The following is a 41,873-nucleotide window of genomic DNA, read 5'->3' as shown; positions in this document are numbered from 1 at the left end:
GTGTCTACGCCGTGCTCGTGCTGGGTCAGCCCCAGGCACCACGCGATGATCACCCGCTGCGCGGACAGGTACGACGTGGCCAGGCGGCGGACCGCCACGGGTCCCCGCGCTCAGACGCGCGAGCTGTACGTGACGAACGACTGCGGGCTGGCCGGGCCGCCCGCGGCCGTCCAGCAGATCACGTTGCGGACCAGCACGACCGAGCCGGACAGCCCCCACACGTTCTGCAGGTTGCAGTAGTCCGAGCCGCCCTTGAACGCGGTGACCTGCACGTGGCCCTGGCCGATGCCGACCTTGTGGAACTCGATGTAGTGCAGGTTCACCCCGGCCAGGGCCAGGTTGTTGACCGAGCCGACGGAGTTGTAGCTGGTCGGGCCGGGCCATCCCGGGGTCCACAGGTAGGCGAAGTGCTTCGGCGGGTCGAACGCGCCGTAGACGGAGCGCTCGCGGTGGTAGGTCAGGTCGAACCAGCTGTCGGCGGGCGCGCCGGTGTGGTCGTAGCAGCGCACGACGACGTCCAGGCCGGCGCCGCCCGGGTTCCAGCTGTCGACCTTGCACCGGCGCGGGCTGTTCGGGTGCTGCGCGGTCACCTGCAGGTTGCCGTCGTACGAGCCGGTGCTGACGCCGGGCAGCCAGACCTTGTAGGTGCCCGAGCCGATGCCGCCGTGGCTGACGGTGTTGACGCCCGGACCGGGGTTGTACGACGTCTGCGTGCCGCCGGTGGACTTGCCCTGCACGTAGGCGTACGTGCCGGGTCCGACCAGGGGGCCGGAGCTGGTCGAGTACATGACCGTGAACGCCGACCAGTCCGGCACGATCGCGGCGCCGGCGTACTTGTAGCACTGCACCTCGACGATCTGGTTCGCGCCGGAGGCGTAGTAGTTCCAGACCTGGCACCAGCGCGGGTCGCCCGCGACGGCGGTCACGTGCGCGACGCCGTTGGCGGAGGCGATGTTGGGGAAGACGACCCGGTAGCGGCCGACGACGAGTGGGCTGACCGTGCTGTTGGGGATGTTGTCGCTCTTCCACTGCCGGGCCGGGTCCATCAGGAGCCCGGCGGGCGGGGTCGGGTTGTGCATGAAGGCGAACGCCCAGCGGTCGGGCGTGGCGGCCTGGGCGGGCGCGCCGGCGGCCGCCGCGGCGCCCGCGCCGAGCAGGGCCGCCAGCAGCGCCCGCACGATGCGGCGCGATGTCATGGGATACCTCCTGGGGGAGTGGGCAGGGTGCCGTCAACCTAGCCGCATGCATCGCCGTGTATCGATTCAGAATCCTTGATCTGCCAGCGCGGCCCCGGCCGCGGGGACCGGCCGCCGCCACGCCGCCAGCGCACCGAGCGCGGTCGTGCCCGCCAGCACGCCGAACGCCGCCAGCGTCGCCGTGTCCGGGTCGGTCAGTGGCTGGCCGCGCAGCGCCTGCCACGTCACCAGCACCAGCAGACCCGCGTACGCGTACGCGAACACGAACACCAGCCGCGCCCGCCGCGCCGCGCCGGCGGCGACCGGCAGCGCCATCAGGAACAGCAGCATCGCCTGCAGCCCGTGGATGCCCACGAAGTGCCCGATGCGCAGGTCACCGCCGGTGGTGCTCCAGCCGGTCAGCGGCATGCCCGGCCCGCCGTCGGCGACACCGACCGCGTGCGCGCCCAGCAATGTCTGCACGCCCTGCTCGTCGAGGGCGATCTGCTCGGCGGTCGGGATCACCATGGTGAAACCCTGCAGCAGGCCGAGCAGCAGCAGGAGCATGCCCAGCCGCACCGCCCAGGAGCCCGCCCGGTCGGGCATGCCGTCGCGCCACAGCAGCACGGTCAGCACGACGGTGGCCAGCCACAGCACCATGATGGTGGCGCCCATCGCCCGCCACAGCACCTCGTCGAGCGGCGTCGCCTCGTTGAAGTGGCTCGGGCGCCCGCGGGCCGCCTGGAACACGATGATCCCGACCTCGGCGACGGCGTTGACCACGATCACCACCGCGGCCACGCGGGCCACCCGCCTGCCCCGGCGCAGGTACGCCAGCAGCCAGGCCAGGGTGAAGCCGTACACCATGAGGGAGACCGCGAACTTGAGCGGCTTGAGCCAGACGGGCTGGCCCAGCACGGTCCGGTCGTCGGCGAGCAGGCCGGCGGCGCAGACCAGGGCCAGGATCGCCATGACAGCGGCGAAACCGGTCAGCTCCGGGCTGCCGCGCAGCGCGGTCCGGAAGGGGGAGGTACGCAGGGAAGAGGTCATACCCCGACCCTCGTCGCGGCGGCGGCCCGGAACCTCCTGCCGCGAGCCCGACCCCGCCTCCTGCCACCGGCCGGGCCTCCTCCCACAGCAGGAGGGCCGGCCGGTCACCTCACCCGGTGCGCAGCGCCGACGCCTGCCTGGTCACCTCGACCACGAGATGCTTGGTCACCGGCTGCTCGCTCTGGCTGCTCAGGTCCGCCAGCCCGCACAGCACGTTCAGCTCCGGCATGTACCCGGCCGCGTTGCCCGGCGGGACGTCGTAGGCCACCGCCCGGTAGCCGTACACCGTGCGCCTGGTGCCGTCGCGGGAGAAGCTCGTCACGTCGATCAGGTCGAACTCGGCCAGCCCGCGTTCGCGCATGTCGTCGGCGTTCATGAAGATCACCGTGCGCAGCCCTTTCAGGCCCCGGTAGCGGTCGTCGTTGGAGTAGATGCTCGTGTTGAACTGGTCGTGCGAGCGGATCGTGGTCAGCATGAGCCGCCCCTCGCCCGGGTCGACGTCGTCGGGCAGCGGCCCGGACCAGAACTCCGCCCGCCCCGACGGGGTGAGCCACACCCGCTCGCGGGCGGGCTGCGGGAGCCGGAACCCGTGCGGGCACCGGGCCCTGGTGTTGACGTCGGCGAACCCGTCCACCACCTGCGCCATGGTGTCGCGGATGCGGTCGTAGTCGTCGACGTAGTCCTGCCACGGGGTGCGGCTGCCGGGCAGCGTCGCCCGCGCCATCCCGCCCAGGATCGAGCACTCCGAGCGCAGGTGCGGCGAGGCGGGCTCCTTCATCCCGTACGACATGTGCACCATCGCCATCGAGTCCTCGACCGTGACGCCCTGCTCGCCGCCGGCCTGCACGTCGTGCTCGGTGCGGCCCAGGCACGGCAGGATCAGGGCACGCCGCCCGTGCACGAGGTGGCTGCGGTTGAGCTTGGTGCTCACCTGCACGGTCAGGTCGCAGTTGCGCAGCGCCTCGAAGGTGCGCGGCAGGTCCGGCGCGGCCAGCGCGAAGTTGCCGCCCAGCGCCACGAACACCTTCACCTCCCGGCGCAGCATCGCCTCGATCGTCGCGACGGTGCCCAGTCCGTGCTCGCGCGGCGGGTCGATGCCGCACACCTGCGCCAGCCGGTCCAGGAACGCCGCGCCGGGCCGGTGGTCGATGCCGCACGTGCGGTTGCCCTGCACGTTGCTGTGCCCGCGCACCGGCGCCGGGCCGGCGCCCTCCCGGCCGATGTTGCCGCGCAGCAGCAGCACGTTGGTGATCTCGCGGACCGTGTCTACGCCGTGCTCGTGCTGGGTCAGCCCCAGGCACCACGCGATGATCACCCGCTGCGCGGACAGGTACGACGTGGCCAGGCGGCGGATGTCGGTCTCGGGCACGCCCGCGCCGCGCACGATGTCGGCCCACGGCGTCGCCGCGACGGCGGCGCGGTAGGCGTCGAACCCGTGCGTGTGCTGCTCGATGAACACCCGGTCGAGCGCGTCAGGGTCCGTCTCGGCGGCCTCCAGCACGGCCTTGGCCACCCCCCGCATCAGGGCCAGGTCGCCGCCGATGCGGACCTGCACGTTCATGGTGCCGGTGCGGGTGGTGCGGAAGGTGGCCATGTCGACGAGCTCGTGCGGCACGATGGTGCGCCGCGACGCCGCCTCGATCAGCGGGTTGATGTGCACCAGCGCCGCACCGCGCCGGTCGGCCTCGGCCAGTGAGGTCAGCATGCGGGGCGCGTTGCTGGCCGCGTTGTCGCCCATCAGCCAGATCGCGTCGGCCAGCTCCCAGTCCGCCAGGTCGGTGGTGCCCTTGCCGCTGCCGATCGCCGCGGTCAGCGCCCGGCCGCTGGCCTCGTGGCACATGTTGGAGCAGTCCGGCAGGTTGTTGGTGCCGTACTCGCGTACCCACAGCTGGTAGAGGAACGTCGCCTCGTTGCTCAGCCGCCCCGAGGTGTAGAACGCGGCCTCGTGCGGGCTGGCCAGCCCCCGCAGCACCTGCCCGACCAGGGCGAACGCGTCGTCCCAGGAGATCGGCAGGTAGCGGTCGCTGTCGGGGTCGTAGGTCATCGGCTCGGCGAGCCGGCCCACCGCCTCCAGGTCGTGGTCGCTCCACGCGGCCAGCTCGGCGACGGTGTGCGTGGCGAAGAAGTCCCGGTCGGCTCTGGCCGGGGCCATCTCCCAGGTGGCGTGCTTGACGCCGTTCTCGCAGATGTCCAGGCGCAGCCCGGTCGGGTCGTCCGGCCAGGCGCAGCCGGGGCAGTCGAACCCGCCGTCCTCCTGGTTCATCGTCATGATCGCCCGGATGCCCTCGATCGGCTCCGGGGACCGCACGAGCACGCTCGCGACGCTGCGCGCCGCGCCCCAGCCCGCGGCGGGATGGTGGTACTCGTGGCGGGAGTGCTCGCCGTCGGGGGCCGGGCCCCGGCCGAGCGCGGCGGCGCCGGGCACGGCGCCCATCATCAGCTGCTCGGCGTCGTCTGCCGGGGTGGGTGACGGTGCCATCGGTTCCCGCCTTCCTCGGCCGGGCGCAGTCGCGGCCGGCCGGTGTCGGAGCGTCGGTTCGGCGATCCGGTCATCGCGCGCCCTGCACCCGTGCCGGCGCGGTGACCTGCACATTAAGATCACTTTATGCGCACCGGCCGTCCCGGCGCGGCGTTCGGCGCAACCCGCCCGGCAGGTCCGGCTACAGCCGGCCAGCGGTGGTCGGCGCTGTCGAAAGCGTTGCCGCCGGCACAGCGCCGATCGCGGCCGGTCCTGATGGCGTGAGCAGCATGACGTTCCGACTCGTCGGCGACGGCGCATAGCCGCGTCCCGGCGCGCTGACCGCGGGCAGCCCGCTCACAGCTCCTCGATGACCTCCGCCAGGATGATCCGCCCCGCGGCCTCGATCAGCGCCAGGTGCGAGAACGCCTGCGGGAAGTTGCCCAGGTGCCGGCCGGCCTCGACGTCGAACTCCTCGGCGTACAGGCCCAGCGGCGAGGCGATGTTGAGCAGCCGCTCCATCATGTCCCGGGCCCGGCCCCGCTCGCCCACCACCGCCAGCGCCGACACGAGCCAGAACGAGCAGATCAGGAACGTGCCCTCCTTGCCGCTCATCCCGTCGTCGGTCTGGTCGGTGCGGTAGCGCAGCACGAACCCGTTCTCGCTCAGCTCGTCGGCGATCGCCTCGACGGTGTCGCGCAGCCGCTGGTCGCCCGGCGGCAGGAACCCGAACAGCGCGGCCAGCAGCGTCGAGGCGTCCAGCGCGTCGGTGCCGTAGTGCTGGCGCAGCACGCCGCGCTCGCTGACGCCGTGGGCGAGGATGTCGGCGCGGATCTGCTCGGCGGTGTCGCGCCAGGTCCTGGCCTGGGCGGTGTCGCCGCGGATGTCGGCCAGGGCCGCCGCCCGGTCCAGTGCCACCCAGCACATCAGCTTCGACGACACGTAGTGCTGCGGCTCGCCGCGCGCCTCCCAGATGCCCTGGTCCGGCTGCTGCCACACCCGGGTGGCGCATTCGGCCTGCGAGACCACGATCGGCCACAGCCGCCGCGGCAGGCGCCTGCTGTGCCGGGTGTGCAGCAGGATCGAGGCCAGCACCGCGCCGTACACGTCGTTCTGGCGCTGGTCGTACGCCGCGTTGCCGATGCGCACCGGCCGCGCGCCGTCGTAGCCGGACAGCTCGTCGCGGGTCGACTCGGTCAGCACGCGGCGGCCGTCGATGCCGTACATGATCTGCAGCGAGCCGTCCTCGGTCGCCTCGACGTCAGCGACGAACTGCATGAACTCCTCGGCCTCCCACTCGAGGTTCAGCCAGTGCAGCGCCTTGAGCGTGAACGTGGTGTCGCGCATCCACGTGTAGCGGTAGTCCCAGTTGCGCTCGCCGCCGGGCGTCTCCGGCAGCGACGTGGTCAGCGCGGCGACCGTCGCACCCGTCGGCATGTAGGTCAGCCCCTTGATGACCAGCGCCGAGCGCTGCAGCGGCTCGCGCCAGCGGTGGTCCGGGATACGCGCCCCGGCCAGCCACGTCCGCCAGTACTCGGTGGTCGACTCGATCATCGCGTGCGCCTGCTCATCGTCCGGCGGCTCCGCCTCCGCCTCGGCCCAGGACAGCACGCAGTACGCCCGGTCGCCGGCGCGCAGCACCCGCCGGGCCCGGATGCGGTTGCCCTCGATGCCCAGCGGCAGATCGGTACGCAGCCGGATTTCACGGCTGCCGTCGCCCGCGCGGGCCGTGGACGGCTCGTCGGGGTTCATCGCCCACACCGCCGGGTTGCGGCCGTAGTCGAACACCGGCTCGCACACCAGCTCCAGCTCCACCTCGCCCTTCAGGCACACCGCGGTGCGCACCAGCAGGTGCGCGGCGTCGTCGTCGGCGGGCGGCCGGGTGTGCGGGGTGACCACGTCCGGCGTCCCGCGCGGGCCGATGACCAGCGCGTCGGTCACCTGCAGCCAGCCGCCCGGGGTGCGCCACGTCGTCTCCAGCACGTTCGTGCCCGGCCGGTACTCCCGCGCCGTCGGGTGCGCGATCGCGTACGGTCCGAACCGGAACATGCCCGCCTCGCGGTCCAGCAGGCTGCCGAAGATGCTCGGCGAGTCGAAGCTTGGCACGCACAGCCAGTCCACCGAGCCGTCGGGGGCGATCAGCGCGCCGGTGTGGCAGTCGGACAGGAACGCGTACTGCGCGATCGGCGGGAACGGCGACGGCGCGACCGCGCCCGGCTCCGACGTGACCACCGCGTCGACCGCGGTCACCATGTGGTCCGCCCTGGTCCGGTCATCGCGATCATCCCCGCTCCGTGGCCGCCCGGCCGCCGTGAGGACACCGGGCCTCAAGTCAGTTTGATGATATTTTATGAGCTATTGCGACTCTGCTGTGCGGACTTTGGCCCGGAGGCCCGGCGTGGACGTGATCCATCTCCGCGTGGTCAGCCCACCGGAGCGCACCGACCGGATCGTCACCGCGCTCGCCGCCGAACCCTGCGTGCTCAACCTCGCCGTGCGCCGCGACGCGATCCGTGAACCCGCGGGCGACCTGCTCGAATGCGACGTGCTCGCCGGAGCCGCCGACGAGGTGCTGGCGACGCTGCGCGGCCTGGAGGTGCCCCGCCACGGCTCGCTGACCGCCGACCCGGTCGGGCTGGCCGTCTCCGACCACGCCGACGCCGTCGCCGCCCGGCTGCCCGGCCCCATGGCGCAGGCACCGCTGTGGGCCGGCGTGGAGGCCCGGATCCGCGCCGACGCCGCGTACACGCCGAGCTTCCTGCTCCTGCTCGTGGTCGCCGGCGTGATCGGCGCCGCGGGGCTGCTCACCAACTCGCAGATCCTCATCGTCGCCGCGATGATCCTCGGCCCGGAGTACGGCGCCATCACCGGCGTCGCCCTCGGCCTCGACCGGCACCAGCGGCGCCCGATCGCCCACGGCCTGCTCGCGCTGACCGTGGGCTTCACCCTGGCCGTGCTCGCCTCGTACGCGTTCACGCTGCTGGTGCGGGTCCTCGACCTGGTCCCGCCCGCGTTCGCGCGGGGCATCCGGCCGGTGTCCCACCTCATCGACACCCCCGACTTCTACTCCGTCGCGGTGGCCCTGCTGGCCGGCATCGCCGGCATCGTCGCGCTGACCCACACCCGCTCCAGCACGCTCATCGGCGTGTTCGTCTCCGTCACCACCATCCCGGCCGCCGCCGATGTCGGGGTCTCGCTCGCTGTCGGCAGCCTCGACCAGGCGGGTGGGTCGCTGCTGCAGTTGCTGCTCAACATCGTCATCCTGATCGTCGCGGGCTTCGCGACCCTGCGCGCCCAGCGCGCCCTGTGGAGCCGCATCGGCCGGCGGCGGTCCGCGCAGCTGCCCCATCCCGGTCGCGACTCCTGAGCGGCCTCGCCCGCACCGCCCGACCGGGCACGCGGGTGTTTCAGCTGCTTTCGGCACCTTATGACTGCCATCGGGGGAGAATGAATGCTCACCCGGCCCGGCCGAAACGGGGAAGATCATCATGAGCGCGGACGTCGATGTGGTCATCGTGGGCGGAGGTCTGGCCGGCGTCGCCTGCGCCAAACGCCTGTCCGGCAAGCCCGGCGTCCGGGTCCAGCTGCTCGACCGCGCCGGATTCCAACAGTTCCAGCCGCTGCTGTACCAGGTCGCCACCGCCGAGCTGACCTCCAAGGACGTGCAGTTCGACCTGGAACGGCTGTTCCGTGGCAGCCCCAACGTCACCGTACGCAAGGTCGACGTCACCGCCGTCGACCCCGACGCGATGACCGTCACCCTGGCCGGCGGCGAGACCCTCACCGCCGACCACCTCGTGCTCGCCGCCGGCGCCCAGCCCAACTTCTTCAACACGCCCGGCGCCCCCGAGCACGCTTTCCCGCTGTACAGCGTCGAGGACGCGCTGCAGGTCCGCGGCCGCGTGCTCACCATCTTCGAGGACGTCGCCAACAACCCGAGCCTGATCGACGAGGGCGCGCTCAACTTCGTCATCGTCGGCGGCGGGCCCACCGGCGTCGAGACCGCGGGAGCACTGGCCGAGCTCGTCCACGACGTGATGCCCGGCGTCCACCGCGACGTGCCCTGCGCCCAGGCGCAGATCACCCTCGTCGACGGCGGCCAGATCCTGCTGTCGGCCTTCTCCCACGAATCCGGCGAGTACGCCGCCAAGCAGCTCAAGCGCCGCGGCGTGACCCTGCGCCTGGGCACCAGGGTGAAGCAGGTCGACGCCGGCTCCGTCACCCTCTCCGACGACACCGTGATCAAGACCAGGCTGGTGGTGTGGGGAGGCGGCGAGAAGGCCGCCGCCGTCGCCGACGCCTGCGGCCTGACCTGCGGGCGCGGCGGGCGGATCGACGTCCAGCCCGACCTCAGCGTGCCGGGACACCCGCGCGTGCACGCCATCGGCGACGTCGCGAACATCCCGTCCGGCGACGACCCGGCACTGCCGCAGCTCGGCAGCGTCGCGCAGCAGTCGGGGCGGTGGGTGGCCGACAACATCCTCGCCCAGACCCGCGGCGAGGCGCCGCAGTCGTTCCGGTATCGCGACAAGGGCATCATGGCCATGATCGGGACCAAGTCCGCCGTCGCGGAGATCGGCCCGCACCGGCACGAGATCCACGGCCGGTTCGCCTTCGCCGCGTGGCTGGGCGTGCACCTCGAACTGCTCAGCGACATGGGCGCCAAGCTCCACTCGTACGTCACCTGGGCGGAGGAGTTCTACGTACGCCCGCACCACCGCTCCGCGAAGCTGCTCGACCCCGCCCGCATCGACGCTCCGCAGATCAACTGGGACGAGGAAGGCTGACCGGAGCGGCGTACTTCGGTGCCGCTACCGGGCCGACTGGGCCGCGAGTCTGCGGGCGATCGACTCCAGGGCCTCGTCCAGGCTCTCCTGCACCCCGGGATGGTCCTCGGTGGTGTGGATCCGCAGCTTGAGCAGGCTCGACCCGCCGGCTTCGGTGACCTTCAGCGACCCGCTGTACTCGTCCGAGCCGGGCGACCCCCAGCTGATCTCGTGCGCGTCGCGGTCGGCGTGGAACCAGGCTCGCCCGCTGACCTTCTCCTCGACCCCGTCGCCGTCGGTGTCGACGACCGCGGTGGTCTGCACGAGCTCGGGCTCGACCAGCTTCGCCGAGGTCATGTGCGGGAAGTACTGCGGCAGGTTGGCCGGATCGGCGAGATATGCGAACGCCGCGGTCACATCGTGGTCGATCTGCTTTTCGGCTGTGTAGTCGGTCATCGTCCGCTCCTTGCTGGTCGCTCCCGTTGACCCTACCGAGGTTTATGCCCCGAATGCGGCTTTGTGGCATTTCTGTAGGCCATCCGGCGACTGCTCCGGCGATCACGGAGCTGCCGTGGCGGCGAGCGCGGCGTACCGTCGTAGCCGACGACAGCCATCGAGGGAGCCGGGAGCCCACGCGTTGGACAGCACGACACTCCAGCAGGCCGCTTGGCACGCGTACGTGGACGTCACCTACGGGTTGCAGCGTGCCATCTGCGACGGCGAGCGCTACGACGGCGAGGTCGACTGGGAATGGGCCGGTGTCGCCGACAGCCTCGGCGACCGGCGCCTGGTCATGATCAATGCGAGGCTGCTCGCCCTGCTCGATCAGGCCCGCGCCCACTGGCGGGACTGCCCGACCGAGAGCGAGGTGCTGACCGGCTACCTCAACGAGATCGCCGACGGGCTGCGCGACCTCGCCGATGATCACGTCGTCGAGGACTGGTAGCCGAAGCAGCCCCCACCTGCCGGGCCGCGTTCGTCTGCGTCAGGTCCGGAGGTCTTCGCCGGTCAGGCCAGCGACTCGACGGCCTTCGTCTCGGGCTGGGCGGGCACCGTCAGCTTCGCGGTGAGCTGGGTGAGCGTTCCGGCGAGCTGCCCGACCTGGCCCGTGAGCTCGTCGACGCGGGCGCGCAGCGCGGCCGCCTCGGCCACCGCCGCGTCCCGCTGCACGGTCAGCACGGTCACGTCGGTCTGCCGCTGCTGCGCCGCCGCCTCGGCGGCCGCCCGTGCCGTCTCCGCGGTGGCGAGCGTGCCCTGCACGGCCGCCAGTTCCGCCCGCAGGCTCGTGACCTGCTGCGCATGCTCTCGGCGTACCTCGGCGAGCTCGGCCTGTGCCGCCGCGGTCTGCTGCTGCGCGCGGACCAGCTCCGCCTTCGACGCCTCCGCTTCGCGACCGGCCTCCTCGGCCGCCGCGCGAGCCAGGTCGAACGCGGCCTGCACCTGGTCGGCCGCAGCCCGGGTGGCGTCGCGATCCCGGTACGCCTCGACCCGCAGCGCGTCGGCGGCGGCCTGGTCCCGCCGGGCGGCGTCACGCTCGCCCAGCGCCGCCGTGGCGGCACGCGCCGACTCGGCCGCCGCGGCGTCCGCCTGCTCCGCACGTCGCCCCTGCTCCGCGGCCTGCTGCTGGGCCGCGGCGATCTCGGCCTGTGCCGCCTCGCGCCCCGCACGGATCGCCGCCTCGGCGCTTTCCTCGGCGTCGCGGACCGCGACCTCGGCGTCGGCGCGGGCACGCGCGGCCGCGTCGACGGACTCGCGGGCCACCCTGGCGGCGCGTTCGGCGTCGTGGCGGGCCTCGTCACGCTCGGTGTGCGCGGCCGAGACCGCGTTCGCCGCCTCGGCGCGGACCTCGGCGAGCTGGCGTTCCACGCCGGTGGGGGAGAGCTCGGCCTCCAGCGCCTCGGCGAGCGTCTCGGCGACCTGCTCCAACCGCTCGACCACCTCGTACGCCTTCGCGACCTGCCCAGCGAGTCCGGGGGAGTTGCGGTGGCGCAGCCTGCTGTTGCGCGCGGCGGACTGGCAGGCGCCGTCGTTGTCGCGGCAGTAGCGGAACGGCCGGCCGGCGGAGGCGCGCTGGACGACCGGCTTGCCGCAGTACGCGCAGGGCCGGCTCGTCTCATCGGTGTGCGGTGTGGACATCAACTGCGCAGCGTAGTACCTGCGGCCTCGAACGCGTGTGCGGGGCGCGCGTGCAGTTTCGGGGAAATCGCAGCCTCGGTCACCGCCATTCGTGCACTTTCCCCGAAACTGCCGAGCCCAGCCTCCTAGGACGGCGTAGGGCGGGTGAGGCAGTCCGCACGGGAGCGATGAGTTCCGGGCACGGCGGCCGTCTGAGCAGGTATGAACACTGACGTGCGTACTGTGACCTCCGGCGACGGCACGACCATCGCCTACACCACCACCGGCTCCGGACCCGCGGTCGTCCTCGTGGGCGGTGCGTTCTGCGCCCGCGACTTCGCCGGTCCGCTGCCCGAGCTGCTGTCCGACTCCTACACCGTCTACGCCTACGACCGGCGCGGCCGGGGCGACAGCACCGACACCCAGCCGTACGCCGTCGAGCGGGAGTTAGAGGACCTGCGCGCCGTCATCGACGCGGCGGGCGGGCAGGCGCACGTCTACGGCGTCTCGTCGGGCGCGATCCTGGCCTTCGAGGCGGCCGCCGCCGGCCTGCCGATCCGCAGGCTCGTCATGGTCGAGCCGCCGTACACCGCCGCCTCGGACCGCGGCCCGGTGCCGAACTACGCCGAGGAGTACGAGCGCCTGTGCGCCGAAGGCAACCCGGGTGCGGCCGTGGAGCTGTTCATGACCAAGGTGGTGGGCCAGCCGCAGGAGGCGGTGGAGCAGGCCCGCCAGGCGCCCATGTGGCCCGCGCTGGAGGCGCTCGCGCCGACACTGGCGTACGACGCCCGGATCACCGGCGACGGCACGCTGCCCGCGGACCGGTTCGCCAAGCTCGACATCCCGGTGCTGGCCGTCTACGCCGACGTCAGCCCGCCCTGGCTGCAGGCGGGCGCGAAGACGATCGCCGAGACCGCACCGCTGGGCGAGCTCGCTGCGTTGCCCGGCCAGTTCCACCAGCCCGAGCCCGGCGCGCTCGCCGCTGCCGTCAACCGATTCCTGGGCTGACCGCGGCCGGGGGACACGCACATCAGGGTCCTAGGACGGTCTAGGGGTGGTTTCCCACCCAGCGACGGAACAGGCCGGGGGCCGCCCTTTCGTCTGATTCACATTCACCGGTGTCCTCCTTAGCCTTTGAGGGCTGACCATCCTCAACGGGGAGGCAAACATGGAAACCGCTGTACTGCACCAGCCACGTGTCGCCTGGGATACAGCCACCGTGCTCGTCACCGCTGCCGGCGCCGATCACGACAGCTACGCCTGGTTCGCCGCGGAGCTCGCCGCCGCGGTGGGCCCGTCGTGCCTGGACGACTTGCTGGCGACTCGTGAGCACCTGCTGCGCTCGGAGCGCGCCGACGCGCGCAGCATCGAGGCCGGCAAGTGGCGGGTGCGCCTGGAGGACATGCTGCGCGCGCGGCCCGATCTCAGCGCGAGCCTGCACCAGCTGTCGCTGTCGGCCCGGGTGCGGCTCGCCCACACCATCTGACAAAAACGAGGCGGCCCACGGTAGCCGCCTCGTTCTTCTTGCCCTAAGGCCACATCCCAGATTCCTAGGATGCCGTACAGGGTGTGGCCTCTCTCCTCCGCACAAGAACAAATGAGGACGGGCTTCGCCCGACTCACCGATAGAAGAGCGGGTTGGGCGATTTGTCGCTGTTAAGGTGAATCGACGTCCAGCTCACGGGGGAGCGCGACATGTTCGATCTGCTGGCGGCATCCGAACCCGCCCAGCTACTGCCGGCGCGCTCGCAGATGGCGTTCACGCTGATGTTCCACATCATCCTGGTCCCGCTGGGCGTCGCGCTGCCCGCGCTCATGCTGCTCGCCGAGCACCGGGGACTCAAGCGGCGCGACCAGGCCGCGCTGACCCTGGCTCGGCGCTGGTCGCATGTGGCCGGCGTGACGTTCGCCGTCGGCGCGGTCTCCGGCACCGTGCTGTCGTTCGAGATGGGCCTGCTCTGGCCGGGCCTGACCGGCAAGTACGGCGACGTGTTCGGGCTGCCGTTCGCGATCGAGGGCATCGCGTTCTTCCTCGAGGCGATCCTGGTCGCGATCTACATCTACGGCTGGAAGCGGCTGCGGCCGTGGACACACTTCAAGCTCGGCCTGCCGATCCCGTTCGTGGCGCTGGTCGGCGCGTTCTCCATCATCTCGGCGAACTCGTGGATGAACACCCCGGCCGGGTTCACCCTCGGCCCGGACGGCTGGCCGACCGACATCGACCCCATCGCCGCGATCTTCAACAAGGCGCTGCCGTGGGAGTTCCTGCACTTCGTGTGCGCGGCGTACATGGCGGCGGGGTTCACCGTCGCGTCGGTGTACGCCGTCGGCTGGCTGCGCGGGCGCCGCGACCGCTACCACCGGCTGGGCTTCCTCATTCCGTTCACCGTGGCGGCGATCTTCACGCCGGTGCAGATGGTCGTCGGCGACCTGATCGCGGTCTGGCTGTTCAAGGAGATGCCGGTCAAGTTCGCGGCCATGGAGGTGGTCACCAACTCCGGCACGCACCAGCCCGAGATCTTCTTCGGCCGGTACGACGCCGCCACCAACACCGTCTCGGGCGGCATCAGCATCCCGAACCTGAACTCCATCCTGGCCGGCAACAGCCCCGACACCTACGTGCAGGGCCTGGACGCGGTGCCGCTGGCCGACCGGCCGTCCAACGTCAACGTCGTGCACTGGGCGTTCGACATCATGGTGGGCATCGGCACGCTGCTGATGCTGTTCGTCATCTGGTTCGCCTGGCACTGGTGGCGCAAGCGCGACATCCCGAGCTCGAAGCCGTTCCTGTGGATCGCCGCGTCGGCCGGGGTGCTGACCTACATCGCGATCGAGGCCGGCTGGATCGTCACCGAGGTAGGCCGCCAGCCCTGGATCGTGTACGGGTTCGAGCGCACCTCCAGCGCGGTCACCGGCGCGGACGGGATCTGGCTCAGCTTCGCCGTGGTCGTCGTGCTTTACCTGGTGATGGCTGCGGGCGCGATCACGGTGCTGCGGGCGATGGCGCGCCGGTGGCGGCGGGCCGACATCGGCGAGTACGGCGACGCGGCGGTGCCCTACGGGCCGCGGCCCGAGGTCGAGGCGAGCACCGAGAAGGCGCCGTCGTGACCGCCGCGGACGCGGTCGCGGTGCTGGTGGTGCTGGCCGTGACGCTGTACGCGTGGTCGGGGCTGGCCGACTACGGCGCGGGTTTCTGGGATCTGACCGCGGGTGGGCGGGAGGGCGGCGGCCGGGTGCGCTCGCTGATCGACGCGGTGATCACGCCGGTGTGGGAGGCCAACCACGTGTGGCTGGTGTACCTGCTGGTGCTGACGTGGACGGCGTTCGGGACGGCGTTCGCGTCGGCGATGACGACGCTGTACATCCCGCTGATGCTGGCGGCGCTGGGGATCGTGTTGCGGGGGGCAAACTTCGCGCTGCGCAAGGACGCGGCGCGGGCGGGGCGGCGGCACGTCGCCGGGATGCTGTTCGGGCTGGGTGCGGTGCTGACGCCGTTCTGCCTGGGGGCGGCGCTGGGCGGGATCATCGCGGGCCGGGTGCCGCCGGGCAACGCGGCCGGCAACGAGGTCACGAGCTGGTGGAATCCGACGTCGATCCTGGTGGGGCTGCTGGCGGTGGCGATGGGGGCGTTCCTGGCGGCGGTGTATCTGATCGCCGAGGCGCACCGCCGGGGGCTGCCGGGCCTGCGGGAGTACTTCCGCAGGCGGGCGCTGTGGACGGGGGTGCTGGCGCTGCTGTTCGGGATCGGTGCGCTGGTGTCGCTGCGGGGGGACTCGCCGCAGATGTTCGACCGGTTCGTCACGCGGGGCGGGGTGCTGCTGGCGGCGGGTGCGGTGCTGCTGGCGCTGACGTTCATGCGGGCGGCGCGGGGCGGGGTGCGGGGGCTGCGGCTGCTGGCGGCGGGTGGGGTGGCGGCGCTGGTGTGGGCGTGGGGCGTGGCGCAGTATCCGTACCTGCTGCCGTTCGGGTTGACCATCGCCGATGGGGCGGGTGCGCCGATCACGCAGAAGTGGATGCTGGCGTGGTTCGGGGTGGCGCTGGTGACGCTGGTCCCGGCCCTGATCCTGCTGTATGTCCTGGACCAGCGCGGCGAGCTGGGTGAGGATCCGCTGACGTCGCTGGAGGCGGGCGAGCCGGGCGATCTGCGTCCTTGATCTGCGGGGCGGCCGGTGCCGGGCCGGGGTGGCATCATCGAGTGTGGTGAGTAGGTATGTGCTGGTTCCGGGGCGTGGGGTGCCGCGTGCGGAGCATTGGATGAACCTGTTGGCGGCGGCGCATCCGGAGTATCGGTGGGCGCCGGAGCCGCCTGGTCTGCCGCTGGTGCTGGGCGAGCGGGTGGCGGCGCTGGACCGGGTGGTCAACGAGGATGATGAGCCTGCGGTGCTGGTCGCGCACAGCGCGGGTTGTCTGGCGACGGTGGTGTGGGCGGCGCGGCATCGCGGGCCGGTGCGGGCGGCGTTGCTGGTGACTCCGCCGTGGGTGGCCGGGGATGTGTATCGGGACGGCGCGGGGGTGGCGTGGCCGGTGCCGCGGGGCAGGTTGCCGTTCCGGGCGGTGGTGGTGGCCAGCCGTAGTGATCCGTACTGCTGGTTCGACGACTTCGTGCGCTATGCCGAGGACTGGGGTGCGGAGTTGTTCGATGCGGGTGATGTGGGGCATCTGGATACGGCGACGGGGTTCGGTCCGTGGCCCGAGGGGGAGCGGCTGATCCGCGAGCTGGGCTGAGGCCGGGCGCGGCGGCTGCGGTCGGTCGGTCGGTGCGGCAGTTCGGACAGTACGACGCGGAGGGTGTCGGCGGCGTCGGTTTCGGCGTGGGTGCGGCGCGTGCGGCTTCTCCCCAGACGTCCGGTGTGTGGGCCATCGCTCCATGATGCCTGCGTCGAGCGGAGGGCGGGCGTCGCGAGTGCCGGGTCCGGAACGCCGGCAGCCGGTTGCCGCGGGGGTTCGGGGCCGGTGGGGGTCAGGGGCGTGGGTGCAGGTGGTCCGGTGCGGGGCGGCGGTGGGCGACGGCGAAGGACAGCAGGCCCATGAGCAGGGCGACGGCGGCGCCGATGGTGTAGAGGCGGGAGATCGGCATGCCGGCGCCGATGAGGGGTCCGGCGCCGAAGGCGGCGATGCCGTAGCCGAGCTGGTAGAAGGCGATGACGCCGCCGGCGACGGCGGTGCTGTAGGCGGCGAGTTCGTGCTGTCCGAAGCTGATGGTGAGGGGGAGCAGGGCGGAGCAGCACAGTCCTGCGGCGCCGAAGGCGAGCACGCCCTGGGCGCCGGCGCCGGCGGGTAGGGCGGCGATGATCGCGAAGACGCCGGCGAGGGCGAAGGGCAGCAGGTGGTAGGTGGTGCGGGCGGGTAGCCAGCGGGTGATGGCGGCGAACAGGAGCCGGCCGGCGGTGACCATGGCCCAGAAGGCGGTGAGGGCGAGGGCGGCCTGGGTGGTGGTGGCGCCGAGGCCGCGGGTCATGTCGAGTTGGGCCCAGTTGCCGTTGACGGTTTCGCAGATGCCGTAGAGCAGGGCGAAGGCTGCGTACACCCAGTAGCGGGCGGGCAGGCCGTGGCTGGTGGTGGCGGCGGTGGGGGTGTCGGCGTGCAGGGGCAGGCGGAGGCTGACGGCGAGCAGTGCGGCGAGCAGGAAGGTGGACAGGACGGGTAGTCCCCACCAGTAGCCGAGGCCGACGAACAGGGCGACGAAGACGGGGGCGAGGGCGGTGCCGAGGCCGAGCAGGGCGTTGAGGATGAGGACGGCTTTGTCGACGTTGCCGGGGTGGAAGGCGGCGGCGAGGGTGTTGAGGGTGGGGACGGTGAGGCCGAACCCGGCGCCGAGGAAGGCGGTGGCGGCGAGCAGCAGCGGGTAGGCGGCGGGTTGGTGCTGGACGGCGGCGCTGGCCAGCAGCAGGAGCATGGAGAGCAGAGAGCAGGTGAGGCCGGTGAGGTAGAGGGGTCGGGTGCCGTGGCGGCGGGCGAGGCCGGCGCCGGCGAGGGAGGCGGCGATGGCGGTGATGACCTGTGGGGCGAACATGGCGCCGTACTGGGCGCTGGTGAGGTCGTAGTGGTCGGGGTCGGTGAGGATGGTGCTGGCGGCGGGGATGGTGACCAGGACGATGCCCTGGATGACGCCGGCGACGTTGACGGCGGCGGTCTCGGCGCGGGTGGTCATCGGTCTTCGCGGCGGGTGACGAGGTTTTCCAGGGGTGAGAGCTGGGGTCGGAGTTTGCGGCGGTCTTCGGCGCGGACCTGGAAGCGGCCGCGGCCGTAGGCGTCGCGGCGGCCCCAGCGGCCGGGGACGTCGAGCAGGGCGAGGTGGCCGATGCCCATGGGCAGGGCGGGGTCGACGACGAGGTGGTTGCCGACGGCTTGCAGGCCGAGCATGGTGCCGAGCAGCAGCAGTGGGGCGCCGGTGGACCAGGCTTGGGGGCTGCAGGCGGTGGGGTAGGGGACGGGGTATTTGGTGACGGCGCGTTCGTAGCCGCAGAAGGCTTCGGGTAGGCGGCCGTTGAAGTATTCGGCGGCGTCGAGGATGCCGGCGGCGACGCGGGCGGCTTCTTTCTTGTAGCCGTAGCGGCGCAGGCCCCAGGCGATGAAGGAGTTGTCGAAGGGCCAGACGGTGCCGACGTGGTAGCCGACGGGGTTGTAGCGGGCTTCGCCTTCGGCGAGGGTGCGGATGCCCCAGCCGGAGTAGAGGCGGGGGCCGAGGAGGTGGTCGACGAGGTGTTTGGCGCGGGTGCGTTCGACGATGCCGCTCCAGAGCAGGTGGCCGATGTTGGAGCCGAGGGCGTCGACTTTGTTGCCGTCGGCGTCGAGGGCCAGGGCGTAGTACTTGCCGTCGTCGAGCCAGTAGTCGCGGTTGAAGCGGCGTTTGAGGTCGGCGGCCTGTTTTTCGAGCTTCTCGGCCCAGGAGGGGTCTTTGAAGACGTCGCGGGCCAGGCGGGCGGTGCGCATCTTGGCGTCGTAGGCGTAGCCCTGTAGTTCGCAGGTGGCGCGGGGGAAGCCGGGCAGGCGGCCGTCGCGGTAGGAGATGGAGTCCCAGGAGTCCTTCCAGCACTGGTTTTCCAGGCCGGTGTCGGGGTTGCGGGTCTCGTACCAGATGTAGCCGTCGCCGCGCAGGTCGGCGTACTGGTCGATCCAGTTGATGGCGGCGCGGGCCTCGAATTCGAGGTCGGCGACCAGGCGCATGTCGCCGGTCCAGCGTTCGTACTCGTCGAGCAGGATGAGGAACAGGGGGGTGGAGTCGGCGGAGCCGTAGTAGGGGGAGTGGGGTCGTTCTTCGAAGGCGGTGAGTTCGCCGTAGCGCATCTCGTGGAGGATCTTGCCGGGGTCTTCGTCGCGGAAGTCGTCGAGGCGGCTGCCCTGGCGGGTGCCGAGTTCGGCGAGGGTGGTGGCGGCCAGGGCGGGGACGAACGGCAGGGCCTGCAGGCTGGTGAGGATGCTGTCGCGGCCGAACATGGTCATGAACCAGGGCAGGCCGGCGGCGGGCAGGGAGCGTTTGCCGGCGGTCATCGGGGCGAAGCGCAGTGCGGCGAGGTCGGTGAGGCTGCGGCGGTAGGTGTGTTTGAGGGGTTCCCAGTCGCATTCGAGTTTGGGGGCTTCCTCGAGCCAGCGCTGGAGTTCGGCTTCCATGTCGCGGCGGGTGTGCTGGTCGTCTTCGTCGCTGGTGACGCGGCGGTGGGCGGCCTGGTTGGCGGCCCAGCCCCATAGTGAGGTCTCGACCTGGACCTCGGTGGTCCAGCTGGTGTGGGCGTCGAGGTGGACGGTGAAGGTGATGCCGTCGTCGTCGAAGTCGGCGGGGGTGCTGGTGGAGATGAGGGTTTCGCGGCGGTAGGTGTCGCGTTCGTAGCCGAGCAGGAGCCGGTTGTCGACGCGGGTGTAGTACTTGCCTTTCTTCTTGAGGTGGTCTTTGACTTCGAACAGGTCGGCGAAGTCGGCGCCGGCGTCGATGCGTACGGTGAGGTCGACGGGGTTGTCGGCGTGGTTGAGGATGGTGAGGTGTTCGCGGAAGCCGTCGACGACGGCGCGTTGGCGGATGACGGAGTAGTTGGCGTCGACGTAGACGGTGCCGGTGCCGGGGACGAGGAAGAACCGGGTTTCGAAGTAGTGCAGGTCATCGGTGGACAGGGGCCGTAGCCGGCTGCCGTTGACGGTGAGGATCCACCGGGACAGGTAGCGGGTGTCCCAGGAGAACAGGCCGTTGGGTTCGGTGGGTGAGGCTTCGATGTCGCCTGCGGTGTCGCTGACGACGAAGGTGTTGCCGTCCAGGGTGCTGACGGTCGGGGCTGGGATCATTTGGTGTGCCTCCGGCCGGTGTGTTCGGGCAGCGGCGGGCGTCCGGGGAACAGCCGCTGCAGCATGGTGATGAGGTGCAGGTCGCCGTCGACGTCGACCTGGCCGCGCAGGACGGCGGCCATGGTGTTGACGGTTCCGGTGACCATGCCGTCGAACAGTTTCTTGTCGACTTTGACGATGCAGTCGGCGGGTTCGCCGCCGCGGCTGACGTCGACGTGGCCGCGTGCGATGGCCACGCGCCAGTGTTCGGTGCGGCCGTGGTTGCCGAGGTCGAAGCGGATGGTGCCGGTGACGGCGCCGAGCAGCGGGTAGCGGCCGTGCTCGGCGAGGCCGGTGAAGTAGTCGGTGGCCGGGTCGGCGGTCATCGGCCGGCGCCCGGTGCGGTGGTCGCGGCGGCGGGGAACGTGGCGCCGAGGCGGTGCATGAGATGGTCGCCGACGCGTAGGGCGTTGGCCATGGCGGTCAGGGCCGGGTTGACGGCGCCGATGCTGGGGAAGCAGCTGGTGTCGACGACGTACAGGTTGTCGAGTTCGTGGGTTTTGCAGTTGGCGTCGAGGACGGAAGTGGCCGGGTCGGTGCCCATGCGGCAGGTGCCGGCCTGGTGGGCGACGCCGGCGATGGGGATGTCGCTTTTCATGTACGCGAACCGGTGGATGAGGTGGTCCTCGTGCAGCCGCATGGTGGACAGCATCGACTTGAGCTGGTGGTAGAGGCGTTTGGCGGCGGTGGGGTTGCTGGGTGTGTAGTCGAGGATGATGTTGCCGTCGCGGGCGAGCGACACCCGGTTGCCGGGCAGCGGCAGGTCCTCGGTGGACAGCCAGAAGTCGACGGCGTGCCGGGCGACGTCGGCCAGGGCCCAGCTCGGGGCGAGTTTCGTGGCGAGGGGTTTCTCGCCGCGGTACATGTCGGGCGCGGATTTGCCGATCATCTGGATGTTGCCCATGGGGTAGTCGAAGCCGGGGCCGCGGAAGTAGAAGTCGTTGAGGCCGAGGGTCTTCTGGAACACGGTGTCGTTGGGTTCGCGTGACAGGGCGAGCACGGCCTGCGACAGGTGGTACATGTAGTTGCGCCCGACCTGGTCGGAGCCGTTGGCAAGGCCTCGGGGGTGGCGGTCGTTGGCGGACATGAGCAGCAGTTTGGCGGAGTTGGCGGCGCCGGCGGACACGACGACGACGGAGGCGGCGTAGCGTTCCTCGTGGCCTTCGTGGTCGACGATGACCTGGGTGACGGCGGTGCCGGCGGGGTTGGTCTCCAGGCGCACGACGTGGGCGTGGGTGAGCATGGTGACGTTGGGTGCGGTGAGCGCGGGCCGCACGGCGAGGACTTCGGCGTCGGATTTGGCGTGCAGCGGGCAGGGGAAGCCGTCGCAGCGTGAGCAGCGTACGCAGATGCTGTAGGGCATGTTCTGCTCGTTGAGCCGGACCCCGACGGGGGCGTGGAACGGGTGGAACCCGGCGGTGGCGAGGTCGTCGGACAGCTGCTGGATGCGTGGTTCGTGGCGCAGCGCCGGGTAGGGGTAGGGGCCGGAGGCGGGCGGTTCGGTGGGGTCCTCGCCGCGGTTGCCGTGGACCTCGTAGAGCTGCTCGGCCATGGTGTACCAGGGCTCCATCTCCTCGTAGGAGACGGGCCAGGCCGGGGACAGGCCGTCGTGGTGCTGGATGGCGCCGAAGTCTTCGCGGCGCAGCCGGTAGAGTGCGGCGCCGTAGAGTTTGGTGGCGCCGCCGACGTAGTAGTGGACCTGCGGCTGGAACGCTTTGCCGTCGCGGTCGTACCAGGTGTCGGGGGAGATGTAGCGGTTGTCGATGAACACCTCGGCGGTGTCCCAGTTGGCGATCTCGCGGGGCAGCCAGTCGCCGCGTTCGAGCAGCAGGATGCGCTTGCCGGACGGGGCGAGGTAGCGGGCCAGGGTGCCGCCGCCGGCCCCGCTGCCGATGATGATCACGTCGTAGGCGTCCATCAGAGTTCTCCCATCCGTTCCGCGAGGATGATCGCTTCGGCGGCGCCGATGAGCGCCAGGTGCGAGAAGGCCTGGGGGAAGTTGCCGAGGTGGCGGCCGGTTTCGGCGTCGAACTCCTCGGCGTAGAGCCCCAGTGGTGACTTGATGCGCAGCAGCCGTTCCATGAGGTCGCGGGCGCGTTGCAGGTCGCCGGTCTTCGCCAGGGCCGACACGAGCCAGAACGAGCAGATCAGGAACGTGCCCTCGGCGCCGGTCTGGCCGTCGTCGGTCTGGTCGGTGCGGTAGCGCAGCACGAACCCGTTGTCGGTGAGGTCGGCGGCGATGGCGTTGACGGTCGCGATGACCCGCTTGTCGTCGGGGGGCAGGAAGTGGAACAGGACGGCGAGCAGCGTCGAGGCGTCGAGGGCGTCGGTGTCGTAGTGCTGGCGCAGCACGCCGTCGTCGGTGACGCCGTGGGCGAGGATGTCGGCGCGGATCTGCTCGGCGGTGTCGTGCCAGGCCGCGGCGCGTTGGGTGTCGCCGCGCAGGGTCGCCAGGCGGCCGGCGCGGTCGAGGGCGACCCAGCACATGAGCTTGGACGACACGTAGTGCCGGGGTGCGCCGCGGGCCTCCCAGATGCCCTGGTCGGGTTGCTGCCACACGGCGGTGGCGGCCTCGGCCTGGGACTGCACCAGCGGCCACAGCCGCCGGGGCAGGCGCTGGCTGCGGCGGGTGTGCAGCAGGATCGAGTCGAGCACGGCGCCGTAGACGTCGTTCTGGCGCTGGGAGTAGGCGGCGTTGCCGACGCGGACGGGCTGGGCGCCGGCGTAGCCGGACAGGTCGGGCAGTGCGGTCTCGGTCAGTTCGCGGCGGCCGTCGATGCCGTACATGATCTGCAGGCCGCCGTCTTCGGCCGGTTCGACGTCGGCGATGAACTGCATGAACTCCTCGGCTTCCCAGTCGAGGTCGAGCCAGTGCAGGGCGCGCAGCGTGAACGTGGAGTCGCGCATCCACGTGTAGCGGTAGTCCCAGTTGCGGGACCCGCCGGGGGTCTCCGGCAGGGACGTGGTCGGGGCGGCGACGGTCGCGCCGGTGGGGACGTAGGTCAGGCCCTTGATGGCCAGGGCGGAGCGTTGCAGCGGGTCGCGCCAGCGGTGGTCGGGGATGCGGGCCTGGGCCAGCCACAGCCGCCAGTACTGGCAGGTCGTGTCGATGGCGGCCTGGGCCTGTGCGGCGTCGGCGGGGGTGGCCAGGTCCGCGGCCCAGGACAGGGCGCAGTAGACGCGTTCGCCGGCGCGCAGCAGGTGCCGGGCGCGGGCCCGGCCGCCTTCGATGCCCATGGTCAGGTCGGTGGCCAGGCGCAGGGTGAGTCCGGCGCCGGTCGCGTCGGCGGTGTGCCGGTCGGCGCCGACCAGCTCCCAGCCGGCGGGGGTGCGGCCGTAGTCGAACGCGGGTTCGCAGATCAGCTGCACGGCGACGGCGCCTTCGATGCATTCGGCGGTGCGTACGAGCATGTGCAGGGCGTCGTTGTCGACCGGGGGGCGGGTGTGCGGGTTGACGTCGTCGTCGGGCGGCGCGGGGCCGATCACGAGCGCGTCGCGGACCAGCAGCCACCCGGACTTGGTGCGCCACGTCGTCTCCAGCGCGTTGGTGCCGGCCAGGTAGTGCCGCGAGGTGGGGTGGTCGATGTTGTCGGGGCCGAGCCGGAACGTGCCGGCCTCCCGGTCGAGCAGGCTGCCGAACACCGACGGGGCGTCGAAGCGGGGCACGCACAGCCAGTCGACGGACCCGTCCGGGGCGACCAGCGCGCCGGTGTGGCAGTCGGACAGGAACGCGTACTCCTCGATCGGCGGGAACGGTGACGGCGCGGCGGAGGACAACCGGCCCGGTCCGGCATGCCCGGTGCTCACTTGCCGCCCCCGGCCATCCGGTCGACGATCCAGGGGCCGCGCCAGCCGTGCCCGGCGACGAGCTTGTCCGCGCCGGGCGGCCCCCACGTGCCGGGCTGGTAGGACTCGATCGGTGACGGGGCGTCCAGCAGCGGCTGCATGATGCGCCAGGTCTCCTCGACGCCGTCCTGGCGGGTGAACCGGTTGGCGTCGCCGACCAGCGCGGCGTGCAGCAGCACCTCGTACGGGGTGGGGCCCTCGCCGCCCTCGGCGGCGAACTCCATGTCCATGGTGATCGGCCCGACGAAGTCGGTGTCGGCGCGTTTGGCGTTCAGGCGCAGCCGCGCGCCGGTGGTCGGGTCGAGCTTGATGACGAACTGGTCGGGTTCGGGCGTCAGGCCCGCGAACGCGGGCAGGCCCAGCCGCGGCGGCTGCTTGAACACGACCCGGAACTCGGTCTGGGTCACCGGCAGGCACTTGCCGGTGCGGATGAAGAACGGCACCCCCGACCAGCGCCAGTTGTCGATCTCCAGGCGCAGCGCGGCGTAGGTCTCGGTGGTCGAGCCGGCCTTGACGCCGGCGATGTCCTGGTAGCCGTCGTACTGGCCGCGCACGTACTGCGCCGGGTCGGCGTCGAGCACCGCCGACCACAGCGCGAACTGGGCGTTCTTGACCGCTTCGGGGTGGCGGCCGGCCGGGGGTTCCATGGCGCCGCCGGCCAGGACCTGCATCAGGTGGTTGACGACGACGTCGCGCAGCGCGCCGACCGGGTCGTAGAAGTGGCCGCGGTCGGCCACGCCGAAGTCCTCGGCCATGGTGATCTGCACGTTGTCGATGTGGTCGCGGTTCCACAGCGGTTCCAGCATCCGGTTGGCGAACCGCAGGTAGACCAGCTCCTCGGTGCCCATCTTGCCGAGGAAGTGGTCGATGCGGAACAGCTGCGGCTCGTCGAGGTACTGGTGCAGGTCGGCGGCGAGCGCCTGCGCCGAGGCCAGGTCGTGGCCGAACGGTTTCTCGACGACCACGCGCCCGCCGCGGGTCAGGCCGGCCTCGGACAGGCCCTTGATGACGGTCGCGAACAGCGACGGCGGGATCTCCAGGTACGACACGGGGGTGCGGGCGCCCTTGGCGGCGGCGGCGACGCGGCTGTAGAGGCCGTCGTCGGTGAAGTCGCCGGACACGTACGACAGCCGCGCGGCGAACCGGTCGAAGATCGCCGGGTCGAGCTGCTCGCCGGTGCCCTCGATGCAGGCCTTGGCGTGTTCGCGCAGCTTGTCGACGGTCCAGTCGTCGGCGGCGACGCCGATGATGGGGCAGTCGAGCAGGCCGCGGCGTTCCAGCCGGTACAGCGACCGGAACGTCATGACCTTGGCGAGGTCGCCGGTGATGCCGAAGACGATGAACACGTCCGCGGGCGCGGGCGCGGCGGGTGCGGTCATGGCGTGCTCCCGGTCGACGTGGTGGACGCGTGCGGCGGCGCGCCGGCACCGGCCGCGGCCACGTGCGGGGTGGGGTCGCTGCGCTCGCTCACGCCGCTCATCCTTCCAATATCAGGACGTATGCGTAGGTGTTACGGCTGAATGCGCATACCGGCCGCGGTGGGCTGCGACGATGGCAGCGTGGTCCGCCTGCAGCCGCTCACCCTCGCGCTGGTCCTGACCGCGGGCCTGTACGCGGGTCCCGCACCCGCCGCCCCGGCCGCCGTGCCCACCCCCGCGCCGACCCCGGCGCCGTCGCCGCTGCCGCTGGGCGACCAGCCGGTGCGCCTGGACCCGGCCGAATTCACCGCGCGCGTCGCCAACCCGTACCTGCCGCTGGCGGCCGGGTCGCGGTGGAGCTACAGCACCCCGGGCATCGACGGGGACGTGCGCACCGAGGTCACCGCCGGCACCGGCACGCAGCGCATCGCCGACATCGACACCGTGCCCGTCCGGTCGGTCACCACCGACGCCGGCGGCTCCGTGATCCGCGACGCCACCCGCTGGTACGCCCAGGACGGCGCCGGCAACGTGTGGCTGTTCGGCGAGAGCGGCCGCGACTACATCGAGGGCACCCTCACCGGCACCGACGGGTGGCAGGCGGGCCGCGACGGCGCGCAGCCCGGCATCGCCATGCCCGCCCGGCCGGTCGGCGGCCAGCGGTGGCGGATCGCGTACAGCCGCGGCCGGGCCGAGGACCAGGCGCAGGTGGTGGGGACCGGCGGGCGGGTCAGCGTGCCCGCGGGCGCCTACGGCGACGTCGTCACCGTCGAGGAGACCTCGCGGCTGCGCCGGGGCGTGCGGATCCACCGCTCGTACGCGCCCGGCGTGGGCCTGGTGCGCTCGGAGAGCCCCGGGGCCGCCGACCGCACCAGGCTGGTGGCGTACCGGTCGGGCTAGGCCGCGGCCCGCGCCCGGGCCATCGCCCCGAACTCGTTGGGCAGCTGCTGCATCACATGGTCGAACGCCTCGTCGCCCATGTCCTCACGCAGCGCGGTCAGCACCGCGCGCACCCCCGACGCGGTGTCGCGGTCGTTGAGGCCGGTCCGTTCACGCACCCGGCGCAGCAGCTCCGGCAGCCCGAAGCACTCGATGCGGCCGCGCCCGTCGCTGCCGACCGCGTCGCGCAGCCCCTCGTGCAGGTGCGTGACCAGGTAGCGGTTCTCGCCGTTGCTCAGCCGGCTGCCCAGGCATTCCAGCGTGGCGCGGGTGGCGTCGGCCGCCTCCTCCACGGTCAGCCCCGACAGCTCGGCGACCTTGCGGAAGAACTGCTTGTCCCCCATACGTTCCCTCCCGTACTCGGTTACACGGTCGGGGGTGATCAAAGACCACCCTAAAGCCACATGCCCCCCAAACCATCCCGTACACCACTTCAACCGCGCCGATCAGCCGATCATGACCTGGGCCGCGCCCGGCGACCCGCTGCGTATTCGGCCGAACGCCGGATGCGCGCCGCCGGCCGATGGCATCCTGAGATGTCCCAATCTATGTGCCGGTCGCCTGAAGGGCAGACGGTTCGCGGCGACCGGGCCGCGGCCGGAGGCGCCCGATGAAAACCACCCGAACGACCGCACGCGCCCCATCGGCGCAGGATCAGTACGTCGTCGACATCCTCACCGTCGTCAACGGCACCCCGCACCAGTGGCGCGTCGACACCCGCACCACCCTGCTGGAGGCGCTGCGCGACACCGCCGGGCTCACCGGCACCAAACGCGGCTGCGACCAGGGCGCCTGCGGCGCGTGCACGGTGCACGTCGACGGCAACCGGGTGCTGGCCTGCCTCATGCTGGCCGCGCAGGTCGACGGCCGCAGCGTCACCACCGTCGAAGGGCTCGCCGGCGAGCTCGGCCCGCACCCGCTGCAGGAGGCGTTCCTGCGCCACGACGCGTTCCAGTGCGGGTTCTGCACCCCGGGCCAGCTGATGTCCGCGGCGTGCCTGCTGCGCGAGGGACGCGCCGGCGACGACGCCGACATCCGCGAGTACATGGCGGGCAACCTGTGCCGGTGCGGGGCGTACGACAACATCGTCGCCGCGATCCGCGAGGTCGCCGCGCATGAGCGTGCCGAGGACGGTGCCTGATGCGCGCCTTCGTCTACGACCGGCCCACCGACGTCGAGCAGGCCGTCGCCGCGGTCGCGGCCGACCCGCAGGCGGCGTTCCTGGCCGGGGGCACCACCCAGCTCGACCTGATGAAGGACGGCGTGTGGACCCCGGACCGGCTGGTCGACATCACCCGGCTGCCGCTGCGCGGCATCATGGTCGACGGCCAGCTCATGCGCGTCGGCGCGCTCACCAGCATGGAGGAGCTCGCCGCCGAGCCCGCCGTCGCCGACCGGCTGCTGATGGTGCGCGAGGCGCTGCTGGCCGGGGCGTCGACGCAGCTGCGCAACATGGCCACCATCGGCGGGAACCTGCTGCAGCGCACCCGCTGCCGCTACTTCCGCGACCCGACGGTGAGCGCCTGCAACCGGCGCAGCCCCGACTCCGGCTGCGCCGCCGTCGACAACCACGCCCGGATGCACGCCATCCTCGGCGTCGACGAGCGCTGCGTGGCCCTGCACGCCTCCGACGTGGCCGTGCCGCTGGTCGCCGTCGACGCGCAGGCGCTGGTCGTCGGCCCGCAGGGGCAGCGGCACGTGCCGCTGACCGAGCTCTGGGTCCGCGCCGACGAGGGCCCGTCGATCGAGCACGTGCTCGGCCACGGCGAGCTGATCACCGCCGTGGACGTGCCGCTGCTGCCCGCCGGGTGGCGCTCGGGCTACCTGAAGGTCCGCGACCGGGCGTCGTACGAGTTCGTGCTGGTGTCGGCCGCGGTGGCGGTGCTCATGGACGGCGACCTGATCGCCGACCTGCGCATCGCGCTCGGTGGCGTCGGGTCCGTGCCGTGGCGCGCCCGGCAGGCCGAACAGATGCTGCGCGGCACCCACGTCGACCCCGTCCGGTTCGAGCAGGCCGGCCGCGCCACCGTCGCCGGGGCGTACACGCTGCCCGGCACCGCGTTCAAGGTCGACCTGGCGGTGGCGACGCTGACCAGGCAACTGCTCGCGATGACCACGGAGGCCACCCCATGACCGCCACACAGTCCAGGCCCGCGGCACCCCGCGAATGGGTGGGGCAGGGCATCGACCGGGTCGACGGCCCGCACAAGGTCACCGGCACCGCGCCGTACTCCGGCGACGTGACCCTGCCCGGGATGCTGCACGCCGTCGTCGTCACCGCCACCATCGCCGCCGGTACCGTCACCAAGGTCGACACCAGCGCCCTGCTGACCCTGCCCGGGGTGCGGGCCGTGTTCACGCACGAGAACTTCCCGCGGCTCAATGCCGGGCCCCAGGTCGCGTTCGGGGAGGCGCCGCCCGCGCCGCTGCAGGACGGCCGGGTCGCCTTCCACGGCCAGGAGGTCGCCCTCGTCGTCGCCGACACGATCCAGCAGGCCGTCGAAGCCGCCCGGCTCATCGAGATCACCTACGCGCCCGAGGCGGCGCTGCTCGACCCCGCCGACGGCAGCCCCGAGCCGCTGCCGTACCTGCCCGACACGCACCGCGGCGACACCGAGGCCGGCTGGGCGCAGGCCGACGTGCGCGTCGGCGCCACCTACACCACCGCCGAGAACGTCAACAACCCGCTCGGGCTGATGGGCGCCGTCGCCGCGTGGGACGGCGACCACCTCGAGTTCCACGACTCCACCCAGTGGCCCGTCAACGTCCGCAAGACCCTGGCCGCGATGTTCGGGGTGCCCGAGTCGGGCGTGCGCGTGCACGCGCCGTACCTGGGCGGCGGGTTCGGCGCCGGGCTCATCCCGTGGCCGTACAAGATGCTCGCCGCGGGCGCCGCCCGTGCCCTGCGCCGGCCGGTCAAGCTGATGCTGACCCGGCCGCAGATGTTCAAGCTCGTCGGGCACCGCCCCGACACCGAACACCAGGTGCGCCTCGCGGCGCGCCGCGACGGCACGCTCACCGCGATCGAGCACCGGGCCACGAGCCTGGCCTCGCTCGACAAGCCCGCGCTGGGCCTGCTCACCTCCGCGACCGGGCAGGTGTACACGTGCCCGAACGTCGCCACCGTCGAACGCACCGTGCGGCTCAACCGCCGCTACCCGTCGGCGATGCGCGGCCCCGGCGAGGCCGAGGGCAACTGGGCGATCGAGACCGCGATGGACGAGCTCGCCTATGAGCTCGGCATGGACCCGCTCGCACTGCGGCTGCGCAACATCGCCGCCGACGTGCACCCCGGCAGCGGCCTGCCCTGGTCCAGCAACGCCCTGGTCGAGTGCTGCCGGGTCGGCGCGGAGGTGTTCGGCTGGTCGCGGCGCGACCCGGCGCCGTCGTCGACGCGCGACGGGCGCCTACTCGTCGGCTGGGGCATGGCGACCGCGTTCTACGGCGCCTACCTGCCCCAGTCCACCGCCCGGATCACCGTGTACGCCGACGGCACCGCCGCCGTGCGCACCGCCGGCACCGACATCGGCACCGGCACGTACACGGTGCTCACGCAGCTGGCCGCGGACCTGCTCGGGCTGGCGCCCCGGCAGGTGGACCTGCAGCTGGGCGACAGCGACCTGCCCGACGCCGCCCAGTCCGGCGGCTCTGGCCTGGCCTCGTCGCTGTCGGCGGCGCTGACCGACGCCGCGGCGAACCTGCGCCGCAGCCTGCTGGACCTGGCCAGCCCCGACTCGCCGCTGGCCGGCGCCGAGGCGGGCGAGGTCACCTGCCGCGACGGCGGCCTGTGCCGCGCAGCCGACCCGTCGGCGCGGGCCTCGTTCGCCGACCTGCTCGCCGGGCGGGAGCTGACCCAGCTGTCGGCCGAGGGCCAGACCCGGCTGCCCGACGCGGCCGAGGCCGGCATGCACCAGGCCGGCGGGTTCGGCGCCCGCTACGTCGAGGTCGCCATCGACCCGGCGATCGGGCGGCTGCGGGTGCGGCGCATCGTCACCGTCACCGACTGCGGCCGCGTGCTCAACCCGAAACTGGCCCGCAGCCAGATCATCGGCGGCACCGTCGGCGGCATCGGCATGGCCCTGTTCGAGGAGACGGTGACCGACCCCGACACCGGCCGGGTCGCCAACGGCACGTTCGGCGACTACCTGATCGCCTCGTGCGCGGACGTGCCCGACATCGAGGTGCTGTTCGCGGGCGGGCCGGACCGGTTCAGCCCGGCCGGCACCAAGGGCGCGGGGGAGATCGGCCTGGTCGGCATCCCGGCCGCGATCGGCAACGCCGTGTTCCACGCCACCGGCCGCCGCCTGCGCTCCCTGCCCATCACCATCGACCAGCTCATGATGTGACCGCCGCACGGCGGCGTTTGCGCCCGGCGCGCCGGCGGGTACGAATCGGGCATGACGACCAAGACGAAGACCACCTGGCGGCCGTACGAGGTCGAGGGCGAGCTGAGCACGGCCGAGAAGAACCGGCTGCCCGAGCACGTGTTCGCGTTCGCCGGCAAGCGCAAGCTGCCGCTGACCGACGCCGAGCACGTGCGCAACGCGCTGGCCCGCTTCGACCAGGTCAAGGACGTCAACGACGCCGAGCGCGACGTCGCGTTCGCGAACCTGCTCGCCGCGGCCAAGCACTACGACGTCGAGGTCGCCGAGACGAGCTGGCACCAGCTGGGCCGCCGCCCGCACACCGACAACCCCGCGCACTAGCCCGCCCGGCGGCGGCGCGGTCACGGCTTGAGCGGCTCTGGCAGGATCGGCGCATGCAGCCGATCCCCCCGGGCGCCATCGTCCCGTTCGCCGCGTACCCGGTGCCGATCACGCCGCCGGAGGGCTGCGGCGTGCTCGTGTTCAGTGTCAACCGCGGCCCCTACCTGGTGTCGGCGGCCTCGACGTCACGGTTGAAGATCGACGGCCGGGAGGTGCCGTTCGGCGGGGAGGGCACCTACTATGTGGCGCTGCCGCCCGGGCCGCACGAGGCGAAGCTGACCGACCCCTTCGGCTTCCCGATGATCAAGACCGCGCTGACCGTGCACCCCGGCCTGGCGCACCTGCTGTCGTTCCGCTTCGGCGGCTGGCGCAACCGGGTCTTCGACGGACACGGCACCGACGTCACCACGTTCGGCATGTGGTCCAACTACCTCATCCTGCTGATCACGGCGGGCGCGTCCGTACTCGTCTGCGGCGGCGCGCTGTTCCTGGCCGCGGCCCTGTCGGTCTGACCTACGGTGGCCCGCGCGCCGAGGGCCCCCGCGGCGTGCGCGGGGGCCCTCGGCACAGCTCGTCCTCAGGGGCGGGCGGCGGCCTGCTCGCGCCGGGGGATCGCCAGGTCGGACAGGTCGGGCAGGTCGACGTTCGCCTCGCCGAGCGGCTGCAGCGGCGTGACCGTGGCGTAGCCGTCGGCGAGCAGAGCCATGTCGGTGCCGGGCTCCAGGTGGGCGCCGGTGTCCTCCAGCGCGGTGCGCACGTAGCCGCTGCCGCGCTCGGCGATGCGCATCTGCACCTGGCCGAAGCGGCCGAACCGGGCCCGGCACAGCCCGCGCACCTGGTCGGCGGGCAGGTCGGGCACGTTCAGGTTCACCACGGTGGCGCGGGGCAGAGCCTCCAGCAGCGGCAGCACCGCCACGGCGTACGCGGCGGCGGTGTCCCAGTGCCGGTCGTCGTCGGTCAGGTCGCCGTCGGCCAGGTCCAGGGACACGGCCAGGCCGTGGCAGCCGTACGTGGCGCCGGTCAGCGCCGCGCCGACGGTGCCCGAGTGCAGCACGGCCGGGCCGGCGTTCGCGCCCCGGTTGATGCCGGACAGGACCACGTCGGGCGGGTCGCCGAACGCGCCGCGGGTGGCGATCAGCGCGGCCAGCGCCGGGGTGCCGGTGACCGCGTACGCGGGCACGCCGTCCAGCTCCGGCAGGGTGCGCTCCTCGACGACCACGCGGCCGTCCTGCGCGACGGCGCTCATCGCGGCGCTGGCGCCGCTGGAGTCGCGGGCCGGCGCCGCGACCACCACGTCGTAGCCGCCGGAGTGCGCGGCCAGGGCGAGGCGGTGCAGTCCGGGTGCGTCGATACCGTCGTCGTTGGTGATCAGGATCCGGGTCACCGCTTCGCTCCTTCCGCGAGCTGCTCGGGGGAGGTGTGTCCTTGTCTGCTCTCGCGGTCGGGTGCGGCACTCGCCGGATGCCCCGGCACCGAGGTCAGCCGCACCCGGGTGGTGAACTGGGCGATCACGTCGGCGCGGCCGGTGCCCAGGCCGTGGCGGGTGACGTTGAGCGCTCCCGCGGCGGCGCCGGTGCGTACGGCCTCGTCCAGCTCGCGGCCCGTGGCCAGGGTCGCGGCGATGCCCGCGGTCATCGAGTCGCCGGCGCCGCGGTGGTCGGCCGGTTCCAGCCGCGGCAGCTCGACCTGGAACACCTCGCCGTCGATGAGCACCAGCGCGGGGTGCTCGGCCCGGCTGAGCACGACGTTGGCCGCGCCGTCCTCGCGCAGCGTGAACAGGCCCGCGACCAGCGACGGCACGGCGTCGTCGGGGGCGCGCCCGTCGCGCAGCAGCTCCTCGTGGGAGACCTTGAGCACGTCCACGCCGCCTTCCAGGACCGCGGTCAGGTAGTCGCCGGACAGGTCCGCGACGACCGTGGTGCCGTTGCGGCGCAGGTCACGGGCCAGCCGCCGGTACACGTCGGGGGGCAGCACCTGCTCGTCGGCGACGCCCGCCAGCACCGCGACCTTGGCGCGCAGCCCTTCGGCGAGCGCGACGTTGTAGAGCTCGTCCTGCTCGTGGCGGCTCAGCGCCCGTCCGGGCGCCTGGGCGACCTCGGTGCGCTCGCCGTCGCGGCGGTCGTGGACGTAGGCGCCGTTGCGGGCCGCGACCTCGACCGCGCCGAGGTCGAGGCCCTCGTCGAGGATCAGGTTGCGCACGACGCGGCCGGTCTCGTCGCCGAAGGCGGAGCACAGCACGGCGCGTACACCCAGGGATTTGATCATTCGGGCGACCCAGACGCCCTGCCCGCCCGCGTGCAGGTGGATCTCCTCCTCGTCGCCGACCTGTTCGACGGTGACGGTGAGCTGCGGGGACGGTGCGAACACCATGACGGATTCCGGCATGATCGTCGCTTACCCCGACGTCGGGCGGTTCAATCACCGCCCGCGCCGGGGCCGCTACCGGTGCGAGGGGGTGCAGGCGTCGGCGGCGCGGCGCAGCAGCGGCACCAGGTCGCGCGGGCTGTTCACGACGACGTCCATCATCGCGGCGACCTGCTCGCCGGTCTCGGGGTTGGACACCCCGACCCGGAACACCCGGAAGCCCGGGTCGGCGGCGAGCCGGTCGGCCAGGGCGGTGAGGGCCGGCAGGTCACCCAGGTCGTCGCCGAAGTACCAGACGCAGTCCAGGTCGGGTGTGGCGGCGCGGATGACGCCGCCCTTGTCGCGGCGGATCGGCGGTTTGAGCTCGAGCACCATCCGGCCGGGCAGCGGCGCCAGGCCGTACTCGGCGGCGCGGTGCCCGCCCCAGTCCTCGACCTGCCCGCGCAGGTGCGGTGCGGTGCGGTAGTGCAGGGCGACGGACAGGCGTTTGTCCTCGACCAGGACGTCGGGGTCCAGTTCGGTCACCGCGCGCTTGACGACCTCCTCGACGGCCGACACCCAGGGCAGCACCTCGGGATCGGTCCACAGCGCCCCGTGCTCGTCCACCGACTCCATGCCGTAGAGGCCGTACAGGCGCACCGGCAGGGCGCCGAAGTGGCGCTGCAGGAACTCCGCCGGGCGGCCGGACACGACCGCGACGGTGCGCACGCGCCCGGCGATCTCGGCGATGGCGTCGACGATGCCCGGCACCGGGACGACCCCGGCCGGGTCGTCGCGGATCTCGGACAGGGTGCCGTCGAAGTCGAAGAAGAAACCGCAGGTTTGACGCCTTTCGGCAGCAATATGTAGTGCGTCGGTGACACTCTGCGATTCGATCACTCGCCTACTCTAGGCCATCGATCATGCTTCGATCACGTGAAGTGCACGATCATTCGTGTCCAGCAGGTGTAAGGTATGCGCCTCGGTCGCGTCCGGGGTCTCCCACTTCGACACCAGCCGGTCGAGCACCGCCTCCGGCACCCGCGCCTGCCGCCTGCCGTTGCGCGCCCGCAGCACGTCCGGCGGCGCCTCCAGCGACACCAGCTCGATGCGCGCCCGGTACGCCGCGGCCAGCCCGACGCAGATCTCCCGATGCCGGCGCGACACGTTCGTCGCGTTCCACACGAACGCCCGCCCCGCCCGCAGGTGCCCGCGCGCCCGCTCGTACGCCGCCGCGGCCACCGCCCGCTGGTCCCCGGTCGGGCCCACGCCCAGCTCGGCGCGCAGCGCGTCCAGGCTCACCACCGGCACGTCCGGCCGGTGCGCGGCGACCCAGGTGTCCTTGCCCGCCCCGGGCAGCCCCGACAGCACCGTCACGGTCAGCCGCGTGTCGTCGTACGCGTCATAGCGCGGATCCCGGCCCGGGGTGCGGAAGTACATGAACCGGGCATGGTCGGACCCGAACCGCCACGGCCCGTCCAGCACCCCCAGGTCCGCGCAGTACTCCCGGAACAGCCCGATGTGCTCCACGACCGCCTCCGCGTCCGCGCACACCCGGCCCCGGATGTCGGCCGTGGCCAGCAGCGCCAGATCCTCGTTGGACGCGGTCAGCGACACCCGCAGCGCGATCCGCTCCAGGTCCGGGCGCTCCAGCGCCCAGAACGGCACCTGATGGTGGCGCACCAGCGCCGCCACGTGCTCCCGCCAGGCGATCGGCGCGCCCGCCCGCCACAGGATCCGCCGCGCCAGCAGCTCGCCGCGGCGCGAATGACCGTGCGCGGTCACCCGCTCGCCCTCACGCCGGGTGCAGTCCGGCTTGGCCACGTCGTGCAGCAGCACCGCCGCGAACAGCAGCACCTGCCGCCCGCGCGGCAGCGCCCGCCACTGCGGCAGGTCCACCAGCGCCTGCGCGGCCATCCGGGTATGCGTCAGCACGTCGCCCTCGCCATGGTGCACCGGGTCCTGCGCCACCCCGGCCAGCCGCTCCAGCCAGCCGAACTCCGCCCGCACCGCCGCCCAGTCCAGCGCCCACCCCGGGCCCTGCGGGCACAGCCGCTCAAAGGCCCGCATACAGCACCCCCGGATCGGCCAGCCGGTTGGCGACCACGGGCCGGTCCGCCCAGTGCGAACCCGAGTCCAGCACCGCCGTCAGGAAGCCGTGGCGCACCCACTTGTAGCGCTCCACGACCCGGCCACCCTCCTCGACCTTCAGGTACAGGCCCTCCATCTCGTCGGCCCGGTCGCTCTCGGCCGCCGCCCGCTGCGGATCCACCCCGGCCTCGGCCGCCGCCTCCGCCAGCGCCTGCCGCCAGCCGGGCGTACGGCACCGCGACGGCCCCACCAGCGAGGTCAGCTCCGCCAGCCGCGCGAACCCGCCCGCCGCGAGCACCGGCACGCTGGTGACCGGCAGCCCGGCCAGCAGCTCGCGCCGCCGCGGCGTGTCCAGGAACTCGCCGGTGGCCGTGTCCAGCACGTCGAACTCGCAGAAGTAGTGCGGCAGCGCGTCGTAGAACACCGTGTGCTTGGCGTACATCCACTCGCCGTAGCAGACATAGCGGTCGCCCAGCCGCGCCCACAGCAGCGGCGCGACCGTGGCCGCCCACGACTTCAGCACCGCGAACTGCCGCTCGCGCGGCCCGCCCGACAGGTAGTGCCCGCGCGACTGCAGCCGCAGCTCGCCGCCGGCGGTGAAGCTGATGCCCGCGTTCGCCCCGTCGAGCTTCTCCTCGGCCACCACGTGCCGGCCCCGGATGCGCGCGAACGGCACCTGGGCAAGGTCCTCGTCGCCCGGCTGCAGGCGCGAGCCGGCCAGGTGCGGCGTACGCGGATACTTCACGATCACGCCGTCAGTTGTAGCCGCTGCGACCCCGCCGGGCCAGCGGTTTTACGCCCGGAACCGGTGCCGCGATTAAGGATCGGCGCATGCGGGTAGTGGCGCGCCATGACGGCGACCGGAATCCTCAGCGCAATCCTGATCGGAATCTTCATCGGCACCCTCGGCCGGCTGATTTTGCCGGGCCGCCAGGACATCGGTGTCATCGCGACCGCGGTGGTCGGCATCCTCGCGGCCCTCACGGGCACCTGGGTGGCGCGCCAGATGGGCTGGGAGGGCACGTGGCCCGCCCGCTGGGACTGGAACTGGGCCGGCTGGCACTTCACGTGGAGCTGGGCCGAACTGCTCACGCAGCTGGTCTGCGCGGTCATCGGCATCGTCATCGCGATGGCGCTGACCCGCACTTTCATCGCCGACGACGGCCCTGTCCGCCGTCGTCGCCGCCGCACCACCACGTGACTTCCTTCCGAGGGGAGGAAAGGGCGCCTTCGCGTCGCTTCGCGCGACCGAAGGCGCCCTTTCCCCGTGTCGGGACGGCGCAGGTGCCCTCCCGCCGTCACGGCGCAGGTGCGTTCCTGCCGTCCTGACCGGGACCGTCAGGGCACCTGCTCGCCGTTCTCCGATGTGGAAGACGCCGGTTCCTAACGCCTGCGCCCGTCGGCACGCCGCTGCTGCTGGGGCTGGCGGACGCCGCCGCTGCGCTGGCGGGGCGGCTTCGCGCCGCCGGGGTCCGGAGCGGGGCCGGTGCGCCGACGGCCGGGCGGGATGACACCAAACCACTGGCCGACGCCGAACGTCAGCGCGGTCACGTACCCGGCCGCCCACAGCGCCGCAGGCACGTCCCCCTCGGCCAGGTGCGGACCGGCGCACAGCGCGGCCACCGGCAGCAGCACGATCAGCAGCCGCCACCACGACAGGTCGGTCCCGGCACGCCCACCGGCCGGGAGCAGCCGCACACCCCACGGCGGGCGCCGCAGCGCGAAGCTCGCCGGCCACAGCCTGCCCCGGCCCTCCACGTCGAGCACCACGACCCCGGCCCGGCGGCGCACCAGCACCCGCTGCGGGCCAGTAAGGTCGCGCAGCCACGGCTCCCACACCACCCGCTGGTACGCCCGGCGGCCGCGCCGGTCGGTCAGCACCGCCCACACCGCGAACCCGCGCGACGCGGCGTCGACACCGCCCGGCCGGCCCGCCCCGCCCGCGCCGCGCCCGGCCCGGTCACGCCCGGCCCGGCCGCGCTCGGCGGGGGAAGCGCCCTGCGCCAGGTGCAGGGCCAGCTCGCCGGGCTGCGGCGGGGCGCCCGCCGCCGCGATCCACTGCGCCATCCGGATCAGCCACGACACCACCAGCAGCAGCCCGACCGGGATCAGCAGCGCGCTCGGCCCGACCGTCCCGGACTCGTACAGCGGCAACGCGGCCGCGCTGAGCACCGACAGCGCGGTGACGGACGCGACCACACGCGACGGTCCGGGACTACGGATCACGCCCGCACGGTAGGCCCACCGGTCAAGCAGTCCCTTCGTCCCGGCAGTGGATGCGTCCGTCGCCGGCGGACACCCGGTCCACGGGTGACAACTTCTGGGTTGTCGCGACAACTCCTGGGTTGTCGCCCGCAGCAGTGACACCTCTGCAAGAGAGCGACCAGGGCGCGGAACGCATGACCGGTGAGCAGCGGTGGTGGCAAGCCTGGTCGGCCTGGGCGGAGGAGCACGCCGGGGATGCGGCGGACATGAAGGGTCCGGTCTGACGCAAGGACCTGGTGTCGAGTCGTGTCGAGGGCGGGCGGGGAACTCATCCGACGGACGGCCGTGTCGGGGTTGCGCGGGAGGCACTCGGTCCTACAGGGGCCGTCCGTCGCCGGCCGGCGGGCCGCCCCTGAAGGTCATCGCGGTGACAGGCGGTTCAGTTGCGGCGGTCGACGTAGCGGACGACGGTGCCGAACAGGCGGTCGTGCCAGGCGCGGCGCCGGTCGTCGGTGAGCACGCCGACCAGGCCGATCAGCCAGAGGACCGGGATGGCGAGGCCGATCACGGCGCGCAGCAGGGCGCGCACGAGTCCGACGTGGCGGCCGTCGGCGCGGCGGACGACGGTGCCGAACAGCAGCGAGCCGAGCGTCTGCCCGGTCATCCACCAGCAGGTGGTGAAGTAGACGGCGGGCAGCACGACGGCGATCAGGCCCGCGGTCGCCTTGAGCCAGCCGGGGGGTTCGCCGTCGAGGGCGGCCCAGAGGGCGGGCACCCCGCCGGCGGCGAGCGTCGACGCCACCGCGAGGAGGGCGGCGTCGATCGCGAGTCCGGCGAGGCGGGATACGAGGCCTGCGTATGGCGGGTGACGGCTTGGCGCCGTCACCGGTCACCGTTCGTATGGTGCAGGTGGAACATCCGCCGGAACGACGTCTCGATCTTGTCGTCGGCGGTGGCGGAGGTCTCGCGCAGCTCGTCGGTGGCGTTGGCCAGCACGCCACGGCTCTGCTCGCTGATCAGCTCCTGCAGCCGCGGGTCGCGGGTGAGGTCGTCGATCACCACGGGGATGACCTTGCTCCTGATCTCGGGGATGGCGCCCTCCACCAGGCGCGGCACCACGCTGCTGATCAGATACGGCATCAGGTCGTCGACCATGCGCGGCACGATCGACTTCTCGATCCAGCCGAGCCCGTCGTCGACGGTGGCGCGCAGCGCGACGACGGCCGCCGAGCGGCTGGCGACCAGGGTGTCCCGGCCGCGTACGCCCGCGGCGGCGACGGTGTCGCGGGCGGTGTCGATCGGCGAGGCGTCGGGCAGGGCGGCGCGGGTGGCGTCGGCGAGCCTGCGGGCCTGCTCGCGGGTGGCGTCGGTGACCCGGGCACCGGTGCGCAGGGCGAGGCCGACGCCCTGCTGGGTGAGGTCGACGGCCTGCTGGGTGAGCCCGACGGCGACCGCGACCGGGGAGCGGGAGTCGGCCGGTGCGGGCTCGACGCCGCTGGTGAGCAGATCCTGGACTTCTTCGTCGGCGCGTGGGCCGCGGCCGATCCGCCGCAGGCGTTCGGCGACCAGCACCGCGGTGCCGAGGGCCACTCCAGCGAGCCCGGCAGGCGCCTGCACTTGATCGGACATACTACCAACGTACGGCAGATTCACGATCTATTGCGGCGTTTCGTCAGCAATGGTGTACCGCCCGGTAGGGCGGGCCGTTTCCGGGCGCGGGCCGGTTTACAGCGGTGAAGCGGGCCGGCCGGGTCCGCCCGGACCGTCTGGAGGCGGCGCTTGTCCCGGTTCTTCGACGCGGCCTGGTCGTGGCTGGTCGCCGCGGCCGCCGAGACGTCGTGGCGCGAGCTGATGCCGCTCGGCCTGGCCGGCGTGTTCGTGTGGGGGCTGTGGCTCTACCGCGTGCTGCTGTCGCGGCTGGACCGCCCGATCGTCAACGACTACCGCACGACCGTGTCGGTGGTGGTGCCCTCCTACCGCGAGGACCCCGACATCCTGCTGGACTGCCTGCGCAGCTGGCTCGCGCAGGACCCCGCCGAGGTGATCATCGTGCCGGACGTGGCCGACACCGAGGTGCTGCGGCGGCTGGGCGCGGTCACCGACCCGCGGCTGCGGGTGCTGCCGTTCACGCACCGGGGCAAGCGGTCCGCGCTGGGTGTCGGCATCCGGGCCGCACGCGGCGAGCTGGTGGTGCTGGTCGACTCCGACACCCGCTGGCAGCGCGGGCTGCTGGCGGCGGTGCAGATGCCGTTCGTCGATCCCGAGGTGGGCGGCGTCGGTACGCAGCAGAACGTGTACCAGCGCGGCACCAGCGTGTGGCGGCGTATCGCGGACTGGCTGGTCAACCTGCGCTACCACGACTACGTCCCGGCGATGGGCCGGGCCGGGGCGGTGGCCTGCCTGTCCGGGCGCACCGCGGCGTACCGGCGCAGCGCGGTCATGCCGGTGCTGGAGCACCTGGAGAACGAGTTCTTCCTGGGCCGGCGCTGCGTGGCCGGCGACGACGGCAGGCTCACCTGGCTGGTGCTGGCCTCGGGCTACCGGACGGTGCACCAGTCCTCGGCCCGGGCGCTGTCGATGTTCCCGTCGTCGCTGCGCGCCTTCGTCAAGCAGCGGGTCCGCTGGAGCCGCAACTCCTACCGCTGCTACCTGACCGCGCTGTGGAAGGGCTGGCTGTGGCGCACCCCGCTGGTCACCAAGATCACCGTGCTGCAGATCCTGCTGACCCCGGTGACCATGGGCATGGCCATCGGATACCTGCTGCTCAGCCGGCTCGAACTGACCCCGCGCGGCGGCGTGGTGGTGCTGTTCTGGCTGCTGGCCGGGCGCGCCATCCGGGGCTGGTCGCACCTGCGCCGCCACCCCCGCGACCTGCTCATCCTGCCGCTGCTCGCGGCGGTGGTCATCGCGATCTCGCTGCCGATCAAGCTGTACGCCTTCCTGACCATGAACAAGCAGGGGTGGCTCACCCGCGCCAGCGACCGCATCGGCGGCGAGGGCCAGCACGCGGGCACGCTCGCACCCGCCCGGCACGGCGCCGGCGCCCTCACGGAGGTGGCCTAGTGCCGCGCTTTCATACCGCGCCGGCGGTGCTGCTGGCCGGTGCTCTCGCCGGCGGCATCGCGCTCGGCGTCGCCGGAGCCCGACCGGCCCGAGCCGGTGCCGTGGCCGCAGCGGCCGCGCCGCCCGCACTGGCCGGTCCGGCCGCCCGGTCCACGTCCCTGGTCGCCGCGGCCGCGGCGCGGGCCGACGAGGAGCGCCAGGCGGCGCTGGTCGCCGGGCAGGACAGGTGGCTCGACCAGGTCCGCGCGGTGACGGCGGTGGCGCCGCTGCGGGAGATGCTGAACCGCCCGCCCGGCACCACCCCCGACATGCAGAAGTGGAACCGGCCCTACCGGCTGGACACCGCAGGCGGCTACACCCTGGTCCTCACTGCCAGGGTGCAGCCGTACACCGTCGACGACCTGCTCCGGCTCGCCCCGCAGACGTTCGTCCGGCAGTCGCAGGGCGCGTACCTGCTCACCGAGAACCTCTACGTGCTCACCGGGGCGAAGCTGAAGCTGTCCCACCCGGGCGGGCTGGAGCTGCGCCTGGCCAGCCGCAGCAGCGGGTTCGTGGCGATCGTGTCCTTCGGCGGCGAGCTGCAGCTGGCGGGCACCAAGCAGGCGCTGCTGCGGATCACCAGCTGGGACCCCCGCGCGGGCAAGCCCGACACCCAGCTCGGTGACGGGCGGGCGTACCTGCGCGCCATCGGCGGCAGGTTCGCGATGAGCCACACCCGGGTGCAGCACCTGGGCTTCTGGAGCGGGCGCACCGGCGGGATCAGCCTCACCGGCACCGACCGGCCCGACACCGGCGCCGTGGCCGGACCCGACGCCGCGGGCAACGGCAGGCTGCTGCCGGGCGAGGTGCGCATCCTCGGCAACGGCCGGGTGAGCACGCCGGACAGCCGGTTCACGGTGCCCGGCCAGTCCTACGTGTCCGGGCGCATCACGGACAGCACGCTGGTCGGCAACGCGTACGGGCTGTTCGTGTCCAGCGCCGACGGCATCAACATCGCCGACACGACCGTGCGCGACAGCCTCGAACACGGGCTGGTGCTGCACCGCTTCGCCAGCAACGCGGTCATCGAGCGCACCGTGTCGGCGGGCAACGGCGGCGACGGGTTCGTGCTGTCGCGGGCGACGCAGCAGGTCCGCATCACCGGGGCGACGGCCGAACGCAACGGCGGCAACGGCTTCACCCTCAGCGGGCGGCCGCTGGCCGACGGGCCCTCGGCGTCCGGCCAGCCCGTGGCCAGCTACGGCAACAACACCCTGTCGCACAGCACCGCCCGCGGCAACGGCCACTACGGCGTCGAGATCCTCGGCGGCCACGGGGTCAGCGTCCAGGAGAACCAGATCCACGGCGGCGACATGGGCATCGTGGCCCGCCAGGGCGTACGCGAC

Annotated in this window: 37 protein-coding genes and 1 pseudogene (1 of these 38 cut by a window edge); 17 read left to right on the top strand and 21 right to left on the bottom strand. The window is 72.6% G+C overall.

Annotated elements, in window-relative coordinates; genetic code table 11:
* Positions 1-110: 110 nt before the first annotated feature.
* From AB0J67_RS05170 to AB0J67_RS05155, 4 genes are all read right to left on the bottom strand, one after another.
* Complete coding sequence (locus AB0J67_RS05170; RefSeq protein WP_363476416.1) at positions 111-1,196, bottom strand: hypothetical protein; 1,086 nt, start codon at positions 1,194-1,196, stop codon at positions 111-113.
* 66 nt (positions 1,197-1,262) lie between these two features.
* Positions 1,263-2,225 carry a hypothetical protein gene (locus AB0J67_RS05165; protein WP_363476414.1) on the bottom strand — a complete coding sequence of 321 codons (963 nt, stop codon included), beginning with the start codon at positions 2,223-2,225 and terminating at the stop codon, positions 1,263-1,265.
* 109 nt (positions 2,226-2,334) lie between these two features.
* Positions 2,335-4,704, bottom strand: a complete 2,370-nt coding sequence (locus AB0J67_RS05160; RefSeq protein WP_363476412.1) for an FdhF/YdeP family oxidoreductase — start codon at positions 4,702-4,704, stop codon at positions 2,335-2,337.
* A 336-nt stretch (positions 4,705-5,040) separates the two neighbouring features.
* The gene (locus AB0J67_RS05155) at positions 5,041-6,936 is read right to left on the bottom strand and encodes a glycoside hydrolase family 15 protein (protein ID WP_363476410.1); all 1,896 of its coding nucleotides are present in this window, start codon (positions 6,934-6,936) and stop codon (positions 5,041-5,043) included.
* A gap of 145 nt (positions 6,937-7,081) precedes the next feature.
* On the opposite strand from AB0J67_RS05155, the gene AB0J67_RS05150 reads away from it, so the two are divergent.
* A complete protein-coding gene (locus tag AB0J67_RS05150) occupies positions 7,082-8,050 on the top strand; it encodes a DUF389 domain-containing protein (RefSeq protein WP_363476408.1) in 969 nt (322 codons plus the stop codon).
* Between the two features lie 121 nt (positions 8,051-8,171).
* Positions 8,172-9,470, top strand: a complete 1,299-nt coding sequence (locus AB0J67_RS05145) for an NAD(P)/FAD-dependent oxidoreductase (protein WP_363476407.1) — start codon at positions 8,172-8,174, stop codon at positions 9,468-9,470.
* A gap of 24 nt (positions 9,471-9,494) precedes the next feature.
* On the opposite strand, the gene AB0J67_RS05140 is transcribed toward AB0J67_RS05145, so the two are convergent.
* Positions 9,495-9,905, bottom strand: a complete 411-nt coding sequence (locus AB0J67_RS05140; RefSeq protein WP_363476405.1) for an SRPBCC family protein — start codon at positions 9,903-9,905, stop codon at positions 9,495-9,497.
* A gap of 181 nt (positions 9,906-10,086) precedes the next feature.
* Here AB0J67_RS05140 and AB0J67_RS05135 point away from each other — a divergent pair, with 181 nt between their 5' ends.
* Positions 10,087-10,395 (top strand): hypothetical protein, encoded by a 309-nt coding sequence (locus AB0J67_RS05135; protein WP_363476403.1) that lies wholly within the window; start codon positions 10,087-10,089, stop codon positions 10,393-10,395.
* A gap of 62 nt (positions 10,396-10,457) precedes the next feature.
* Here AB0J67_RS05135 and AB0J67_RS05130 read toward each other — a convergent pair whose 3' ends face one another.
* A complete protein-coding gene (locus AB0J67_RS05130) occupies positions 10,458-11,585 on the bottom strand; it encodes a hypothetical protein (protein WP_363476401.1) in 1,128 nt (375 codons plus the stop codon).
* A 213-nt stretch (positions 11,586-11,798) separates the two neighbouring features.
* On the opposite strand from AB0J67_RS05130, the gene AB0J67_RS05125 reads away from it, so the two are divergent.
* The 5 genes from AB0J67_RS05125 (at position 11,799) to AB0J67_RS05105 (ending at position 16,289) form a co-directional block, all read left to right on the top strand.
* The gene (locus tag AB0J67_RS05125) at positions 11,799-12,572 is read left to right on the top strand and encodes an alpha/beta hydrolase (RefSeq protein WP_363476400.1); all 774 of its coding nucleotides are present in this window, start codon (positions 11,799-11,801) and stop codon (positions 12,570-12,572) included.
* Positions 12,573-12,732: 160 nt separating this feature from the next.
* Entirely contained in the window at positions 12,733-13,050 is a 318-nt protein-coding gene (locus AB0J67_RS05120; RefSeq protein ID WP_363476398.1) for a hypothetical protein, read from the top strand.
* Between the two features lie 209 nt (positions 13,051-13,259).
* Positions 13,260-14,672: a cytochrome ubiquinol oxidase subunit I gene (locus AB0J67_RS05115; protein WP_363476397.1), complete on the top strand. Its 1,413-nt coding sequence runs from the start codon at positions 13,260-13,262 to the stop codon at positions 14,670-14,672.
* Positions 14,669-15,718 (top strand): cytochrome d ubiquinol oxidase subunit II, encoded by a 1,050-nt coding sequence (locus tag AB0J67_RS05110; protein WP_363476395.1) that lies wholly within the window; start codon positions 14,669-14,671, stop codon positions 15,716-15,718. Before AB0J67_RS05115 ends, AB0J67_RS05110 begins: the two co-directional genes overlap by 4 nt.
* Positions 15,719-15,746: 28 nt before the next feature.
* Positions 15,747-16,289: an alpha/beta hydrolase gene (locus AB0J67_RS05105; RefSeq protein WP_363476393.1), complete on the top strand. Its 543-nt coding sequence runs from the start codon at positions 15,747-15,749 to the stop codon at positions 16,287-16,289.
* A 235-nt stretch (positions 16,290-16,524) separates the two neighbouring features.
* Here the strand turns inward: AB0J67_RS05105 and AB0J67_RS05100 are convergent, their stop codons facing one another.
* The 6 genes and pseudogenes from AB0J67_RS05100 to zwf all read right to left on the bottom strand — a co-directional run bounded on the left by AB0J67_RS05100 (position 16,525) and on the right by zwf (position 25,102).
* Positions 16,525-17,715, bottom strand: coding sequence for an MFS transporter (locus AB0J67_RS05100; RefSeq protein ID WP_363476390.1), 1,191 nt, complete (start codon positions 17,713-17,715; stop codon positions 16,525-16,527).
* A gap of 71 nt (positions 17,716-17,786) precedes the next feature.
* A pseudogene (locus AB0J67_RS05095) lies at positions 17,787-19,835 on the bottom strand (glycogen debranching N-terminal domain-containing protein); the annotation flags it as partial.
* Complete coding sequence (locus AB0J67_RS05090) at positions 19,835-20,203, bottom strand: SCP2 sterol-binding domain-containing protein (protein WP_363476388.1); 369 nt, start codon at positions 20,201-20,203, stop codon at positions 19,835-19,837. The gene AB0J67_RS05090 and the pseudogene AB0J67_RS05095, both read right to left, overlap by 1 nt.
* Entirely contained in the window at positions 20,200-21,795 is a 1,596-nt protein-coding gene (locus AB0J67_RS05085) for a GMC family oxidoreductase (protein WP_363476386.1), read from the bottom strand. Before AB0J67_RS05085 ends, AB0J67_RS05090 begins: the two co-directional genes overlap by 4 nt.
* Entirely contained in the window at positions 21,795-23,684 is a 1,890-nt protein-coding gene (locus AB0J67_RS05080; protein WP_363476384.1) for a glycoside hydrolase family 15 protein, read from the bottom strand. The genes AB0J67_RS05085 and AB0J67_RS05080 overlap by 1 nt, the downstream gene beginning before the upstream one ends.
* On the bottom strand, positions 23,681-25,102 hold the full coding sequence (gene zwf, locus AB0J67_RS05075; RefSeq protein ID WP_363476382.1) for a glucose-6-phosphate dehydrogenase: 1,422 nt from the start codon (positions 25,100-25,102) through the stop codon (positions 23,681-23,683). Before zwf ends, AB0J67_RS05080 begins: the two co-directional genes overlap by 4 nt.
* 180 nt (positions 25,103-25,282) lie before the next feature.
* Here zwf and AB0J67_RS05070 point away from each other — a divergent pair, with 180 nt between their 5' ends.
* Entirely contained in the window at positions 25,283-26,041 is a 759-nt protein-coding gene (locus tag AB0J67_RS05070; RefSeq protein WP_363476380.1) for a hypothetical protein, read from the top strand.
* On the opposite strand, the gene AB0J67_RS05065 is transcribed toward AB0J67_RS05070, so the two are convergent.
* The gene (locus AB0J67_RS05065) at positions 26,038-26,424 is read right to left on the bottom strand and encodes a DUF2267 domain-containing protein (protein ID WP_363476379.1); all 387 of its coding nucleotides are present in this window, start codon (positions 26,422-26,424) and stop codon (positions 26,038-26,040) included. The two genes, AB0J67_RS05070 and AB0J67_RS05065, sit on opposite strands and share 4 nt — an antisense overlap.
* 266 nt (positions 26,425-26,690) lie before the next feature.
* Here AB0J67_RS05065 and AB0J67_RS05060 point away from each other — a divergent pair, with 266 nt between their 5' ends.
* Genes AB0J67_RS05060 through AB0J67_RS05040 form a run of 5 tightly spaced genes read left to right on the top strand, consistent with a single transcriptional unit; the run spans position 26,691 to position 31,298 of the window.
* On the top strand, positions 26,691-27,221 hold the full coding sequence (locus tag AB0J67_RS05060) for a (2Fe-2S)-binding protein (protein ID WP_363476378.1): 531 nt from the start codon (positions 26,691-26,693) through the stop codon (positions 27,219-27,221).
* On the top strand, positions 27,221-28,213 hold the full coding sequence (locus AB0J67_RS05055) for a xanthine dehydrogenase family protein subunit M (RefSeq protein ID WP_363476376.1): 993 nt from the start codon (positions 27,221-27,223) through the stop codon (positions 28,211-28,213). Before AB0J67_RS05060 ends, AB0J67_RS05055 begins: the two co-directional genes overlap by 1 nt.
* Complete coding sequence (locus AB0J67_RS05050) at positions 28,210-30,426, top strand: xanthine dehydrogenase family protein molybdopterin-binding subunit (RefSeq protein ID WP_363476374.1); 2,217 nt, start codon at positions 28,210-28,212, stop codon at positions 30,424-30,426. The genes AB0J67_RS05055 and AB0J67_RS05050 overlap by 4 nt, the downstream gene beginning before the upstream one ends.
* Before the next feature lie 51 nt (positions 30,427-30,477).
* The gene (locus AB0J67_RS05045; protein ID WP_363476372.1) at positions 30,478-30,786 is read left to right on the top strand and encodes a DUF6582 domain-containing protein; all 309 of its coding nucleotides are present in this window, start codon (positions 30,478-30,480) and stop codon (positions 30,784-30,786) included.
* A gap of 53 nt (positions 30,787-30,839) precedes the next feature.
* Positions 30,840-31,298: a hypothetical protein gene (locus AB0J67_RS05040; protein WP_363476370.1), complete on the top strand. Its 459-nt coding sequence runs from the start codon at positions 30,840-30,842 to the stop codon at positions 31,296-31,298.
* Positions 31,299-31,363: 65 nt separating this feature from the next.
* Here the strand turns inward: AB0J67_RS05040 and AB0J67_RS05035 are convergent, their stop codons facing one another.
* The 5 genes from AB0J67_RS05035 to AB0J67_RS05015 form a co-directional block, all read right to left on the bottom strand.
* A complete protein-coding gene (locus AB0J67_RS05035) occupies positions 31,364-32,170 on the bottom strand; it encodes a 5'/3'-nucleotidase SurE (RefSeq protein ID WP_363476368.1) in 807 nt (268 codons plus the stop codon).
* Positions 32,167-33,156 (bottom strand): PfkB family carbohydrate kinase, encoded by a 990-nt coding sequence (locus AB0J67_RS05030; RefSeq protein WP_363476366.1) that lies wholly within the window; start codon positions 33,154-33,156, stop codon positions 32,167-32,169. Before AB0J67_RS05030 ends, AB0J67_RS05035 begins: the two co-directional genes overlap by 4 nt.
* Positions 33,157-33,225: 69 nt before the next feature.
* The gene (gene otsB / locus AB0J67_RS05025) at positions 33,226-34,029 is read right to left on the bottom strand and encodes a trehalose-phosphatase (protein ID WP_363476364.1); all 804 of its coding nucleotides are present in this window, start codon (positions 34,027-34,029) and stop codon (positions 33,226-33,228) included.
* A gap of 21 nt (positions 34,030-34,050) precedes the next feature.
* Entirely contained in the window at positions 34,051-35,199 is a 1,149-nt protein-coding gene (locus AB0J67_RS05020) for an AAA family ATPase (protein ID WP_363476362.1), read from the bottom strand.
* Positions 35,186-35,971: an RNA ligase family protein gene (locus tag AB0J67_RS05015; protein WP_363476360.1), complete on the bottom strand. Its 786-nt coding sequence runs from the start codon at positions 35,969-35,971 to the stop codon at positions 35,186-35,188. The genes AB0J67_RS05020 and AB0J67_RS05015 overlap by 14 nt, the downstream gene beginning before the upstream one ends.
* 99 nt (positions 35,972-36,070) lie before the next feature.
* Here AB0J67_RS05015 and AB0J67_RS05010 point away from each other — a divergent pair, with 99 nt between their 5' ends.
* On the top strand, positions 36,071-36,421 hold the full coding sequence (locus AB0J67_RS05010) for a GlsB/YeaQ/YmgE family stress response membrane protein (protein ID WP_363476358.1): 351 nt from the start codon (positions 36,071-36,073) through the stop codon (positions 36,419-36,421).
* A 182-nt stretch (positions 36,422-36,603) separates the two neighbouring features.
* On the opposite strand, the gene AB0J67_RS05005 is transcribed toward AB0J67_RS05010, so the two are convergent.
* From AB0J67_RS05005 to AB0J67_RS04995, 3 genes are all read right to left on the bottom strand, one after another.
* Positions 36,604-37,446, bottom strand: coding sequence for a hypothetical protein (locus AB0J67_RS05005; protein ID WP_363476356.1), 843 nt, complete (start codon positions 37,444-37,446; stop codon positions 36,604-36,606).
* A 418-nt stretch (positions 37,447-37,864) separates the two neighbouring features.
* On the bottom strand, positions 37,865-38,311 hold the full coding sequence (locus tag AB0J67_RS05000) for an RDD family protein (RefSeq protein WP_363476354.1): 447 nt from the start codon (positions 38,309-38,311) through the stop codon (positions 37,865-37,867).
* On the bottom strand, positions 38,308-39,054 hold the full coding sequence (locus tag AB0J67_RS04995; protein WP_363476352.1) for a hypothetical protein: 747 nt from the start codon (positions 39,052-39,054) through the stop codon (positions 38,308-38,310). Before AB0J67_RS04995 ends, AB0J67_RS05000 begins: the two co-directional genes overlap by 4 nt.
* A gap of 150 nt (positions 39,055-39,204) precedes the next feature.
* Between AB0J67_RS04995 and AB0J67_RS04990 the strand changes: the two genes are divergently transcribed.
* Together AB0J67_RS04990 and AB0J67_RS04985 are read left to right on the top strand one after the other, a co-directional pair.
* Positions 39,205-40,488 carry a glycosyltransferase family 2 protein gene (locus AB0J67_RS04990; protein WP_363476350.1) on the top strand — a complete coding sequence of 428 codons (1,284 nt, stop codon included), beginning with the start codon at positions 39,205-39,207 and terminating at the stop codon, positions 40,486-40,488.
* Positions 40,488-41,873, top strand: partial view of a right-handed parallel beta-helix repeat-containing protein gene (locus AB0J67_RS04985; RefSeq protein ID WP_363476348.1) — the 5' portion only. It continues 582 nt past the right edge of the window; the window shows 1,386 of its 1,968 coding nt (coding positions 1-1,386); its start codon is at positions 40,488-40,490; the stop codon falls past the right edge of the window. Before AB0J67_RS04990 ends, AB0J67_RS04985 begins: the two co-directional genes overlap by 1 nt.

It is taken from the genome of Catellatospora sp. NPDC049609 (assembly GCF_040675365.1).
Taxonomy (GTDB): Bacteria; Actinomycetota; Actinomycetes; order Mycobacteriales; family Micromonosporaceae; genus Catellatospora.
This window is presented reverse-complemented; position numbering and strand designations above follow the sequence as displayed.

Excerpts from the sequence above, each read along its gene's own strand:
- AB0J67_RS05170 (WP_363476416.1), bottom strand. The coding sequence starts at position 1,196 with ATGACATCGCGCCGCATCGTGCGGGCGCTGCTGGCGGCCCTGCTCGGC.
- AB0J67_RS05165 (WP_363476414.1), bottom strand. The coding sequence starts at position 2,225 with ATGACCTCTTCCCTGCGTACCTCCCCCTTCCGGACCGCGCTGCGCGGC.
- AB0J67_RS05160 (WP_363476412.1), bottom strand. The coding sequence starts at position 4,704 with ATGGCACCGTCACCCACCCCGGCAGACGACGCCGAGCAGCTGATGATG.
- AB0J67_RS05155 (WP_363476410.1), bottom strand. The coding sequence starts at position 6,936 with ATGGTGACCGCGGTCGACGCGGTGGTCACGTCGGAGCCGGGCGCGGTC.
- AB0J67_RS05145 (WP_363476407.1), top strand. The coding sequence starts at position 8,172 with ATGAGCGCGGACGTCGATGTGGTCATCGTGGGCGGAGGTCTGGCCGGC.
- AB0J67_RS05140 (WP_363476405.1), bottom strand. The coding sequence starts at position 9,905 with ATGACCGACTACACAGCCGAAAAGCAGATCGACCACGATGTGACCGCG.
- AB0J67_RS05130 (WP_363476401.1), bottom strand. The coding sequence starts at position 11,585 with ATGTCCACACCGCACACCGATGAGACGAGCCGGCCCTGCGCGTACTGC.
- AB0J67_RS05120 (WP_363476398.1), top strand. The coding sequence starts at position 12,733 with ATGGAAACCGCTGTACTGCACCAGCCACGTGTCGCCTGGGATACAGCC.
- AB0J67_RS05115 (WP_363476397.1), top strand. The coding sequence starts at position 13,260 with ATGTTCGATCTGCTGGCGGCATCCGAACCCGCCCAGCTACTGCCGGCG.
- AB0J67_RS05100 (WP_363476390.1), bottom strand. The coding sequence starts at position 17,715 with ATGACCACCCGCGCCGAGACCGCCGCCGTCAACGTCGCCGGCGTCATC.
- AB0J67_RS05090 (WP_363476388.1), bottom strand. The coding sequence starts at position 20,203 with ATGACCGCCGACCCGGCCACCGACTACTTCACCGGCCTCGCCGAGCAC.
- AB0J67_RS05085 (WP_363476386.1), bottom strand. The coding sequence starts at position 21,795 with ATGGACGCCTACGACGTGATCATCATCGGCAGCGGGGCCGGCGGCGGC.
- zwf (WP_363476382.1), bottom strand. The coding sequence starts at position 25,102 with ATGACCGCACCCGCCGCGCCCGCGCCCGCGGACGTGTTCATCGTCTTC.
- AB0J67_RS05065 (WP_363476379.1), bottom strand. The coding sequence starts at position 26,424 with ATGGGGGACAAGCAGTTCTTCCGCAAGGTCGCCGAGCTGTCGGGGCTG.
- AB0J67_RS05060 (WP_363476378.1), top strand. The coding sequence starts at position 26,691 with ATGAAAACCACCCGAACGACCGCACGCGCCCCATCGGCGCAGGATCAG.
- AB0J67_RS05055 (WP_363476376.1), top strand. The coding sequence starts at position 27,221 with ATGCGCGCCTTCGTCTACGACCGGCCCACCGACGTCGAGCAGGCCGTC.
- AB0J67_RS05050 (WP_363476374.1), top strand. The coding sequence starts at position 28,210 with ATGACCGCCACACAGTCCAGGCCCGCGGCACCCCGCGAATGGGTGGGG.
- AB0J67_RS05045 (WP_363476372.1), top strand. The coding sequence starts at position 30,478 with ATGACGACCAAGACGAAGACCACCTGGCGGCCGTACGAGGTCGAGGGC.
- AB0J67_RS05040 (WP_363476370.1), top strand. The coding sequence starts at position 30,840 with ATGCAGCCGATCCCCCCGGGCGCCATCGTCCCGTTCGCCGCGTACCCG.
- AB0J67_RS05030 (WP_363476366.1), bottom strand. The coding sequence starts at position 33,156 with ATGGTGTTCGCACCGTCCCCGCAGCTCACCGTCACCGTCGAACAGGTC.
- AB0J67_RS05020 (WP_363476362.1), bottom strand. The coding sequence starts at position 35,199 with ATGCGGGCCTTTGAGCGGCTGTGCCCGCAGGGCCCGGGGTGGGCGCTG.
- AB0J67_RS05010 (WP_363476358.1), top strand. The coding sequence starts at position 36,071 with ATGACGGCGACCGGAATCCTCAGCGCAATCCTGATCGGAATCTTCATC.
- AB0J67_RS04995 (WP_363476352.1), bottom strand. The coding sequence starts at position 39,054 with ATGTCCGATCAAGTGCAGGCGCCTGCCGGGCTCGCTGGAGTGGCCCTC.